The organism is Streptomyces mayonensis (genome assembly GCF_018982965.1).
Lineage (GTDB): Bacteria > Actinomycetota > Actinomycetes > Streptomycetales > Streptomycetaceae > Streptomyces > Streptomyces mayonensis.
In genome coordinates, this window is record NZ_JACBYP010000005.1 from 57,672 (window position 1) to 114,419 (window position 56,748).

55 protein-coding genes and 4 pseudogenes (2 of these 59 running past the window's edge) are annotated in these 56,748 nt (G+C 70.7%); 25 read left to right on the forward strand and 34 right to left on the reverse strand.

Annotation, left to right across the window (positions count from 1 at the left end; translation table 11 throughout):
- The 8 genes and pseudogenes from HZS56_RS02975 to HZS56_RS03005 form a co-directional block, all read right to left on the reverse strand.
- A protein-coding gene (locus tag HZS56_RS02975; RefSeq protein WP_216719072.1) for a hypothetical protein crosses the window boundary here: on the reverse strand, nt 1-630 show its 5' portion. 156 nt of this gene lie to the left of the window's left edge; the window shows 630 of its 786 coding nt (coding positions 1-630); the start codon lies at nt 628-630; its stop codon lies off the left edge, out of view.
- Between the two features lie 41 nt (nt 631-671).
- Complete coding sequence (locus tag HZS56_RS02980) at nt 672-3,767, reverse strand: type I polyketide synthase (RefSeq protein ID WP_216719073.1); 3,096 nt, start codon at nt 3,765-3,767, stop codon at nt 672-674.
- 1 nt (nt 3,768) lies between these two features.
- On the reverse strand, nt 3,769-8,598 hold the full coding sequence (locus tag HZS56_RS02985) for a non-ribosomal peptide synthetase (RefSeq protein ID WP_216719074.1): 4,830 nt from the start codon (nt 8,596-8,598) through the stop codon (nt 3,769-3,771).
- 148 nt (nt 8,599-8,746) lie between these two features.
- Nucleotides 8,747-8,833, reverse strand: a complete 87-nt coding sequence (locus HZS56_RS39015; protein ID WP_374201065.1) for a hypothetical protein — start codon at nt 8,831-8,833, stop codon at nt 8,747-8,749.
- A 172-nt stretch (nt 8,834-9,005) separates the two neighbouring features.
- Nucleotides 9,006-9,209 (reverse strand): annotated as a pseudogene (locus HZS56_RS39020) (TylF/MycF/NovP-related O-methyltransferase); the annotation flags it as partial.
- 266 nt (nt 9,210-9,475) lie between these two features.
- Nucleotides 9,476-9,802 carry a hypothetical protein gene (locus HZS56_RS02995; RefSeq protein ID WP_216719076.1) on the reverse strand — a complete coding sequence of 109 codons (327 nt, stop codon included), beginning with the start codon at nt 9,800-9,802 and terminating at the stop codon, nt 9,476-9,478.
- A 117-nt stretch (nt 9,803-9,919) separates the two neighbouring features.
- Entirely contained in the window at nt 9,920-10,645 is a 726-nt protein-coding gene (locus HZS56_RS03000) for a TetR/AcrR family transcriptional regulator (protein ID WP_216719077.1), read from the reverse strand.
- Nucleotides 10,646-10,671: 26 nt separating this feature from the next.
- Nucleotides 10,672-11,580, reverse strand: coding sequence for an NADP-dependent oxidoreductase (locus tag HZS56_RS03005; protein ID WP_216719078.1), 909 nt, complete (start codon nt 11,578-11,580; stop codon nt 10,672-10,674).
- Nucleotides 11,581-11,729: 149 nt separating this feature from the next.
- Here HZS56_RS03005 and HZS56_RS03010 point away from each other — a divergent pair, with 149 nt between their 5' ends.
- From HZS56_RS03010 to HZS56_RS03020, 3 genes are all read left to right on the forward strand, one after another.
- A complete protein-coding gene (locus tag HZS56_RS03010; RefSeq protein WP_216719079.1) occupies nt 11,730-12,827 on the forward strand; it encodes an NAD(P)/FAD-dependent oxidoreductase in 1,098 nt (365 codons plus the stop codon).
- Nucleotides 12,828-12,896: 69 nt separating this feature from the next.
- Nucleotides 12,897-13,082, forward strand: coding sequence for a hypothetical protein (locus HZS56_RS03015; RefSeq protein ID WP_216719080.1), 186 nt, complete (start codon nt 12,897-12,899; stop codon nt 13,080-13,082).
- A gap of 119 nt (nt 13,083-13,201) precedes the next feature.
- A complete protein-coding gene (locus tag HZS56_RS03020) occupies nt 13,202-13,522 on the forward strand; it encodes an SDR family NAD(P)-dependent oxidoreductase (RefSeq protein WP_308407975.1) in 321 nt (106 codons plus the stop codon).
- Here HZS56_RS03020 and HZS56_RS03025 read toward each other — a convergent pair.
- Nucleotides 13,488-13,811: an aromatic-ring hydroxylase C-terminal domain-containing protein gene (locus HZS56_RS03025; protein ID WP_253913634.1), complete on the reverse strand. Its 324-nt coding sequence runs from the start codon at nt 13,809-13,811 to the stop codon at nt 13,488-13,490. The two genes, HZS56_RS03020 and HZS56_RS03025, sit on opposite strands and share 35 nt — an antisense overlap.
- Nucleotides 13,812-13,855: 44 nt before the next feature.
- Between HZS56_RS03025 and HZS56_RS39025 the strand changes: the two are divergent.
- The 7 genes and pseudogenes from HZS56_RS39025 (at nt 13,856) to HZS56_RS03065 (ending at nt 18,785) form a co-directional block, all read left to right on the forward strand.
- Nucleotides 13,856-14,163, forward strand: a pseudogene (locus HZS56_RS39025) (hypothetical protein).
- 29 nt (nt 14,164-14,192) lie between these two features.
- The gene (locus HZS56_RS03040) at nt 14,193-14,456 is read left to right on the forward strand and encodes a hypothetical protein (protein ID WP_216719083.1); all 264 of its coding nucleotides are present in this window, start codon (nt 14,193-14,195) and stop codon (nt 14,454-14,456) included.
- A 151-nt stretch (nt 14,457-14,607) separates the two neighbouring features.
- Nucleotides 14,608-15,141, forward strand: a complete 534-nt coding sequence (locus HZS56_RS03045) for a DinB family protein (RefSeq protein WP_216719084.1) — start codon at nt 14,608-14,610, stop codon at nt 15,139-15,141.
- A gap of 49 nt (nt 15,142-15,190) precedes the next feature.
- Entirely contained in the window at nt 15,191-15,640 is a 450-nt protein-coding gene (locus HZS56_RS03050) for a hypothetical protein (protein WP_216719085.1), read from the forward strand.
- Between the two features lie 135 nt (nt 15,641-15,775).
- Nucleotides 15,776-16,519, forward strand: coding sequence for a DsbA family protein (locus HZS56_RS03055; RefSeq protein ID WP_216719086.1), 744 nt, complete (start codon nt 15,776-15,778; stop codon nt 16,517-16,519).
- Entirely contained in the window at nt 16,516-17,379 is an 864-nt protein-coding gene (locus HZS56_RS03060; RefSeq protein ID WP_308407969.1) for a cytochrome c biogenesis CcdA family protein, read from the forward strand. Before HZS56_RS03055 ends, HZS56_RS03060 begins: the two co-directional genes overlap by 4 nt.
- An 83-nt stretch (nt 17,380-17,462) precedes the next feature.
- Entirely contained in the window at nt 17,463-18,785 is a 1,323-nt protein-coding gene (locus HZS56_RS03065) for an MFS transporter (protein WP_308407970.1), read from the forward strand.
- Nucleotides 18,786-19,078: 293 nt separating this feature from the next.
- Here HZS56_RS03065 and HZS56_RS03070 read toward each other — a convergent pair whose 3' ends face one another.
- From HZS56_RS03070 to HZS56_RS37970, 4 genes and pseudogenes are all read right to left on the reverse strand, one after another.
- Nucleotides 19,079-19,843, reverse strand: a complete 765-nt coding sequence (locus HZS56_RS03070) for a flavin monoamine oxidase family protein (RefSeq protein WP_253913636.1) — start codon at nt 19,841-19,843, stop codon at nt 19,079-19,081.
- A complete protein-coding gene (locus HZS56_RS37960) occupies nt 19,840-20,079 on the reverse strand; it encodes an FAD-dependent oxidoreductase (RefSeq protein ID WP_308407976.1) in 240 nt (79 codons plus the stop codon). Before HZS56_RS37960 ends, HZS56_RS03070 begins: the two co-directional genes overlap by 4 nt.
- Nucleotides 20,080-20,229: 150 nt before the next feature.
- Nucleotides 20,230-20,934, reverse strand: a complete 705-nt coding sequence (locus HZS56_RS38875) for a zinc-binding dehydrogenase (RefSeq protein WP_308407977.1) — start codon at nt 20,932-20,934, stop codon at nt 20,230-20,232.
- A pseudogene (locus HZS56_RS37970) lies at nt 20,901-21,236 on the reverse strand (alcohol dehydrogenase catalytic domain-containing protein); the annotation flags it as partial. The pseudogene HZS56_RS37970 and the gene HZS56_RS38875, both read right to left, overlap by 34 nt.
- A 154-nt stretch (nt 21,237-21,390) precedes the next feature.
- On the opposite strand from HZS56_RS37970, the gene HZS56_RS03080 reads away from it, so the two are divergent.
- From HZS56_RS03080 to HZS56_RS03090, 3 genes are all read left to right on the forward strand, one after another.
- Nucleotides 21,391-22,272: a LysR family transcriptional regulator gene (locus HZS56_RS03080; RefSeq protein ID WP_216719087.1), complete on the forward strand. Its 882-nt coding sequence runs from the start codon at nt 21,391-21,393 to the stop codon at nt 22,270-22,272.
- 127 nt (nt 22,273-22,399) lie between these two features.
- Nucleotides 22,400-22,657 carry a hypothetical protein gene (locus HZS56_RS03085; RefSeq protein ID WP_253913637.1) on the forward strand — a complete coding sequence of 86 codons (258 nt, stop codon included), beginning with the start codon at nt 22,400-22,402 and terminating at the stop codon, nt 22,655-22,657.
- Nucleotides 22,658-22,709: 52 nt separating this feature from the next.
- Nucleotides 22,710-23,237 carry a carboxymuconolactone decarboxylase family protein gene (locus HZS56_RS03090; protein WP_216719088.1) on the forward strand — a complete coding sequence of 176 codons (528 nt, stop codon included), beginning with the start codon at nt 22,710-22,712 and terminating at the stop codon, nt 23,235-23,237.
- 554 nt (nt 23,238-23,791) lie between these two features.
- Here HZS56_RS03090 and HZS56_RS03095 read toward each other — a convergent pair.
- Nucleotides 23,792-27,259: a type ISP restriction/modification enzyme gene (locus tag HZS56_RS03095; protein ID WP_216719089.1), complete on the reverse strand. Its 3,468-nt coding sequence runs from the start codon at nt 27,257-27,259 to the stop codon at nt 23,792-23,794.
- Between the two features lie 538 nt (nt 27,260-27,797).
- On the opposite strand from HZS56_RS03095, the gene HZS56_RS03100 reads away from it, so the two are divergent.
- From HZS56_RS03100 to HZS56_RS37980, 4 genes and pseudogenes are all read left to right on the forward strand, one after another.
- On the forward strand, nt 27,798-28,190 hold the full coding sequence (locus tag HZS56_RS03100; protein WP_216719090.1) for a hypothetical protein: 393 nt from the start codon (nt 27,798-27,800) through the stop codon (nt 28,188-28,190).
- A 5-nt stretch (nt 28,191-28,195) separates the two neighbouring features.
- The gene (locus HZS56_RS03105; RefSeq protein WP_216719091.1) at nt 28,196-28,864 is read left to right on the forward strand and encodes a nucleotidyl transferase AbiEii/AbiGii toxin family protein; all 669 of its coding nucleotides are present in this window, start codon (nt 28,196-28,198) and stop codon (nt 28,862-28,864) included.
- A gap of 456 nt (nt 28,865-29,320) precedes the next feature.
- A pseudogene (locus tag HZS56_RS37975) lies at nt 29,321-29,407 on the forward strand (hypothetical protein); the annotation flags it as partial.
- A gap of 124 nt (nt 29,408-29,531) precedes the next feature.
- Nucleotides 29,532-29,813, forward strand: a complete 282-nt coding sequence (locus HZS56_RS37980; RefSeq protein WP_374201062.1) for a TerD family protein — start codon at nt 29,532-29,534, stop codon at nt 29,811-29,813.
- Between the two features lie 90 nt (nt 29,814-29,903).
- On the opposite strand, the gene HZS56_RS39190 is transcribed toward HZS56_RS37980, so the two are convergent.
- The 5 genes from HZS56_RS39190 to HZS56_RS03135 form a co-directional block, all read right to left on the reverse strand.
- Nucleotides 29,904-30,596, reverse strand: a complete 693-nt coding sequence (locus HZS56_RS39190; protein WP_444875593.1) for an Lsr2 family DNA-binding protein — start codon at nt 30,594-30,596, stop codon at nt 29,904-29,906.
- A gap of 112 nt (nt 30,597-30,708) precedes the next feature.
- The gene (locus HZS56_RS03120) at nt 30,709-31,101 is read right to left on the reverse strand and encodes a type II toxin-antitoxin system death-on-curing family toxin (RefSeq protein WP_216719093.1); all 393 of its coding nucleotides are present in this window, start codon (nt 31,099-31,101) and stop codon (nt 30,709-30,711) included.
- Entirely contained in the window at nt 31,098-31,292 is a 195-nt protein-coding gene (locus tag HZS56_RS03125) for a ribbon-helix-helix protein, CopG family (protein WP_216719094.1), read from the reverse strand. Before HZS56_RS03125 ends, HZS56_RS03120 begins: the two co-directional genes overlap by 4 nt.
- 290 nt (nt 31,293-31,582) lie before the next feature.
- Nucleotides 31,583-32,974 carry a class I SAM-dependent RNA methyltransferase gene (locus HZS56_RS03130; protein ID WP_216719095.1) on the reverse strand — a complete coding sequence of 464 codons (1,392 nt, stop codon included), beginning with the start codon at nt 32,972-32,974 and terminating at the stop codon, nt 31,583-31,585.
- Nucleotides 32,975-33,026: 52 nt separating this feature from the next.
- Entirely contained in the window at nt 33,027-35,090 is a 2,064-nt protein-coding gene (locus HZS56_RS03135; RefSeq protein WP_216719096.1) for an APC family permease, read from the reverse strand.
- Between the two features lie 181 nt (nt 35,091-35,271).
- Between HZS56_RS03135 and HZS56_RS03140 the strand changes: the two genes are divergently transcribed.
- The 3 genes from HZS56_RS03140 to HZS56_RS03150 all read left to right on the forward strand — a co-directional run bounded on the left by HZS56_RS03140 (nt 35,272) and on the right by HZS56_RS03150 (nt 37,078).
- Complete coding sequence (locus HZS56_RS03140; RefSeq protein ID WP_216719138.1) at nt 35,272-35,433, forward strand: hypothetical protein; 162 nt, start codon at nt 35,272-35,274, stop codon at nt 35,431-35,433.
- Between the two features lie 293 nt (nt 35,434-35,726).
- A complete protein-coding gene (locus HZS56_RS03145) occupies nt 35,727-36,398 on the forward strand; it encodes a potassium channel family protein (RefSeq protein WP_216719097.1) in 672 nt (223 codons plus the stop codon).
- A complete protein-coding gene (locus HZS56_RS03150; RefSeq protein ID WP_216719098.1) occupies nt 36,398-37,078 on the forward strand; it encodes a potassium channel family protein in 681 nt (226 codons plus the stop codon). Before HZS56_RS03145 ends, HZS56_RS03150 begins: the two co-directional genes overlap by 1 nt.
- 112 nt (nt 37,079-37,190) lie before the next feature.
- On the opposite strand, the gene HZS56_RS03155 is transcribed toward HZS56_RS03150, so the two are convergent.
- The 8 genes from HZS56_RS03155 to HZS56_RS03190 all read right to left on the reverse strand — a co-directional run bounded on the left by HZS56_RS03155 (nt 37,191) and on the right by HZS56_RS03190 (nt 44,991).
- Nucleotides 37,191-38,018 (reverse strand): DUF3159 domain-containing protein, encoded by an 828-nt coding sequence (locus HZS56_RS03155; RefSeq protein WP_216719099.1) that lies wholly within the window; start codon nt 38,016-38,018, stop codon nt 37,191-37,193.
- A 3-nt stretch (nt 38,019-38,021) separates the two neighbouring features.
- Nucleotides 38,022-38,420 (reverse strand): OB-fold nucleic acid binding domain-containing protein, encoded by a 399-nt coding sequence (locus tag HZS56_RS03160; protein WP_216719100.1) that lies wholly within the window; start codon nt 38,418-38,420, stop codon nt 38,022-38,024.
- 84 nt (nt 38,421-38,504) lie between these two features.
- Nucleotides 38,505-39,188: a response regulator gene (locus HZS56_RS03165; RefSeq protein WP_216719101.1), complete on the reverse strand. Its 684-nt coding sequence runs from the start codon at nt 39,186-39,188 to the stop codon at nt 38,505-38,507.
- Nucleotides 39,185-41,731 carry an ATP-binding protein gene (locus HZS56_RS03170; protein WP_216719102.1) on the reverse strand — a complete coding sequence of 849 codons (2,547 nt, stop codon included), beginning with the start codon at nt 41,729-41,731 and terminating at the stop codon, nt 39,185-39,187. Before HZS56_RS03170 ends, HZS56_RS03165 begins: the two co-directional genes overlap by 4 nt.
- Before the next feature lie 134 nt (nt 41,732-41,865).
- Entirely contained in the window at nt 41,866-42,558 is a 693-nt protein-coding gene (locus HZS56_RS03175; RefSeq protein WP_216719103.1) for an ABC transporter ATP-binding protein, read from the reverse strand.
- Between the two features lie 546 nt (nt 42,559-43,104).
- A complete protein-coding gene (locus tag HZS56_RS03180) occupies nt 43,105-43,857 on the reverse strand; it encodes a DUF3710 domain-containing protein (RefSeq protein WP_216719104.1) in 753 nt (250 codons plus the stop codon).
- A gap of 1 nt (nt 43,858) precedes the next feature.
- Entirely contained in the window at nt 43,859-44,410 is a 552-nt protein-coding gene (dut, locus tag HZS56_RS03185) for a dUTP diphosphatase (RefSeq protein WP_216719105.1), read from the reverse strand.
- Entirely contained in the window at nt 44,407-44,991 is a 585-nt protein-coding gene (locus HZS56_RS03190; RefSeq protein ID WP_216719106.1) for a PaaI family thioesterase, read from the reverse strand. Before HZS56_RS03190 ends, dut begins: the two co-directional genes overlap by 4 nt.
- A gap of 57 nt (nt 44,992-45,048) precedes the next feature.
- Here HZS56_RS03190 and HZS56_RS03195 point away from each other — a divergent pair, with 57 nt between their 5' ends.
- Nucleotides 45,049-45,513, forward strand: a complete 465-nt coding sequence (locus HZS56_RS03195; RefSeq protein ID WP_216719107.1) for a DUF3093 domain-containing protein — start codon at nt 45,049-45,051, stop codon at nt 45,511-45,513.
- Nucleotides 45,514-45,600: 87 nt separating this feature from the next.
- Here the strand turns inward: HZS56_RS03195 and HZS56_RS03200 are convergent, their stop codons facing one another.
- The 4 genes from HZS56_RS03200 to HZS56_RS03215 all read right to left on the reverse strand — a co-directional run bounded on the left by HZS56_RS03200 (nt 45,601) and on the right by HZS56_RS03215 (nt 49,222).
- Complete coding sequence (locus HZS56_RS03200) at nt 45,601-46,599, reverse strand: hypothetical protein (protein ID WP_308407971.1); 999 nt, start codon at nt 46,597-46,599, stop codon at nt 45,601-45,603.
- Between the two features lie 13 nt (nt 46,600-46,612).
- Nucleotides 46,613-46,909 (reverse strand): DUF4193 domain-containing protein, encoded by a 297-nt coding sequence (locus HZS56_RS03205; protein ID WP_003993510.1) that lies wholly within the window; start codon nt 46,907-46,909, stop codon nt 46,613-46,615.
- A gap of 408 nt (nt 46,910-47,317) precedes the next feature.
- On the reverse strand, nt 47,318-48,562 hold the full coding sequence (locus HZS56_RS03210) for a sensor histidine kinase (RefSeq protein WP_216719108.1): 1,245 nt from the start codon (nt 48,560-48,562) through the stop codon (nt 47,318-47,320).
- A 6-nt stretch (nt 48,563-48,568) separates the two neighbouring features.
- The gene (locus HZS56_RS03215) at nt 48,569-49,222 is read right to left on the reverse strand and encodes a response regulator transcription factor (protein ID WP_020270563.1); all 654 of its coding nucleotides are present in this window, start codon (nt 49,220-49,222) and stop codon (nt 48,569-48,571) included.
- Nucleotides 49,223-49,741: 519 nt separating this feature from the next.
- On the opposite strand from HZS56_RS03215, the gene HZS56_RS03220 reads away from it, so the two are divergent.
- Nucleotides 49,742-49,915: a hypothetical protein gene (locus HZS56_RS03220; protein WP_216719109.1), complete on the forward strand. Its 174-nt coding sequence runs from the start codon at nt 49,742-49,744 to the stop codon at nt 49,913-49,915.
- A 293-nt stretch (nt 49,916-50,208) separates the two neighbouring features.
- Here the strand turns inward: HZS56_RS03220 and HZS56_RS03225 are convergent, their stop codons facing one another.
- Nucleotides 50,209-51,027: an inositol monophosphatase family protein gene (locus tag HZS56_RS03225; RefSeq protein WP_216719110.1), complete on the reverse strand. Its 819-nt coding sequence runs from the start codon at nt 51,025-51,027 to the stop codon at nt 50,209-50,211.
- 8 nt (nt 51,028-51,035) lie between these two features.
- Complete coding sequence (locus HZS56_RS03230; protein WP_216719111.1) at nt 51,036-52,163, reverse strand: ferrochelatase; 1,128 nt, start codon at nt 52,161-52,163, stop codon at nt 51,036-51,038.
- A 186-nt stretch (nt 52,164-52,349) separates the two neighbouring features.
- Between HZS56_RS03230 and HZS56_RS03235 the strand changes: the two genes are divergently transcribed.
- Entirely contained in the window at nt 52,350-53,606 is a 1,257-nt protein-coding gene (locus HZS56_RS03235) for an MFS transporter (protein ID WP_216719112.1), read from the forward strand.
- Entirely contained in the window at nt 53,548-54,885 is a 1,338-nt protein-coding gene (locus HZS56_RS03240; RefSeq protein WP_216719113.1) for a D-arabinono-1,4-lactone oxidase, read from the forward strand. Before HZS56_RS03235 ends, HZS56_RS03240 begins: the two co-directional genes overlap by 59 nt.
- On the opposite strand, the gene HZS56_RS03245 is transcribed toward HZS56_RS03240, so the two are convergent.
- A complete protein-coding gene (locus HZS56_RS03245) occupies nt 54,809-55,705 on the reverse strand; it encodes a hypothetical protein (RefSeq protein ID WP_216719114.1) in 897 nt (298 codons plus the stop codon). The two genes, HZS56_RS03240 and HZS56_RS03245, sit on opposite strands and share 77 nt — an antisense overlap.
- Nucleotides 55,706-56,176: 471 nt before the next feature.
- Here HZS56_RS03245 and sepH point away from each other — a divergent pair, with 471 nt between their 5' ends.
- A protein-coding gene (gene sepH, locus HZS56_RS03250) for a septation protein SepH (RefSeq protein ID WP_216719115.1) crosses the window boundary here: on the forward strand, nt 56,177-56,748 show its 5' portion. 505 nt of this gene lie beyond the right edge of the window; the window shows 572 of its 1,077 coding nt (coding positions 1-572); it begins with the start codon at nt 56,177-56,179; the stop codon falls past the right edge of the window.

Sequence of the window (56,748 nt, forward strand, 5' to 3'; positions counted from 1 at the left end):
GCGAGCGAAGCCGGACGGGTCGGCGTCCGCGGAGACCAGATGCAGCACCTCCCCCTCCCAGGGCGACGTACGTGCGTGGTGGGCCGCGATCAGATGGCTCAGCCAGTCCGTATACGCACTCACCATGTGCCCGGCGCTTGCCGCGATCTCCGCTTCGCCGGCGCCTGCCGCGCGCAGCGCCGCGTGGGCCTGGCGGGCCACTTCGCCGGTGAGTTCGTCGACGAAGCGCTCCGGGTCCTCGGCCAGTGCGGCGGTGTCGACCCGCTCGCTCAGCTCCTGCTCGTCCGGCTGGACGCCGAGACCGCCGAGCCGCGCCCGGTAGTCCGCCGTGATCGAGTCCAGGGACGTGGCCTCGGCGTCGAACAGCACGATCAACGGTGGCTCCCCGCCCAGGGCGGCGGCCACCTCGAAGGCGAGCGGCGCCGAGGCGCAGTAGGCGGCGACCGCCGCGATCGGCCCCGTCCCGGACGGCACGTTCGCCAGCAGCCGGGCAGCGTAGTCGGCGCCGCTCACCGCCCGCGGCAGAGGGGCTCGTAGCAGGCCGTGGACCCGTACCCCGTGCCCGTCCAGGCCCAGTTCGTCGATCCGGGCCTCCTTCCGGTAACCGGGGTAGTCGAGTGTGAGAACCACAGGCTCTTCCCTCTGGGGCATGGACGAGGTCCTTTCGCTGCTCACTGCGGGTCCCCGCCGACGAGGCCGGACAGCGTGCTCAGTTGTGCGGTCATCAGCTCGTGGGCGCCGTCGACGAGTTCCTCCATGGAGGCGAGCTGCTGTCCGGCGACGGCGGTGAAGGTCCGCGCTGCGCTGCTGGGCTCCGGGGCGGCCGTGGGCCCGATCGGCCCGGACACGGCGCCCGCCGGCGGGGGCGTTCCCTCCACCGGCCTCTCCACCCGGGTGAGCCGGGGCAGTTCCGGCGTCGGGTACGGCTCGCGGCGGAAGGGATAGCCGGGCAGCCGAACCCGGCCGCCGCCCGTCCCCATGGTTCGCCAGTCAAGGCTCAGGCCACGGCGGTACAGCTCCGCCAGCGCCTCGTGCAGCCCGCCGGCACCGGCCGGCTCCCCCGACTGGGTCGCGATCCAGTGAGTGCCGGGCAGCGCCGTCCGGCCCAGCGACGTGAGTACGCCCGCGGGCCCGAGCTCCAGAAAGTCGACGTGGCCCAGCGCGTGCACAGCGGCCACGGTCCGCTGGAACAGCACCGGCCGGCGCGCCTGACGCACCAGGTGTTCCGCGTCCACGACGGACCCCGCGGGCAGCACCTCGCCCCGCGCGCCGGCGCCGCACGGCAACCGCAGCGGCGTGAACGTGAGGGAGTCGGCGGCCTCCCTCAGCGCGGGAAGCACCGGGTCGAGCAGCGCGGAGTGGAAGGCGCGATCCCCGTCGAGCGGCCGGCAGGCGGTGTCCTCCCCGGCCAGCACCCGGTGGGCGGCCGCCTCGATGGCCTCGGGGTCACCGGACAGCACGAGAGAACGCGGCCCGTTGACCGCGGCGATCTCCACCGGCAGCCCGGCGCACAGCTCCCTCACGGTGTCGGCGTCGCTGTGCACGGCCAGCATGCGGCCGGGAGCGGCGGCCCTCATGAGGTTGCCCCGCGCGGTGGTGAAACGCAGCCCGTCGGCGAGTGAGAAGGCACCCGCGGTGCAGAGCGCTGCCATCTCGCCGAGGCTGTGCCCGAGCACGCACTCGGGCTCGACCCCGAACTGCCGCCACAGCCGCACGAGTGCCATCTGCAGCGCGAACTGGGCTGCCTGCGTGACCACTCCCGCACCGTCCGAAGGCGGCGTCAGGAGTACGTCGAGCAGGCTGCCCTGTGCCTCCTCCTGCCGGTACGTCTCCTCGCACTCGTCCAGGACCTCGCGTACGACGGCGTACTGCCGGTACAACTCCCGTGCCATCCCCGCGGTCGCACGACCCTGCCCGGAGAAGGCGAAGGCGATCGGTCCTGCAGTGGCCGGCCGTTCCTCGTCGCGCAGCCGCAGGAACCGGTCGAGGCCGTCGGCCAGTTCCGCGGCGGTCCGGCCGTGCACCACCGTGCGGTGGGGATGGTGCGTGCGGCCCAGCGCCAGCGTGGTGTGAACGTCGGCGACGCCGAGCCCGGGTCGTGCTCTCAGCTCGTCCCGCAGTCGCGTGGCGACCTCGTGCAGGACCTCCTGGGACCGTGCGCTGATCGGGACCGGAAGCGGATGAGCGGGCTGCGGGCGGACCGTCGCCGCCGGCGGTTCCTCGAGGAGCACATGGGCGTTCGTACCGCCGAACCCCAGAGCGCTGACCCCGCCCCGGCGCGGCACGCCCCGCGGCGTCCGCCACTCCTCGGCGGCGGTGGCCAGGCGGAACGGGCTGGTCTCCCAGGGCAGCCGGGGACTTGGCCGGGTCACGTTCGCGGTGGGCACGATGATGCCGTGCCGCAGCATCAGCACCGTTTTGACGAGCCCCGCCATCCCGGCACAGGTGTCCAGGTGCCCGAGGCCGGGTTTGACGGAGCCGAGGGTGCAGAACGTGGTCCTGCCCCGCTGCGAGCGGTACGCCCGTGACAGCGCTTCGAACTCGACCAGGTCGCCCAGCTCGGTTCCGGTGCCGTGGGCTTCCACATGGCCGACGGAATCGACGTCGATGCCCGCGCGGGCCAGTGCGAGCCGGACGACCTCCGTGTGGCCCGGCACGCCGGGGGCGGTGAAGCCGGCCTTGGCGGCGCCGTCGTTGTTGACCGCGGAGCCCAGGACGACCGCCTGGATCTCGTCCCCGTCGGCCAGGGCCGCGTCCAGCCGCTTGAGCAGCACGACGGCAACGCCGTTGCCCCCGACCGTGCCGTCCGACGCGGCGTCGAAGGCCCGGCACACCCCGCTCGGAGACAGGATGAACTCCGGATCGGGCACGTACCCCGCGGTCTGTGGCAGATGCACGGCCGCGGCCCCGGCCAGGACCAGGTCGTTCTCGCCCGACAGCAGTGACTGGGCGGCCAGATGGACCGCGACGAGCCCGGTCGAGCAGGCGCTCTGGACGGCGACGGCCGCACCTGTGAGACCGAGGCGGTAGGCGACCCGGGTGGCGAGGAAGTCCTGCTGCCCGCCGATCAGCCCTTGCATCTCCTCCATGACGTTCGCCGAGGGCGCGACGCCGCCCATGCCGTGCCGGGCGAAGTACGGCAGAACGGGGCCGTACAGGTTCATCCCGCCGCCCGCGTACACCCCGACGCGACGGCCGTGGGCCTGGCCCGCGTATCCGCCGTCCTCCAGGGCGTGGGCGCAGCACTCCAGGAACAGCCGGTGCGCCGGATCGGTGAGAGCTGCCTCTTTCCGGCTCATCCCGAAGTGGTCCGCGTCGAAGCACTCGGCGTCGTCGACGAGTCCCGCAGCCCGCACCCGCCCGTCGTCGCCCTGCCCGCTGCCCAGGGTGCGCACGCTGCTTCTGCCGGCGCGCAGATTTTCCCAGAGCGAGGCGAGGTCCGGCGCGCCCGGCAGTCGCGCGGCCATGCCGATGACGGCGATCCGCCCGTCGGTGGCCGCCGGCGCGGACCCGGAACCATGGGGCCCCGGGTCCGCGCCGGGAGCGAGGTGTGCGGCGAGCGCGGCGATGCTGCTGTGCTCGAACAGAGCGGTGTCGTCCAGGGAGAGGCCGAGAGTGGCTTCCAGGAGGACCTTGACCCGCATCAGCGCCAGGGAGGTGAGTCCCAGGTCGAGGAACGAGACCTGCGGATCGGCCGTGCGGCCGATCACCTCCTCGACGAGCGCACCGATGCGCTGTCGCAGCTCCCGCTCGCTGAGCGCCTCCATGTCAGCGCTCCTCTGCCTGCGGGACGGTCAGCCGGTGCGCCACCCCGCGGATCGTGGGCGCGGCGAAGAAGTCGGCCACGGGTATGCGCTGCCCGAACTCCGTGAAGACGCGCTCCAGGACACGTACCGCCGACAGCGAGTTGCCGCCGATGTCGAAGAATGAGGTGTCCGGTGCGATCGGGTCGACGCCCAGCTCGACCGCCCAGAGCTTGTGGACCGTGAGCTCGAGACCGCTGAGTTCGAAGTCCGTTGCCACAAGGGTCGGTTCGGCTCGCAGGGTGAGCAGCTCGTCGCGGGCGAGTTTGCCGGTCGCGCCGTACGGAATCCGGTCGAGCCGCACCCAGGACTGCGGTACGAGGTAGTGCGGCAGTACCGCGGCCAGCTGTGCGCGCAGCGGGGCGCTCCAGTCGCCGTCGGGTGCATGCGCCGGCGAGAGCACCACGAAGGCGGCTAGTTCGGTGTCACCGGACTCGCCGGGACGGGCCAGGACGACGGCCTCGCGCACACCGTCGAGGCGGCCGAGCGCCCACTGGGCCTCCTCGGGTTCCACCCGGTAGCCGCGGATCTTCACCTGTTCGTCGATGCGGCCGATGTACTCGAGGACGCCGTCGTCACGCCACCGCACCAGGTCACCGGTGCGATAGCGCCGTTCGCCCGAGTCCGGCGCCCGAAAGAAGCTGCGCGCGGTGGCGTCGGGGTTGCCGTGGTAGCCATGTGAGACGGCGACACCGCCGATGACGAGTTCGCCGGGGACACCGAGCGGCACCGGCCGCCCCGAGTCGTCGACCACGACGAGTGTGACATTGTCCACCGGCCGTCCGATCGGTACCACCGTCTCGGTCGCCGGGTTCACCCGGTGCGAGGTGACCGCGACGGACGTCTCGGTGGGCCCGTACTGGTTGTACAGGCTCAGCTCGGGGCAGTGTGCGGTGAGTTCGCGCAGCTCGGGGGTGAGTGTCAGCTTTTCGCCGCCGATCAGCAACTGGCGCAGGGACGGCACCGCCTTGAGCTCGCGGGCCAGGTACTTGAGAGGGGTGAACGGCATACTCATCCGCTCCACCTCGAAGTGGCGCAGCTTCGCGGCGACGGCGGCCGGGTCGTAGCGGGTCTCGTCGTCGACGGTGATCAGCGCCTGTCCTGAGGCGAGGGTGGAGAAGATCTCCTGGACGCTCGCATCGAAGCCCGCCGAGGCCCATTGCGCGGTCCGCAGCGCACCGAGCGTGCGCAGTTGCCAGCGGATCAGGTTCACCGGGCCCCGGTGCGGGACGACCACCGGCTTGGGGCGGCCGCTGGAGCCCGAGGTGTAGATCAAGTACGCCGTGGCCTCGTCGTCCACGGTCCGGCCCAGCGGCCCGTCCGTGTCGCTGGGCGCCACGTCCTCCAGCCACTGCACCGGGCACGGCAGAGTGTCGGCCATGTCGCCGTCGAGCGTGCGGTCGGCGATGACGAGGCGGGCTCCGCTGTCCGACAGCATGAACGCGCGCCGTTCGACGGGCAGGGCCCGGTCAACCGGCACATAGGCGGCACCGCACTTGAGCACGGCGAGTACCGCCGTCACCAGACCCGGGCCGCGCGGCACGCTGACGGCGGCGACCTCGCCCTCGGCCAGGCCCCGGCCGGCGAGCCGCCGTGCGAGGCGGTTGGCCGCTGCGTCCAGCTGCGCGTAGGTGAGCGGGTCGCCCACGCCGGCCACCGCGAGGGCGTCCGGTGTCAGAGCGGCCTGCTCCTCGAACAGCCCGTGCAGGGTGGCGGGTTCGGTCTCCCTGCGCTCACCCTGGAAGCCGGCCAGGGTTCGCTCGTCACGTGCGGTCGGCGCCAGCAGCTCGCAGAGGGCGGCGCCCGGAGCATCGACCGAGCGGCGCAGCAGCTCCTCGATGTACTCGACGATCCGTCGCACCGTCGAATCGTCGAAGAGCCCGGCATCGTATTCGACGGTGCAGCGGATGCCCGCCGCCTGGTCGGTGAAGTAGAAGGTCAGGCCGAACGGTGCGTGCTTGCGCGGTACGTGGCGGAACTCTGCCGTCAGCCCGGTGTCCTCGAAGACGGAGTCCAGCTCCTCCTCGTACTCCACCGCTACCTGGAACAGCGGGTTCGCGCCACTGCTGCGGTCCGGGTTGACGGCCTCCACGATCTGGTCGAACGGGACACCCTTGTGGTCCATGGCCGCCGTGGTGCGGGCCTTGACACGGTGCAGCAGTTCCCGGAAGCCGATGCCGCCGGACAGGTCGAGCCGCAGCGCGACCGTCTCGACGAACATGCCCACCACGTCGGCCGCGTCCTCGGGCCGGTTGGTGACCGCCGTACCAAGGACGATGTCGTCCTGCGCGGCGAACCGGCCCAGGGTGGCGGACACCGCACCGAGCAGTGCCATGAACGGAGTGCAGCCCTCGGCCCGCGCGAGAGAGCGGATGCCGCCGCGCAGCTCGCCGTCGATCTCGTGCACCAGTGTCGCTCCGCGGACCTCGTGTCCGGCCGGGCGCGGCCGGTCGGTGGGCAGCGTGAGCGGGGCGGCGTCCGCCAGTTCCCGTTGCCAGTAGGCGAGTCCGTCGGCGGCGGAGTCTTCCTGCACGCTGGTGGGCCACGGGGGCAGTTCGGGCAGATCGGTGGGCTCACCCGGCCAGGCGCGGTAGTGGGCGGCGAGGTCGTGGCAGAGAATGCGGGTGGACAGGGCGTCGAGCACGGTGTGGTGAGCCACGAGATACAGCAGGTGGCGCTCTCCGTCGAGCCTGCCGATCCTGGCGCGCACCAGCGGGCCGGTGGCGAGGTCGAAGTCCGTCTCGTCTTCGAGGTCGCGCAGCCGCAGCAGCGCGGCTGTGTCGTCGAGGCCGGGCAGCTCCGTCACCGGGCAGTCCACCGCGACGGTGTCGAGCACGACCTGCTCCAGATGGTCCGCATGTTCCCGGAAGACGGCGCGCAGTTGGGGATGGCGCGCCACGACCCGACGCAGGGCGCCCCGCAGTGCATCGGTGTCGAGCGGGCCCTCGATGAACAGGGCCTTGGGCTCGTAGTAGGTGTGGCTCCCCGGGGTCATCCGGTCCAGCAGCCACAGCTGGCGCTGCAGCGGGGTGACGGGGGCGGTGCGGGGCGGCGCGGGCGGGACGGCCGGGACAGGAGCGGCTTCGGTCCGGGGCTCGGTCGACGCGGCGCGGAGCCGGCCGAGTTCGGGCAGCCCGCCGAGCATGAGCTCGGGAGGGACGCCGAAGTCGATGAAGCATCCGATCTCGTCCGCTCCCGCGGCCGTCAACGAGTCGAGTACCGGCCGCACTTCGGCGGCGTTGCCGATCAGGGCCCGGGTTTCGCAGTAGCGCTGGTAGGCCAGGTCGAGTACGTAGTCGAGGTCGTCCTGGTGGGTGGCCAGCAGGTCCACGTCGATGCCGAGGCTGTTGGCAGCGTTGTCAAACAGGTCGATCGAGGAACGCAGATAGTCGCAGAACGGCTTGCGGGCTTCTTGCCGGGCGCGTTCCGCGTCGGGCCCGAGATAGGTGTGCACCAGGACCACGACACGTCCTGTCGCGGGGTCGTGGCCGTGGGCCGCGCGGGCGGCACGGTAGCGGGCGATGTTCGTCGCAAGGTCCTCGACGCTCTGGGTCATGAGGTTGGTGACGACGCCGAGTCCCGCGCGTGCGGCCCGCTCATAGCTCTCGGGGTTGGACAGGACCGCGGCGAACAGCGGGACGTCGTCGCCCTGTACGGGCCTGGGATGCAGGCTCACCTCGGTCGGGCGGCCGTCGCCCGAGGTCATGGCCACCGACCGGCCGGACCACAGGCTCCGGAAGGTTTCGAGATGTTCGTACATGATGTCCCGCTGCCGGCCGTAGTTCTCCGGTGCCAGGACGAAGTCGGTGGAGTGCCAGCCGCTGGCGAAGCCGAGGCCGACCCGACCGCCGGAGAGGTTGTCGACGACTGCCCACTCCTCAGCCACCCGGATGGGGTTGTGCAGGGGCAGTACGACGGAGCCCGCGTGCAGTCGGATCCGGGAGGTGCGCGTCGCCAAGGAGGCCGCCAGGACGGAGGGGTTGGGGAACAGCGCACCGAACGAATGGAAGTGCCGTTCCGGCAGCCACAGGGCGTGGAAGCCCATCTCGTCTGCGTACTCCGCGGCCTGCAGCAGGTGTTGGTAGGCGACGGCGCTGTCGGGCGCGGGGTAGTCGCCGAAGAAGTAGAGACTGAAATCGGGGGATGTGCGCGCGGTGGTGCCGGCGGGCGCGAGGCCGGGTGTGCCGGTACGTAACGCCCGGGCCGGCAGGCGGCGGGTGGTCTCCGGGGCAGGCACAGGCTCGGCGGCGTCGGTCAGGTCCGTCTCGGGTGCGGGCCGTGCGGCGGGCCGGGCGGGCGAAACACCGACCGCCGGGCCGGGGTGCAGGCCCCTGAGGACCCTCAGCTGCTCGGTCGTCAGCTCGGAGAAGCGGGTCATCATCTTGCCCGCCAGCTGCAGCTGGTCAGTGAAGAGGGAGAGCGCGGACTCCAGGGCGTCGCCGGTCAAGACCGAAGGCGGCGCCGCGACGGGGGCGTGCCCAACGGGCTCCGCGGCCGCGGCCGCTGTCGGGACCTGAGCCGGAACGGCCGAGGCGGCCGACACAGCGGGAGCCGAACCGTTCATGGCACGACCTGCCACCGTTTCGGCCAGCTTCTGCGGGGTGTCGACTTCCGTGAACAGTTCACGCACTGACACCCGGACTCCGAACTCGGACTGCACGGCCCTGGCCAGCGCCATGAGCGACAGCGAATCCGCACCTGCGGCGACGAACGAGCGCTCGGCGTCGAGCTGTTCTTCCGGGAGGGCCAGCCGATCCGCGACAAGAGCGAGTACCTCGCCCGCGGTTACGGTCACCTTCGCTGCTCCAATCCTCGGACTGATGCCTCGCGTCGCCAGTAGCCGCCCAGGCCGTCGATGTCCTGGATGGGGCCCGTGATCCCGAACTGGGCCCCTTAGTCGTGCACGGCTTCGGCACACACGGGAATGTGGTGGCCGTCCACGATCACGGACCCGCCGGGCGAGAGCTTAGGTACAGGTGGACCAAGGTGTCCATCGTCGACTCGTACAGGTCGCTGTCCGGGCGCAGCACGGCAAGCCGGTCCGTCGGAGCGGTGGGCAGCCTGTCGCGGAACCAGCCAGGAACCGCACCTGCTGGTCGAACAGGTCGTAGCGCTCGAAGTTCCGGCGGACCGTGGGCAGATCCGTCGCCATGAGGTCGCTGTAGCGGTCGGAGGCGAACTCCCGGCCCCCACCTGGGTCGACGCGTCCGCCTTCGGCATGCCCTCGAAGGAGTCCGCCACCCACACGCACCGGTCGGTCACGCCGTAGGCCCTGAGCACGGCCCGCATCATGATGCAGGTCCCGCCGCGCCATACGCCGTTCTCCATGAAGTCACCGGGTACGCCGCCCGCGAGCGCCGTCTCCACGCAGTGCTCGACGTTCTCCGGGCGACGTACCCGGATCACGGTGTGTCTGGCTGCACCAGCGCAAGTACGAGCGGGGCAGGCGCCGGTACTTGGGCGAGGACGCCCTCAAGGACACCGGCAGCGCAGTGCTCTGGTGGCTCGCCGGGAACGACGAGCACGTGGAGCGTACGGTGAACGACCTGGCCGTGCTCGCGCAGCTCACCTCGGCGGCCAATGACACCGACATTCCCGAACGGCTTCAGGATCTGATCTCCTCGCAGGCCGGCGGGCCGGCGACGTCGGAGGTTCCCGAGGCGAAGCCACCCTCAGCGCCGCAGGGCCGGGACACAGCCACGATGCGTCTCTCCGACTTCCTCGACAGCATCGGTTTCACCGACGGAGATGTACGCCGCCCGGTGCTCGCGGCACAGATCGCCGGCCTCATCAAGGAGCAGAACCGCCGCGAGACCGCCGAGGTGATCCAGCACCACTTCGATCCGCCGGCGTCCCTCGCCCCGGACGACGACGAGGCACCTGCCGGCCTGCCTGATCGAAACAGTGCCGCCGAGAGCGCCGGGCCGTTGAACGGGGGCGTGGGCCACCGTCCGGTGCGGTGGTCGCCACCAGGCACCAAAGGGCAGAAGTCGCGTCACTCCTCGGGGTCTGCCTGTGCCAGGACCGCCTCCTCGGTCGACTGGTGGTGCGGTCCCGGTTTCCCGGCAGCGCCCCGGAGGCCGGCGCCCGCCGTCGGGGACGTGGCGGAGATGGGCTCAGGCCGTGCCGGCGGCGCCCCCGTAGCCGTGCAGGAACGCGTCGACCGCGCGGGTGACGCAGGCGCGTACCTGTGCCGGGGTCGGAGCGTGGCTGGCGTAGGGGCTGATGGTGATCTCGGAGTTGACCAGGGCGACGAAGTGAAGGGTGGCGCGGGCAGGGCTGGAGCTGCGCAGGAGGCCGGCGTCGGTGAGCTGGGAGAGGCGCCTGGACACCTCCTGCTGGACGCGGAGGGGCCCCGCCTGCTGCCAGGTGTCGATCAGGGCGGGCGGGAAGTGCTGCCTCTCGGCCTTGATCTGCCGGATCATCGCGAAGTGGTCGGGGAACTGGGTGCGCTGGCCGACGAGGGCGCGGCCGAGGGCGATCAGGTCGGCGCGGGCGTCGGTGCCGGAGAACTGTTCGGCCACCGTCGCGATGAAGGCGTCCGCGACCTGGCCGGCGCTGTCGTGGACGACCTCCGAGAAGAGGTGGTCCTTGCCCTCGAAGTGGTTGTAGATCGTGCGGGTGGACACCCCGGCCTCGGCGGCGATGGCCTCGATGCTGGTGCGGCTGTATCCCTCGCGGCCGAAGACGGTACGCGCGCCTTGGGTGATGGCCCGGCGTTTCGCGGCTCTGCCGCCGGGTCGGCCGAGGCGTGGCGGTGCGTCGGGGCCGGCGGGGGCCGCGGGTGTGGTGTTCAGGGGAGCCTCCGGTGGATCAGGGCGGCCCGTCGGCCGAATTGCCATGCAGCTTGCATTTTACTGAATTCTCCTTATCCGGGCATCTCCAGGACGGTCCTGCCCCGGCCGTGTCCGCCCTCCACGGCCCGGACCGCCTGCGGTGCCCGCTCGAACGGGATCACATGCGTCACCTTCGGGTCCAGGGCGCCGGTCCGGACCAGTTCCACGACCGCGCCCAGGATCGCCGGGTCGCGCACCGGCCCCACCGGTGCACCGCCGAGCGCGGCGACGGCGTCCCGGTCGGCGCCGCTCACCAGTTTCGTACGGTCCGCCAGGAGCGCGGCGCTCTCGTGCAGGGCCTCTCCGCCGACCAGGTCGAGGACGCCGTCCACGCGGCCCGGTGTCCGCGCGGCGAGGCCGGGTCCGGAGGCGACGAACCGTACACCGAGTTCCTCGACAAACGCCCGCTTGTCCTCGGCCGCCGAACCCACCACGGTCAGCCCCGGCCCCGCGGCGACCTGCGCGGCGGCCACGCCGACACCGCCCCCGACACCGGTCACCAGCAGCATCGCATCCGGCGGCAGGGCGAGTCGGCGAACTGCGCCGTAGCCGGTCGCGGCGGCGATGGGCAGGACGGCGGCGTCGGTCCAGGAGACCTCCGGCGGTTTGCGGACCGCCGCTCTCGCCGGCAGCAGAGCGTACTGCGCGTACCCGCCTGCCGTCGGGCCGCCGAGGACCGCGTCGCCCACGGCGAAGCCGGTGGTGCCGGGGCCGAGCGCGACGACCCTGCCCGCCGCCTCGCCGCCCATCACGGCGGGCAGGACGACGGCGGGCGCCCCGGCCGGACGGCGGCCCGAACGGCGTTTCCGGTCGACCGGGTTGACGCCGGCCGCGCGCACGGCGACCAGCAGGTCACCGGAGCCCGGAGCCGGTCGCGGAAGGTCGGCGAAGTGCTCGACCTCCGGTCCGCCGAAACGGTCGTACACGGAGGCCAGGGGCATGCGGCACCTCGACGTCTCTGTCCGGCTCCGTTCATTAATTGCCATACAGATTGCACTTTACCCAAGCCCCCGGTTAGGCTCCTCGAGGTTCGGTGGAGACCTGTTTTCCGCCGGTGGTACCGACGCGGTGAGCACAAGGAGCGCAACGTATGGGCAGCAGCACGGTCGCGATCGTCGGCGGCGGATACGGAGGGGCTGCGCTGGCCCGTGAGCTGGACCCGGACTTCGACGTCGTCCTGATCGACCCCAAGGACGCCTTCGTCCACGCGGTGGCGGCCCTGCGCGGGCTGGTCGACGAGGAGTGGGCCCGGCGGATCTACTTCGGGTACGACGGGCTGTTCACCCGGGGCCGTCATGTGCGGGGCCGGGCCGTGGCGGTGGACGCGTCAGGTGTCACCACGGCCGACGGCACGCGCATCGACGCGGACTACGTCGTCCTCGCCACCGGTTCGTCGTACCCCTACCCGGCGAAGCCGGACACCGAGGACACGGCCGACTCCGTGCTGCGACACACGGCCACGCGGGCCGAACTCACCGCATCGTCCCGGGTGTTGCTACTCGGGGCCGGTCCCGTCGGGCTTGAGCTGGCCGGGGAGATCACCGAGCGGTGGCCGCGGACGGAGGTGGTCGTGGTCGACCCCGCCGAGGACGTACTGGGCGGGCGTTACGCGCCAGAGCTGCGCGGCGCGCTGCGCGAGCAACTGGCCCAGCGGGGCGTGCGACTGGAGCTGGGCAGCGCCCTGACCGCTCCGCCGCCGACGCCCGCGGGAGTGCGCGAGCCGTTCTCGGTCACCACTGGGGCGGGCATACGGATCGACGCGGACCTGTGGTTCCGCTGCTACGGCATGACGCCGCTCAGCGACATGCTGGCCGGTGAACTCGCCGCCGCCCGGCAGCCGGACGGCCACGTGGAGGTCGACGAGCACCTGCGGGTGGCAGGCGCGCGGAACGTGTTCGCCATCGGCGACGTCACGGCCGTGCCCGAGCCGAAGCGGTCAAAGGCGGCCACCGAACACGCCGTCACGGTCGCGGCCAACATCAGGGCACTGGCCGCGGGGCGCCCGGTCGAGCAGACCTACCGGCCGGGGCCGGACGCGGTGCTCGTACCGCTGGGCTCGACCGGCGGTGCCTCGCAGGTGCCGGGCCCCGACGGTCCGGTCGTGCTGGGCGCGGCGGAGACCTCCGGCTACAAGGGCGCCGACCTGCTGCTCGGACGGTTCGGCGAGCTGTTCGGCGCCTCCACCTAACCTTTCCGGACACCCCCTGCGACCGTACAGCGCCGCTTCTCCGCCCGTCCGCCTGGCTACGAAAGGTCGTTGACCGATGTCGAACGGAACGCAGTCCTGGCCGGCAAGGTGGCCGTGGTCACCGGCGGCGCGGGAGGGATCGGTGTCGCGACGGTGGAGGCGCCGGCGGTCGCGGGGGCGCAGGCCGTCCTCGCGGACGTCGCGCACGACACGGCGAAGGCGGCCGCCGAGAAGCCGGCCGCGCAGGGGCTGTAGGTGGTCGGGCACGGCGTCGACATATCGTCCGAGGCGAGCGTCGAGCGGCTGGTGGACTTCGCCGCCGACACCTTCGCGGCATCGACGTCCTGGACAACAACGCAGCGCTGACGTCCGCGATCCGGCAGGACCGGGACGTCGTGTCGATGTCGGTGGAGCTGTGGGACCAGGTCCTCGCGGTCAACCTGCGCGGACCGATGCTGCTGTGCAAGCACACGGTTCCCGTGATGACCGAGCGCGGTGGCGGGTCCGTCATCAACATCACCAGCGGACAGGGCCTGTCCGGTGACCGGGTGTTGGTCGCCTACGGCAGCTCCAAGGGCGGGCTGATCGCGCTGACCCGGTTCGTGGCCGCCGCGTACGATGCGGACGGCATCCGCTGCAACGCGGTCGCGCCGGGGCTGGTCAGCCCGTCCAAAGGGCGAGGCCCGCCTCGATGATGGCGGCCTGCGGAGCACCCGCCCAGGCGTAGTAGCCGTCGGGGCGGACCAGCAGCGCCTCGTCGCCGCCGGTCAGGTGGGCGACGACCAGCCCGTTCCGGGCGAGCCCGCCGGCCTCCGTACCGGGCGGCAGGGCCAGCACAAAACGGCCCTCGCGCAGCACCTCGTACAGGCGCCCTCCGTCCAGCTCCAGGTCGGGGGCGCGCTTGCCAGTCAGGGGGTGCGCGTCTCTCGGGGCGGGGTAGGAGAAGCCGATGCCGGTGAACTCGCCGACGGCCTGCCGCGTCACCGGGCGTGCGTGGGTGACGACCAGCTTGCGTACGGTGCGCAGTCATGAACGTCGTCGTCATCACCGCCGTCCTGTCCGCCGTGATCTCGGCCGTCTTCACCGACAGCCGTACCTTCTACAACCTCTCGCTCCAGGGCAACGCGCCGAAGCTCCTCGGCACCGTCAACGACAGGACGTTCCGTCGAAGGCGGTCACGGCGGTGTTCGTGACGATGGCCGCAGGTGTGCTGCTCAATCTGCTGATGCCCGACCAGGTCTTCACGGTCTTCTCGTCCCTCACCGTCTTCGGCCTGATCTGCGCCTGGGGATCAATCATCGTCAGCCACTCAGGTTCCGCAGGAGCAAGGTCCTGAGCGGTCAGGCGGACAGCATCCGGTACAGGATGCCGCTCCACCCGTACAGCAACTACCTCGCCCTGGCGTTCATGGCCGTCGTCCTCGTCTGCGTCGCGATCCTCCCGGACACCAGGGTTTCGCTGGTCGTCTCCGGCGTCTGGGTACTGGTGGTACTCGCCGCTTACGCCTTCTGCACCAGGGGCCCGAAGGGGAAGTCGGCCGACGACCAACCGGTTCGGGAGCCCAGCTCGCCGGGGCCGGTGGAGCCGCTCCACCGCGCCGTGCCCGGCGTGGGCCATACAGATCAGTGATGAGGACATTCGGGTTCGTCTCCTACCGGCTCGCGCTGCGGCTCTCTACAGTGGCGGCGGTCCGCCGCCACCAGCCGCGCCGTCCGAGGAGCGCGGAGTCTCCTCGCGCAACCCGAACCCGCAGACCCGACCGCACATGTGGAGGAGAGCCGTGTACGAACTGCAGGCGCTGTTGGACGAGTACGACCGTGCCCGCGGGTACACCGACGAGCTGTGGCGGGACCTCACGCCGGACGAGGTGGTGTGGCGGCCGAGAGAGGACTTCAGCGCCATCGGCTGGCACCTCGGGCACCATGCGCACGTCGCCCACTTCCTGATCCGCAACCTCACGGCCGCCGAGCCCAGCCCGGATCCGGAACTGGACGGACTCATGAACTCGGCCAACCCGGAGAAGTTCCGCGGCGCTCTCCCGACGGTCGAGCGGCTCGCGGCCTTCCGGGAGACCGTCGCCGAGCGGGTGCACGCACGCATGGGTGACATCGCGGCCGGGAGGACCGGCGCGCCCACCCAGATGACCATCGTCGCGACGCATCTGCTGACCGCTCTCGTCAACCACGAGTACCAGCACGACCAGTGGATCGGCGAGGTCCGCGCCGAGCACCTCGGGCACGCACTGCCCGGCGACCCGGACTGCGACCTTGTGCGCCGTATCGACGGCTACCTGTGCCTGCACCCCTGTACGTGACAGGCGCGGCTGTAGACGATCCGGCACCTTCCGGACGTGACGTGAGGTGATGACAGTTCTTCCCCGGCTCCGTGCGGTGACCGCGGTGACGCGCTCCGCGCGAGCGGGGCGGGGTCTTCTCGCCCTGCTGTCGCTGCTGGTCGTGCTGAGTGCGTGGGCCTGCGGAACACGCATGCTCGACGTCGGCGCGGGCTTGTCGAGTCCCGGGGCCGTGACCGCCTCGGCGGATGCGGCGGTCCAGGGCCCGGGCGAGGCCACCGATCGGGTGCGACCGGGCTCCTCCCAGTGCGATGCACCCGGCACACCGCCCCCGTGCAGGAAAGTGCTCCTCGCCCAGCCGGACGTACGCCTCCTGGAGACGGCGGAGCCGGTGGCCCGGACGGCCGCCCTGGCCGCAACAGGGCTCGACACGGTCTCGGCCGACGTGTGCCGGGACGTGGTGACGTCGGGACTCTCCCCGCCGGCGGGACGGGCCGTATCCGACCGAATGCGGATCTAGGCCGGACGCTCGCGCGTTCCCCGCGCGCCACGCGCCGACCGGCCGTCCTTCGGTCACGGCCCGGCGCACGGCCACAGCGCCCTGCGCCTACCGCTGTCCGTCACTCGCACACCGAGCACGAGGTTGTCTCACGCCATGCCTCCTTCTTCCTCCCCCGCCGCGTCCCGCGTCCGCCGACGCAACCGCACACTCGCCGCCGCTGCCGGACTGACCGCCGTCGTCGCAGCGGTTCTCGCCCTCGCCCTCGACGACGGGCCGTCCGGCACCGCGTCGCAGGACTCCGCCGTCGCCGACACCGGTACGCCCGACGCCCAGTCGAGCGCCTTGCTCGCACTGGCCCGTCGGGACACCGACGACCCGCTGGCCGTGGGGGATGCCGACGCGCCTGTCGTCATGATCGAGTACTCCGACTTCCAGTGCCCGTACTGCGGGAAGTTCGCCCGCGACACCGAACCGGAACTGATCCGCTCCTACGTCGACAAGGGCGTGCTGCGCATCGAGTGGCGCAACTTCCCGATCTTCGGCGAGGAATCCGAACAGGCGGCCCGTGCTGCCTGGGCGGCCGGCCGGCAGGGCAAGTTCTGGGATTTCCACGACCAGGCGTACAGCAAGACACGCAAGAAGAACACCGGCGCCTTCTCCACCGACAAGCTCACCGCGATGGCCAAGGCCGCGGGGGTGACTGACCTCGCCCAGTGGCGCGCGGACATGGACTCCGACGCGGCGGCCACAGCAATCCGACAGGACCAGAACCAGGGCTACTCCCTCGGCGTGACCAGCACCCCCGCTTTCCTGGTCAACGACGTCCCCGTCCTCGGCGCCCAGCCGGCCGACACTTTCAAGCGGACCATCGAGGCGGCCGCGAAGGCCGCCCGGTGAACGGCGACGCGAGCCTGCTGGCCGCCTTCCTCGGCGGCCTGCTGGCCCTGCTCAGCCCCTGCAGCGCGCTGCTGCTGCCGGCCTTCTTCGCCTACTCCTTCACCAGCCCGGCCAAACTGCTGCTGCGCACCGGCCTGTTCTATCTCGGCCTGTGCACCACCCTGGTGCCGCTCGGCATCGCGGGCTCCTTCGCCAGCCGTCTCTTCTACAGCCACCGTGACTTGCTGGTCACCATCGGCGGCTGGACCGTGATCGCGCTGGGAGCAGCTCAGATGCTCGGGATCGGATTCGGAGTGCGCCGATTGCAGGAAGCCGCAGGTGCCCGCCGTTCCGGATCGGCCGTCTCCGTCTTCGCCCTCGGCACCGTCTACGGCCTGGCGGGCTTCTGCGCAGGCCCCATCCTCGGCTCCATCCTCACCCTCGCCGCCCTCGGCGGCCGGCCCGCCCACGGGGGCCTGCTGCTCGCGGTCTACGCACTCGGCATGGCAGTCCCCCTGTTCGCCCTGGCGCTGCTCTGGGACCGCTTCGGTCTCGGCCACAAACGCTGGCTACGGGGCCGCACCCTGCGGCTGGGACGCTTCTCCTGGCACACCACCTCCCTCGTCGGCGGCATCCTCTTCATCCTGCTCGGCGCGGTCTTCCTGCTGTTCGACGGCACGGCGGCCCTCCCCTCCCCGGTCAGCGTCGAGACGGAGGCAGGGCTGGAAGAACACCTCGCACGCCTCGGCAGCGCCGTACCGGACCGCGTCCTCCTGCTCGTCCTGGCCGCGGCCGCGGCGCTCACCGCCGTCGTCCTGCTGGCACGCCGAGACGGCCCCCGGCCGAAATCCCGCTCCGGACCATCCCGGCACGACCTCTGAACCCTGTCCGGCCACACCCCGCACGTCCTCTTCTCCTCTCTCGACACCACCCACTCAGCCGACCCGCCAAGGAGCGCCGACACGTGAGCACCCCACAGGACATAGCCCCGACGCTGTGGCAGGAGCAGGACCGGGTGCGCGCGGTGCAGAAGCGAACGGTCCGGGTCCTGTCCGCGGCACAGATCGTCGGCGGGGTCGGGGTGGGCGTCTCGGTGTCCGTCGGCCCCCTGCTCGCGGAGTCCGTGGCCCGGAGCGAGACCTACGCCGGACTGGCGCGCACGGCGACCACAGCGGGCGCCGCCCTGGTCGGCATACCGCTCGCCCTCCTCGCCCAACGGCGCGGTCGCCGGACCTCTCTCGGGGCGGGATGGCTCGTCGCCGCAGCCGGCGGGGGCCTGCTCATCGCCTCAGCGGTGATCAGGTCGATACCCCTGCTGATCGTGGGCATGCTGCTGTTCGGCGTCGGCAGCGCCACCAACCAGCAGAGCCGCTACGCGGCCGCGGACCTGGCCGCGCCGCACCGCCGGGCCCACGCGCTGTCCATCGTGCTGTGGTCCACGACCATCGGCTCGGTGATCGGCCCCAACCTCGCCGATCCCGGTGCCGCCGTAGCGTCGGCTCTCCACCTACCACGCCTGGCAGGGGCGTTCGTCCTGGCCACCGTCTGCACGGCGGCGGCATCGGCTCTGCTGTGGGGCCTGATGCGCCCCGACCCCCTCACGCTCTCCGGCCGGTACCAGGACGCCGACGCGCCCGGGGACGAGGACACGGGCCTCCCGGCGGCACAAGACGAGACCGGCGGGCAGAAGAAGGACCGGCAGAACGGGACCGTGCGCGCGGGCCTGCGGCACCTTCGCCACACCCCGCAAGCGGCCTTCGCGTTCGTGACCGTCGTCGTGGCCCACACGGTCATGGCCGCGGTCATGACGATGACCCCGGTCGACATGTCGGAGCACGGTCACGGGCTCACCGTGGTCGGCGTCACCATAAGCGGTCACCTGCTGGGCATGTACGCGTTCTCCCCGCTCGTCGGCCGGCTCTCCGACCGGATCGGTCACATGCCGACCATCGTGGCCGGGCAGGCGGTCTTCCTGGTGTCCGCCGCACTGTCGGGCATGGGCCACGGCTCGGTCGGCATGATGATGGCAGGACTGTTCCTCCTGGGACTGGGCTGGTCCTTCAGCCTGGTGGCCGGCTCGGCCATGCTCAGCGAGACCACGCCACTCGCCCTTCTGCCCGGCGTACAGGGCACCACGGACACCACGATGAACGTCGTCGCGGCCGTGGGCGCCGGCCTGGCCGGGCCCTTGATGGGCTGGGCCGGCTTCGGCGCTCTGAACGCCGTCGCCGCCGTCCTGGTCCTGCCCGTGCTCGCCTTCTGGGCGGCCCTGGTGCGCGCACGCTGAATCGACCACGAGCGTCGGCGGCCGTATGGCACCGCGCCCGCGGGCGACCGCCGCCGCACCCCTTCCCGGCCCCGTGCACAGCCCGGGCATGGCCGGTGGCCTCGCACGGACGGCGGGGGAAACGGCCGACCCGGGCCCTGCGCGACCGGCTTGACGTCTCCACGTACGCACACGGACCTTCTCGTGGTCGAGGTGGCCGCCAGGGGCAGACGCACGGGAGAAGCTACGCACCGCCCGTACCCGCGTCGGAGAGGACGGAGTCGGGGCGCCGGCCGCGCGTTCTCCGGGTCAGCTCAGTATTGCCCGCGGCCGTGGGCGGTCGCGGACAATACTGCGCGGGCCGCGCGCTCGCCGGAGTGCAGCGCGCCCTGGATGTGCCCTGCGTCTTCGGTGGCCGTCTCGGTCGAGGCCCAGTGCAGTCGTCCGTCGAGGAACGGCCGCTGGTAGAGGTCGTGGCCGAAGAAGGAGTAGTCGCTGAGGGCGTGCACGGAACGCGGGGCCGTCCAGGTCTCGTGGCTCCAGTCCTGCACGTACACGGCCTCGGCTGCGGCGGCGGGCCCGAAGCACGCACCGAGTTGTGCAGCCACTGCCGCCTCGAAGCCCGGCCGGACGGTCCGGGCGTGCGCGAAGCCGAACAGCGCCGCGGGACGTCCGTCGACGCCGGACATGTAGTGGATCTCCTGGAGCGGTCCGACCCTGCTGAAGGCCGCGCCCGCGAGCCCGTCCTCGCGCCAGAAGGCGGTGGAGTAACGGGCGACGACCTTGGCGACGGCCCCCATCCACACCGGAGTGGAGCGGGCCAGGCGGACCAGGTCGTCAGGCAGGGCGTCGGCGAAGTCGATGCGCTCCAGCGCCAGCGCGGGTGGTACGGCCAGGACGACCTGTGCGGCGCGAAAGGACCGCCCCGCAGCGTGGACGTCGACTCCGTCCGCACCGGCGGGACGGTTCGCGGTGACGGGCGTGTCCGACAGGACGGCGTCCGGGGGCAGACTCGACGCGAGTGCCGAGGCGAGCTGCTGCGCCCCGGCCGCGAAGCGGTAGGACGGAACGTCGATCATGTTGCCGGGATACCGGTGGCCCCCCGACCGATCGTGCAGGACGGCGTCTCCCGCCAGGTGCTGGTCGAAGACCTCGGCCCCGGTCCGGGCGGCCAGCGCCGCGACGCGCTGCTCCCCGGCCAGAACCAGGTGGCCCCAAGGTCCAGGACACCACCCTCGACGGGCTCGCTGAGCAGCCGGCCACCGACCCTCGTCCGCGCTTCCAGGCACAGGACCTTGTGCCCGGCCTCGTGCAGTAGGTCACCGCGGTCGTCCCGGCCGCGCCGGCGCCGATCACGATGACGTCATGAGTGCCGCTGTGGAGCATGGCGGGTTCCCTTCGGGACGGTGGAGGACCGCCCCGCGGACTGCCGGCGCGACGGGCGGACGGGAGAGATCCGGCGAGGTCAGAACACTTGGGACGGGTCCAGCACGATACGGAACCGGGGCGCCGCGGAGCGCAGGCGCGCGACGGCCGCCCCCGCTTCCCGCAGCGGCATCCGCTCGATCACGGGCCGGACTCCGTTGGTGACGGCGAAGGCCATGGCCTCCTCCGTGTCCCGCGCGCTGCCGGTCAGGTGCCCGGTCACACTCACGCCCTGACCGACCAGCAGGCCCACCGGGAGACATAGGACGCCGTCGCCCACGCCCACCAGCGTGAGCCGGCCGTGCGGCCGCAGGCCGGTGACCAGTTCGCCCAGGGCGTCGGTGGTGGAGGCGGTGCGGATGACGTGGTCGACGCCGCCGAGGGCAGCGAGTGCCGTACCGGGGGCCTCGCGCGTGCTGTCGACGTAGTGCCGGGCACCGAGTTCGCGGGCCAGTTCCTCGCGGTCGTCGCCGCGGCGACCGCAACCGTCTCGTAGCCGAGCTTCTCCGCGAACTGCACGGCGAGGTGCCCCAGCCCGCCCAGTCCGAACACGGCGACCCTGCCCCCGGTCCGCGTACCGGCGTTGCGGACGGCGTTGAAGGTGGTCACGCCCGTGCAGCCGAAGACCGCCGCGTCGAAGAGGTCCAGGCCGTCGGGGACGCGCGCCGGCGCGTCCGCTGGCACGGTGATGCTCTGTGCCCAGCCACCGGGGTAAGACAGTCCGGGCACTTTCCGCTCGGGGCAGTGCACGACGTCGCCGTCACGGCAGAAGACGCAGTGCCCGCAGCTTCCGCCGAACCAGCCGACGGCCACGCGTTCCCCGACCGTCCAGCCACGCACCCGGTCGCCCACCTCGGCGATGACGCCGGCGACCTCGTGTCCGGGCGTCACCAGTGTGTCCCGGCCGGCCTTCGGAGCACTGGCCGTGCCGATGTCGGCGTGGCACACGCCACTGGCCTGCACGGACACCCGGACCTGATGCCCTTCCAGCGGGACGGTGTCGACGGCGGACGCGACCAACGGCCCGTCCGGCTCGGTCACGACCATGGCGACGGTGGGATCCGACACAGTGCACTTCCTGGGGGAACGCGGATGAGTGTTATAAGGGTGAGTGATGACGAAGTCATCGGCGACCCACGGGTAAACGGGGGTGAGCCGCACTGGTAGGCGACTCCAGCGAATGAGGCGATAAGCGATGGCTATGACGGAACGACTGAACGTCGAAGGTCTCCGCTACGCGCAGGCGGTCGCCGAGACCCGTTCCTTCAGTGCGGCGGCGCGGGCGTACGGCGTCACCCAGCCGGCCCTGTCCAACGGCATCGCGAAACTGGAGGAACGACTCGGGGGCAAACTCTTCGACCGCTCTCCTCGCGGCGTGACACAGACCGCCTTCGGCAGCCGCGTCCTGCCGCTCATCGAACGCGCCGTCACCGCCCTGGACGCCGTCACCGCGGAAGCCCGGCGGCTCACCGAACCGGACGACCCGAAGATCCGCATGGGTGTCTCCCCGCTCATCGGCCCGCACCTGGTGGGCCGCGCGTTCGACGCCGTCCGCGACCTGCCCACGCCCCGCGATCTCGTCCTGCGCGAGGCCAACATGCAGGACCTGCGCGACGGGCTACAGGCCGGACAACTCGACCTGATCCTGATCCCGGCCGTGACCGCGATGCCGCGCTTCGAGCACCGGGTCATCGATGTCGAGCCCGTCGTCATCGTCGGCACGACCGCCGACGACGGCACCTCGCTGGAACTGACCGAGGCCGGAAACCAACAGTTCATCCTCGTGCCGGAAGCCTGTGGGCTGACCACGTTCACCACTCAGCTCTTCCATGCGAACGAGGTACCGCTGCACACCTATCCCGGGGAAGCGGCCAGCTACCGGGTCCTGGAGGAATGGGCCGCTCTCGGCCTGGGCTCGGCCATGCTTCCCCAGTCCCGACTCACGTCCCCGGCCGTCCCGCACCGCCCGCTGCTGAACGCGGGCCGGGAGGTACAGATCTCCTTCGAGGCCGTATGGAGCCCCGACTCGGCCCTGCACACGGACCTTATCCTGCTCGCCCAGCAGCTCAGCACTCCCCGGTAGCCATACAGGTTGCTTATATGGCGATTCAGCATTCTCCCCTACCGGACGACATTTCGTCTGTCTAACTTGGCGATGTGCAGCGGTGATGTCGCAGCACACCCGTCGAGCCGGAAAGGCAGACATAACCGTGGCCTATCTTGAGATCACTCTCTCCGTGGACCCCGTCAACCGTCCCGCGGCGGCAGCCGTCTACGAGAAGTACAAGCAGCAGTTCCTGGACGGCGTCTCCGGCGCCACCAGCAAGGCGCTCCTGATCCGGGACGAGGACGTCCAGGTGCTCCACGGCTTCCGGTCGGTGACGGACGCCCGCGCGTACCTGGACAGCGAGCTGTTCACACAGGACGTCGTGAGTGAACTCGGCGCCGCTGCTGTCGACCGACCCTGACGTGCGGGTTTACGACACCGTCTGACATCCCCGTTCTGCGAAGGAGGACAGTGTGAGCACCGTGCGAGTCACCCCCTGGCACGAAGGCGATGTCCCGTCTCCCCCGTCCGAGCTGCTCGCAGGCATGCGAGGCCGCCGCCCGGGCGGCGAGCTGATCGGTATCGACCGCGTACTGCTGCGGAGCGTTCCGCTCGCCACGGGCTGGAACGGCCTGCTGGGCCGGGTCCGTGCCGAGTTCGGCCTCAGTCTGGAGTACCGCGAGCTGATCATGCTCCGGGTGGCCGCCCTGAACAGGGCGGAGTTCGAATGGGGCGTGCACCACCCCGCATACCTGGAGGCGGGCGGGAGTGATGAGAAGAGCCAGGCGCTTCGGAAAGAGGACGCGGACAGCACGCTCTTCAACGAGGAGGAACGGGCTCTGATCACCCTCACCGACCAGTCAACCCGTCGGGTCGAGGTGGAAGCCGACGTGATCGAGCACCTCAAGCGTCTGTTCGGCGAGGCTCAGACGGTGGAGGCGGTCGCCACGGTCGCGGCGTACAACATGGTCTCCCGCTTCCTGGTGGCGCTGGCCATCTGACCCGGGCGACGCCACGGCGACACGTCACGTACCGGCTGCCGGCGTCGCGGTGGTCGGTACGGGTGCATGCCCGACCTGCATCAGAGTGACGCGATCGAGCCGCGTTCCCTAGTAACGCGGGGACGATGATGGTCGCTCGCAGCACCGCTCGAAGCTTCCACAACGAGCGTCAGTCGAGCGTCAAGAATCTCCAGAACACCCCGCCGAAGGCGTCACCCATACAGGCACTCGCTCACGAACCCGCAGGTCAACCAGGTGTAAAGACCGATCCGTCCGCCCGAACCGCTGCACGGAAAGAAACAGGTCGAACAACCCACCCGAACAACAAAAGCGCAGGTCAGAGCCCCTTGCCCGCCGGTTCGAGGATCGCCACGCACTCAACATGCGATGTCATCGGAAAGAGGTCGGTCTGAGTGAGTCATGGAAAAGCCCAGGTCAGAGCAACTTCCTCGGCTCGCCGGGCAGCCTGAGGGCGCCCAGAGCGTCAAGTGCGTCACGACTGGCCGGACGCACCCGCCCTCGGTACGGCAGGCGCGTCACCTTCATCAAGAGCTCTACGGATCTTGTCGCTTTCTGCGGGACGACTGCGCGGCGCCGGTATTCCTACTCCTTCGTGGCAGCGTGGGAGCGTCGGCCGGAGAGCTCCTCTCTGCGGTGAGTGGCCTTACAGCGTGCGGCTCGCGCCCCTCGATCCCCTCGGTCCCGGGGAGGGAGTCGGTCTGTAGTGGTGCGGGAGCAGAACGCCGGGCGGTGTCCGGGACGGGCAGGACGTTTCGACGCTGCAACTCGGCGACGCTGACCAGCGGTGACATGAGAACACGGTCGAGCAGCTCATTCTGAGCCGGCTGCAGCTCGACCAGATGCCGCAGAACGGACAACACGTACTGGAGTTCCTCACTCCAGGCAGGTAGCCACCGCTCGGGCCGGATGCGGTCCAGCTCGCTGAGGGCTCTGCGTGACGGCGGTCCTGTCCTGCGTTTCAACCAGCCCTCGAGAACGTTCTGTCCGCTGACCTGGTAGTCCCGCATTTGCTGAGTTACCGGCCCGAAAACTCCTTGGCCGAAGTGGAGTTCCAGACGGTCGGAGTCGTAGACGAAACTCTCGGGTAGTTCGTCCCTGCCGACCTGTCTCCGGTACGTGATCGCCGGCTGTGCGGTCGTCCAGACCTCCTGGGGCCCGCCGGGCCTCCCCGACACCGGGTCCGTGAGTCTCTCTCCGAACGTGGAGGCCCAGATCACCTTCCGCCCGATGTGCAACGCCTCCGACCACAGCGTGGCGTCACCGGTGAGGGGTACGCGGAGGCCGACGGTGGTGAGTTCGTCATCGAAGCGGGACCGGAAACCAGGGTGGGCCGTGATCGCGGCGATGTACGCGAGCAAGTCCTCGGCGGAGACAGCCAGACCACCGAAGGAGTTACGAAGGTGCTGGAGAAGGCCGGGGGTCACATTGGGGGTACCGTCCTTCTGCAGGAAGGGGATCACCCTGCCACCACCCCAGCCGGCGAAGTGATGCATGTCCGGCATCAGCGCGGTGAACAGCGTGGCGGGGCCGTCACCGAACCGTTCTGAGTGCAACTCTACGATGTGTATCTGGCCCTCGGCCCGGTTCTCCCACAGCTCCGGCGAGCACCTGTCGAGGATTCTGTTGTCCGGGATGATCCACTGCCGATCGAAGGGGCGGAAGGCCACGGGCACCGGTTCCGGACACTCGGGACCCGCCTCCAGCATCGACCGCCTTCGGTGTGCCGATCCCGGGAGCGGCTTGACCGGCCGGTCGATGGTACGGCCGCCTTTGGTCTCCCTGAACAAGGCACGCTTCTCGGCCAGGTCCGTCTCGGCGGTCAACCTCCGCCACCGAGAGCGCAGCGTATCGGGGTCCGCCGAGTAGACCCACGTCCGCTTGGGCAAAATGCCGGGCACTGTCCATGGCAGCAGATCATCCAATGCGGGATACGTATCCCATGCTCCGATGGCCGCAGGCGTGAACGGAGCATGGACGTCCTGACGCACCGACCGCCACTGGTCACTGTCCGGCTTGAGAGCCTCGAGCTGTGCGTACTTCTCCTCACGAGTGCTGCCGTCCAGGGCGACGTACCTGATACGGGCAGATTCGGTGTCGGCTCTGCTACGGACGAACACGGCGATCGTCAGTTGCTGCTGAACGCCCTCGAAAAGGCGTGTCCGTAAAGGTGGCTGGATACCCTCGGGGCTGAGGTCGATGATCCAGCCTTCGGAACAAGTCTCACGCAGGTACTTCCTCATCCCTCGGAAACCGGGCCCGCTGAGGAAGCCCGCGGTACTGATGAAGGCGACGATTCCGCGGTCCGACTCGGAACGGTGCTGTTCGAAGACCTTGAAGGTGGCCCAGCGCCAGAAGTAGACGTACAGGTTCTTGAGCTTGTTCTCGTGTACTCCGTTTCTGCCACCGAGGCGGAAGGCATCGAGCAGGGGTGCTTTGTCATCCCCCTCGCGCCCTTTCTCCACCCAGCCGCCCTCCCCCTCGGCTCTCTCCCGGTCCGGGGGGTTACTGATCATGACAGTGACCTTCTGCTCGCGCTTGATCCAGTCCGCCTTGCGGGTGTTCTCGATCAGAGGATCACCATCGGGCAGGAACGTGAAGAGCGTGGCCCTCTCGTAGGGGTCTGCGAGGGTGTCGGCGAGATGGAGCCGCAGGTCGCCGAGTTGAGTGTCGGTGACTTGCTTACGGAGGGTCTGGGTGATTCTCATCTGGGCGACCGCGTAGGCGGCCATCTGACGCTCGAAGCCGATCAGCCGTCCCGCCAACTGTTCCACCGCTTCGCCGCGGAACCCCTCCCCGCGGCGGGAGCGTTCTTCGGCGACCCTGTCGATAATCTCGCTGAGGAATGTGCCGGTGCCCATGGCGGGGTCGACGATCGTCACCTGCTCGTCGGCGAAGCCCTCCACACAGCCCAGGCGGGTGCGCAGGACTGCGTCGGTGAAGCGAACCATCGCCTTCACCAGACGGGGCGGGGTGTAGTACGTGCCGGAGCGTTTACGCAGATCGCGGTCGTATTCCTGGAGGAAATCCTCGTAGAGATGAACGTGGGCGTCGGGCGTCCGTGCTCGGATCGCCTCCCAGTCGACAGCGTCGATGACCTGCACCAGCGTGTCGATTCGGCGGGCGAACTCGGCGTCCACCGTCTCCGTCAGCAACTGCAGGGCTCGACCCATGACCGTGTTCTCTGCCTTCAACTCACGTGCAACGTCAACGAAGTTACGGTCGGCGAGCGGTACGTTTTCGATACGGGCCAGCAGCAGGGCGAAGGCGATCGTCTGGGTGTAACGGTCGGCGAAGAGGTGATCGGGGTCTTGTCCATCGGTTGAGGGGAAGAGCACCTTGCTCCAGTGGTGTGCCAAGGCGGTGAAAGGCTTGGGGACAAGCCGTCGGCTGCGAGGACCGTCTGGCGTTCTGCGTTCGAGGGCGAGCTGCTCCAGCACCTCCTCGCGCAAGTACTGACACAGCGGAGCGATAGACGACACCAACTGGCCAACAGTCGTGATGCGTCGGGGCTGCCATCCGAGGAATTCCCGCAACAGACCCCGAAACGCAGCTCCGTCGGCTGCGCTGGTACGCAACCGGCTGCCGGACCGGTACAGATCACCTTCGAGCCGTACCGTGCGCAGAGGCCGCGATCCGCCTCGGTACAGGCACCAGGTGTGACCGTTGCTATACAGCACATTCGGCAGCCGGCGCATCAGCTCCCACTGCTCCCGGTCCCGCTTCGTGAAGCCGTCAGGCGTGACGTCGTGCCCCGGGGCCTTCAGCTCGAGGAACCCGGTGATGCGCCCCGCTGTCTCCACCGCGTAATCCGGACGCACCCGGGCCTCGGGCAAGGAATACTCAGGATGAAGGCGAGGACGCAGCTTCCAGCGCGCCCCGAATTTCTCCACCAGCTTCGCCACCGGCAGGCTGATGGACGCCTCCGTGTCGCTGACCCGCAGACGCTCCTTGCACTCGGCCCCAAAGTCCGACACGAGAGCCCGCATCCACTCCTCCGGCACCTTGTCCCCCTCCAAGCTGTGGACACGGACGGTGGATCACCGCAGACACAGCTTGTTGGAGGCGAAAGGACCGGCTCAGTGCGCACGGGGGGCGCGCGAGGGGCACGGACGGCGCGTTCCGTGACCGCTGTGAAAAGAGGGGCGGATGTTGCGCTCAAGGGGGATCTGGCGGTCTCTTCCTCCCTCGGGCGGGAAGGCGCTCTCGGGACGCCATTCCCGATTTACTGCCGGGGTCCTGGTCTCCTTCCTTCATTCCGCCATCGCAGCGACTCACGCTGTGCGAATCACCGAAAGCGAGCGGACCCTCTGCCCCGCCTCTCGAAAGTCCTGCAGATGCTTGCCGCCATACGCATTAACCCGCTGGACGGACGCCCCCCGGGGACGGGACCAGCACGCCCGGCGGACTGCCAGGAGTCAGCACCGCTCACGGAAGAGCAGACTGCGGCAATCAGCTCACCCGGGGATCCGCCCCGCTCGCTCCGGACGCCGGCTCGCACATCATGACCCTCACCGCGTCTCAGGCCGCCATAATGGAGTCATGCCCTCCAGCTCACAGCACGCCGCACCCACGCCGAGCGACCCCTCGGGCGCGGTCGCCGAGGACCTCGCGCTGTACCGGGAGAAGTTCCGGCGGCGTCTGCCGGAGTCGCTGGACGGGTTGCACGGGCCGACCCACGGTGTCGTGCATCTGCCGCTGCACATGGCCTGGTCCGGGATGGCCTCGTACGACCTGGGCAAGCCGCGTCAGCGTATGGGTCTCTACCGGACCGTCCTGCACGAGGGCCTGCGCGACGACCTGCCCCGCTACCTCAACCAAGACCTGCTCCTCCAACTGTGGCCGGTGCTGCGCACTCTCGTCGGCCGCACCGTGCGCGCCGTATGGGAAGACGCCTTCCCTCAGCTCGCCTCCCGCACCCGGGCAGCCGCGTGACGGACATGCCGGAGCTGCACACGCGGCTCTTGGCGGACGTGATCGCGCTCGGTTCCCCGTATCCACTCGTTCTCACCGGTGGATACGCCGTGCGGGCGCACGGCCTCGTGAATCGCCCCAGCCAGGATCTCGATGTCGCCACCGAGAACCCGGCTCCCATGGCCGACATCGCCACCACGCTCCGCGCCGGCCTGGAAGCCCGCGGCTGGGAGGTGCAGGCACTGGAGACAGCCCCGCTGTCCGCCCGCTTCACCGTGTCCGACCCGGCCACCGGGCAGGAATGCGAGGTCGACATCCTCAAGGAGATCTTCTGGCGGCCGGTCGCCCAGAGCCCGTACGGTCCCGTCCTCGCGGAGGAGGACGTGATCGGGACCAAGGTACGCGCGCTGGCCGACCGCGGCGCGCCCCGCGACCTGATCGACGTGTTCGCAGCCTCCCGGCGGTGGACCAACACCGAGCTCGAAGAGTTCGGCCGCCGCCACGCCCGCGGCCGCTTCGAGCGCGAAGACCTGCAATCGAACCTCACGGGCGCCGAGTGGACCGACGACGAAGCCTTCCTCACCTACGGGCTCGATGACGCCACCATCACCGCGCTTCGCGCTTGGGCTGTGGATTGGGCCGACGACCTCGCCGCTCGTCTCCTCGATGAGTCCGATGATCCGCACATCGACTGATCACGTCCGGATGAGGACTCGCGGTGAGACTTGCGTACTGAAATCCGCCGTACCGTACAGTGCCACGGTGGTCACCATGAGCGTCCACGGAGGCAAGGTGATCGCCGGGGTCGGCTACAGGTGCAGTCCCACATGACCGCGAGCGGCGGCCAGTCCACCGTGATCAAGCATGGACACGTCCCGGATGGCCGCTCTCCAGAATCTACTGGATCACGCCCACAACGAATCCGTCAGTGGCGACGCATCGCCGGCCGCCCGCGACGTCAACCTCACGGCAAACACCCCGCCGGACAACCGGATATCGAGCAACGATCCGTTCCGCATAAGGCCGTTTATCGAGTGGAAGCAGCAGGGGGCGTCAGTGCCGGTTGCTGCGCCTGCCCCACCGCGGCAGCCCCCACGCTGGTCCCGGGACAGACCGTCGTCCTGCCCGAAGAAGCCCGGCAGAGCCTCCACATGGCCTTCGCCAGCGCGGACGCGGACCTCACCCTCTTCCTCACTGGCGAGGAGGGGCAGGTCGCCCGCGACGAGGACTTCGTCTTCTACAACCAGCCGTCCGCCGCGGACGGCACCGCACGACTGCTGGGCAAGCAGCAAGAGGGACCTCGGCTCGTTGAGCGCGCCGTTGGTTCTCCACCTCGCTGCTCTTCCCGAACGGGTACGGAGTGTGGCCGTAGCCATCAACGCGGACGTCGACACCGGCCGCGCCTGCGGATCCCTTACCCACGCCAACCTGCACATGGAGAGCGGCGTAGGAGCTACGTGGGTGTTCCAGCCTCCCACCGACCCCAGCATCCGCGCCATGGTCATCGCCGATTTGGACCGGCACACCGTCGAGACCCGTTCCGTCTGGAAACTGCGCGCCATCGGTCAGGGATGGGCGGACGGCCTCAACGGTCTCGCCAGCGCTCACGGGTCGATGTCGCATGACCACGAGAGTCGGCCGTGATGGCTGGTCGGTTGCTTTCGACGTGAAGGTACGCCCGGTGGGACGGGCGTCGGGGCTTGGCGCCATCACGCCCCAGTGTGTCTGCCCCGCTCAGTCCTCGTCATGAGGCATCGGATGGGCTGCCTGATAGTCCGCGATGAGACTAGCCGGTAGCCGACCAGCCCGGCTCACCGGACGTCCAGTCGCTGCTGCCCAAGCGCGGACGAGGTGGGGTGCTGGAGTCGGGCCCTTTCTCGGGGCCGGGACTGTCCTGGTGCGTACGGTGGATGGAACTACGGCCTGGTGAGCCGTGCGCTGCGGGATGCCGTTCTCGATCACGTCTGCCAGTGATCGCAGCCTGGCTGCGACGACCGGTAGGGACGCGCAGGCGGAGTATTCGTCGTGCTTTACCTTCTCGGCGGCGGACACGACGGGAGACGTTAGGAAACCAATAGCTTGTTCGATCTCATTTTGATTGATCGGTGAGGCGGTCGTACTGGTCTTCAGCATGCGCCAGAGGTCGCGAACGCTCAGCCTGCCCTGGTTGTAGGCGATGTCCGTGGGGTCGTTGCCGCTTTCCCACAGTGCCTGGCCCACACGGTGCACGGCATCAAGCCGACGTTCCACTGCAGCCCAGACTCCCTCCACGCCACTGGTCGACCCGTCGGATCCGAAGAGCAGTTGGAAGATCTCCCGAGGGAGAAGTCTGGTGCTGGTCGATCGCACAAGCCAATCAGCGACCTCCTGTGCTGTTACGAGAGGAATGCGATCGCTGGTTGCTACGTATCGTGCAGGCACACGCATCAATCCACTGACCGAACAGATCCCACGAGTAGGGATCAGCCTGTCCGGCAGACTCCATGGAGTCAGCGCCACTTTCGAGACCTCATCTCGCTTCCCCGCGCGACGTCGAACGTCAGAAAGTGGGGAACCAGGCCGCCAGGCACTTGGCGATGGCTGGTATATCAATGTTGTCCTGCGCGACGTCCTCGACGAACGGACCGGCCACGGAGACGGGTGGCGGGGCGGTACCGGCGCTGACGCCGTTGAACCGCAGGAAGACACGCATGGCAAGCCAGGCGGTGCGCTTGTTGCCGTCGATCAGCGCGTGATTGCGCGCGACGGAGTGCAGCAGTGCCGCGGCCTTCTCGTGCAGCGTGGGATACACCTCGGCCCCGAACACGTTCGTCCGGGGCCGTTCGATCGCTGCCACCAAAAGTCCCATGTCACGCACGCTGTGCTCGGTACCGTTGACCGTGCGGGCGATGGCCAGGATCTCGTCGATATGGATGTAGCGCACTTGGGTCACTTCAGGTAGTCCAGGATCTCCGCATCGCTGTCCATCAGCTCGGCCAGGACGTCATCGACCTTCAGCTCGGCCCGGTGCTGGGCGTCACGGATGGCCTCGATGGCAAGTTCCTGCTTGCTGCGACCCTCCCGACGAGCCCGCTCGGTGAGCTTCGCGTCAAGGTCGTCGGGGAGTCGGAGTGTCATCGCCATACACAGATGATACCTGACCGGTATCACGATGGCGCGGTCGAGTCGCGTTCTCCAGCAACGCGCGGCCTAAGACGGTGGCTCACAGCGGTGGCGGAGGTGCAGCAGAGACTTCCGCTTCGAGCGTCATCCGGGCGTCAAGATTCTCCGAACGCCCCTCTATATGCGTCACCCATGCAGGCACCTCGCTCACGAAACCGCAGGTCAGCAAGGCGCAAAGATCAATCCCCCGCTCGAACCGCTGTACAGAGGGAAACAGATCGAGCAACCCACCCGGACAACAAAAGCGCAGGTCAGGATCCCTTGCCCACAGGCTCCAGAATCGCCACGCACTCCACATGGTGCGTCATCGGAAACAGATCGAACGCCCGCAGCGTCCGCACCCGGTACCCCCCGTCCCGGAAGTACGCCAGGTCGCGGGCCAGGGCGGCCGGGTCGCAGGCGACGTAGGCGATGCGGCGGGCGCCCAGGGTCGTGAGGTGCTGGACCGTTTTGCGGCCGGCGCCCGCGCGGGGCGGGTCGAGGAGGACGAGGTCGACCTCGGAGATTCCGGTGCCGGGCAGGACCGACTCGACCTTGCCCTGTTCCACCCTGACCCGGTCGAAGCCGGCCAGGTTGTGGCGGGCGTCCTCGACGGCGCGTTTGCCGGACTCGATGCCGAGGACCGCGCCCTGGTCGCCGACCCGGTCGGCGAGGGCGCCCGCGAAGAGGCCCACGCCGCAGTAGAGGTCCAGGGCCATGTCGCCCTTGCGGGGCAGCAGGCCCTGCATGACCGCCGTGACCAGGGTGTCGGCGGACTTCGGGTGGACCTGCCAGAAGCCGCCGGAGCCGACCCGGTAGGTGCGCCCGTCGGCGCGTTCGCGGACGAAGGGGCGGCCGTGGACGCGGTGGACGCCGCCGGCCCCGGCCCGTCCCTGAGACTCCCCTACCCGCATGACCGAGACCGGGCGGTCCAGTTCGACGAGGGGGAGGCGGGCGCCGGGCCTCGGGGTGAGGATGACCTGGCGGTCCTGGGAGCCGGTGGCCGCGATCGCCTCGACGGTCGACATGCCGGGCCACTCGCGCTGCTCGATGCCCAGCTCGCTGACGCCGTCCGCCGCGATGAGGCAGTGGTCGACCGGTTCGACCTCGTGGGAGCGGTGGCGGCGCAGGCCTGCGCGGCCGTCCGCGTCCACCGCGTACTGCACGCGGGTGCGCCAGGACGGGACCTGCCCTGCGGGGAGCTTGTCGCCCTCGGCCGGCATCACGGTGCCGTCCCAGCCGGCCTCCTCGGGGGTGAGCCCCGCGAGGCGCTCCAGCTGCTCGGCGACGACCTCGCCCTTCAGGCGGCGCTGGGCGCCCGGCTTGGCGTGCTGCCAGTCGCAGCCGCCGCAGCGGCCGGGGCCGGCGAACGGGCAGGGGGCCTCGATGCGGTCCTTGGAGGCGTCCAGGATCTCGACCGCGTCGGCACGCAGGAAGCGGGCGCCCTCCTCGCCCTCCGTCACCCGGGCCACGACCCGCTCGCCGGGCAGCGTGTGCCGGACGAACAGCACCTGCCCCTCGGACGTGCGGGCGATGCAGTGGCCGCCGTGGGCGACGGGGCCGACCTCGACCTCGTACTCCTCGCCCACCAGCGAGCCCGCCTTGGACTCCGCCCGGGACTCCGGCCCGGGCTCCGCCTGCGACTTCTTCGGTTCTGCCTGCATGGCGGGGTGACTCCAGAGAACGGGGGACGACAGAGGACAACAGCCGTCCAGTCTACGTGGACGAAGAGGGGTCCTTCGTACGGTCGTGGTGGGCGGGACCGCGGCGGACCGCGCCGGGGGCGCTCCAGTTCTGGCGCCTGCGGGCCCGGCGCCTGGCGGCCTCGGAGGACTCCAGCTGGTAGGGGACGGACGTGACCATGACGCCGGGCGTGAACAGCAGGCGCCCCTTGAGGCGCAGGGCGCTCTGGTTGTGCAGCAGGTGCTCGTACCAGTGGCCGACCACGTACTCCGGGATGATCACGGAGACTGCGTCGCGCGGGGACTCCTTGCGCAGGCCCTTGACGTACTCGATGACCGGCCGCGTGATCTCGCGGTACGGCGAGTCCAGCACCTTCAGGGGTACGGCGATGCCGCGCCGCTCCCACTCCTCCCGCAGGGCCTTCGTCTCGGCCGGGTCGACGTTGACGCTGAGCGCCTCCAGGCTGTCGGAGCGCATGAGCTTGGCGTAGGCGAGGGCGCGGAGCGTGGGGCGGTGGATCTTGGAGATCAGGACCACGGAGTGGACGCGGGAGGGCCGCACCATGTCGTCGGCCTGCGCCTCGTCGGGGTCCTCGGGGGCCGCGATCTCCTCGGCGACGCGGTCGTAGTGCTTGCGGATCGCCGTCATCGTGGCGAAGAAGATGCACATGCCGAGCAGGGCGACCCAGGCTCCGTGGGTGAACTTGGTGGCCAGCACGACGACCAGGACGAGTCCGGTGAAGAAGGCACCGAAGGCGTTGATCGCCCGGGAGCGGATCATGTGGCGGCGTCTGGCCGGGTCCCGTTCGGTGGTCAGGTTGCGGTTCCAGTGGCGGACCATGCCGATCTGGCTCAGCGTGAAGGACACGAACACGCCGACGATGTACAGCTGGATCAGCCGCGTGGAGTCGGCGCCGTAGACGACGACCAGGAGCATCGCCGCGCCCGCCAGGAGCACGATGCCGTTGGAGAAGGCCAGGCGGTCGCCGCGGGTGTGGAGCTGGCGCGGCAGGTAGCGGTCCTGGGCGAGGATCGAGCCGAGCAGCGGGAAGCCGTTGTACGCGGTGTTCGCGGCGAGGAAGAGGACGAGCGCGGTGGCGGCGGCCAGGACGACGAACAGGAAGCTGCCCTCGCCGAAGACCGCCTCGGCGACCTGCGAGATCACCGGGTGCTGGACGTAGTCCGCGCCGACCGCGACGCCGTTGTGGAAGAGGTCGGTGGCCGGGTTCTCCGACATGCGGACGTCCGTCGCCGAGGCGAGCGCGATGATGCCGCAGAACATGGTGACGGCGAGCAGGCCCATCATCGCCAGGGTGTTGCCCGCGTTCTTCGACTTGGGCTTGCGGAAGGCCGGGACACCGTTGGAGATCGCCTCGACGCCGGTGAGCGCGGCGCAGCCCGAGGAGAAGGCGCGCAGGAGGAGGAAGACCAGGGCGAAGCCCGCCAGGCCTCCGTGCTCCGGTTTGATCTCGTACTCCGCGGTCGGGGCGCGCATGCTGTCGCCCAGCACCAGGCCGCGGAACGCGCCCCACACGATCATGATGAAGACGCCCGCGACGAAGACGTACGTCGGGATCGCGAAGAGGGTGCCCGACTCCCTGACCCCGCGCAGGTTCATCAGCGTCAGCAGCAGGATCACGGCGACCGCGCACAGGACCTTGTGCTCGACGACGAAGGGGATCGCCGAGCCCAGGTTCTCGATGCCGGAGGAGATGGAGACCGCGACCGTCAGGACGTAGTCCACCAGCAGGGCGCTGGCCACGGTCAGACCGGCCTTCGGGCCCAGGTTGGTGGTGGCCACCTCGTAGTCGCCGCCGCCGCTCGGGTAGGCGTGGACGTTCTGCCGGTAGGAGGCGACGACGGTGAACATCAGGACGACGACCGCGACCGCGATCCAGGGGCTGAAGTGGTACGCCGACACGCCCGCGATGGACAGGACCAGCAGCACCTCGCCGGGCGCGTAGGCAACCGAGGACAGCGGGTCGGACGCGAACACGGGGAGGGCGATGCGCTTCGGCAGGAGCGTCTCGCCCAGCCGGTCGCTGCGCAGTGCGCGCCCGATCAGGATCCGCTTGGGCACGTCGGTCAGTTTGGACACAACAGAGGATCGTAAGCGTTCGAACGAGCGACCGCCTACCCGCCACCCCCGAACCGCCCGCCGTCTGCCCTACGGGTGAATTCGCGGGACGGGGCGGCTGGGAATTCCGCAGGTGACGGGGTTCGCATGCCTATATGACCAGCACCGGTCGAAGGCTGTCCGTCGCGCTGAGGGAGTTCCCATGCATCTGTCCGCGGAGCTGATCGGCGGCGCCGTCACGCTCGTCGGCCTCGGAATCCTGACGTTCGCCAGCGTGCGCAGCATCGGGCGACGGGGAACGCCGGCGGAGGGCTGGCCCGAGCGGCCCTGCGTACCCGCGGGGGACGAACTCCGCCGTCCGTGATGCGTCGTCGGTGTTGCGTCGCCTTGCGTCGTCGGTGATCCGCCGTCCGTGACCCACGCTCGCGCGCTTGCATCCGCGCCCTGCGGCTCTCACCCTCGCTTCCGTCTCGTCCCTCCCCACTCCCCCGGCCGCCATGGCCGCCCACCCCGGCGGGGTGGTGCCGCGGCGGGCGGGCATGATGGTGGCATGCGGCTCCCGACGGGGCCGCATGTGTGTGCCCGTCGAGCCGAAAGAGGAAGATGAACGGGACGTTCACCCCGCTCAGTGGGCTGAGAAGAAGAGTGGTGTAAGCCGTGCACATTGTCATCATGGGCTGCGGGCGGGTCGGCTCCGCTCTCGCCCAGAACCTGGAACAGCAGGGGCACACGGTCGCCGTGATCGACCAGGACCCCACCGCCTTCCGGCGTCTCGGTTCCTCTTTCGGCGGCCGCCGGGTCACCGGCATCGGCTTCGACCAGGACACCCTGCGCGAGGCCGGCATCGAGGACGCCGGTGCCTTCGCCGCCGTGTCCAGCGGGGACAACTCGAACATCATCGCCGCCCGCGTGGCCCGCGAGATGTTCGGCGTCGAGAACGTCGCCGCCCGTATCTACGACCCCCGACGCGCCGAGGTCTACCAGCGGCTGGGCATCCCCACCGTGGCCACCGTCCGCTGGACGGCCGACCAGATGCTGCGCCGGCTGCTCCCCTCGGGCGCCGAGCCGCTGTGGCGCGATCCCACGGGCGGGGTGCAGCTCGCCGAGGTGCACACCTCGTCGTCCTGGGTCGGTCACAAGATCAGCCGGCTCCAGGAGGAGACGGGAGTGCGGGTGGCCTTCGTCACGCGGCTCGGGGAGGCGATCCTGCCCTCCTCGCAGACGGTGCTGCAGGAGGGTGACCTGGTGCACGTGATGATGCGCACCGACGAGGTCCACAAGGTCGAGGCGGCGTTCGCCAAGGGTCCCGAAGAGGAGGGCGGTCACTGATGAGGGTCGCCATTGCCGGTGCCGGCGCGGTCGGCCGTTCGATCGCGGGCGAGCTGCTGGAGAACGGCCACGAAATCCTGCTCATCGACAAGGCGCCGACCGCCATCTCGGTCGAGCGGGTCCCGATGGCGGAGTGGCTGCTCGCCGACGCGTGCGAGATCACGTCCCTGGACGAGGCGGCGCTGCAGCGCTGCAACGTCGTGATCGCCGCGACGGGCGACGACAAGGTCAACCTGGTCGTGTCGCTGCTGGCCAAGACGGAGTACGGCGTCCCGCGGGTCGTTGCCCGGGTGAACAACCCGAAGAACGAGTGGCTCTTCAACGAGTCCTGGGGCGTGGACGTCGCCGTCTCCACCCCGCGTCTGATGTCGGCCCTGGTGGAGGAGGCGGTGAGCGTCGGCGACCTGGTCCGGCTGCTGCGCTTCAGCCACGGCGACGCCAACCTCGTCGAGCTGACCCTGCCGGAGGAGTCGGCGCTGGCCGGCACCCAGGTCGGCGACGTCCAGTGGCCGGAGGACACGTCCCTGGTGACGATCATCCGCGGCACCCGGGTGCTGACGCCGTCGCGGGAGGACTCCCTGGAGGCGGGTGACGAACTGCTGTTCGTCGCGGCGCAGGCCCGTGAGGAGCAGCTGGAGGACCTGCTGTCGGCCCGGCGGCGGCCGGACGGCACGGTCTGAGGCCCGAGGCCCGAGATCCGAGCCTGGGTCTGAGTCTGAGGCCTGAGTCTGAGGTCTGGACAAGGCGACCCGGCGAGACGTACTGCACCGTCTCGCCGGGTCGTCCTGTCCGTCAGGCCTTGCGGTGTCTGCCGCCGCGCAGGTCGGCGCCCTCTCCGGGGGCTCCGTCGGTTTCGCCGGCTCCGGACGGTCCCGGAAGGGTGCCGTCGGTGTCCCGGTCGTGCCGCTCACGCGCGGCCTTCTCCGCCTTCTCGGCCTCCTCCGCCGCCTCCATCTCCGCGAACACGTCGATGGGCGCCGGCGCCTTGGCCAGGAAGACCCAGGTCAGCCAGACGGCGAGCAGGAAGGGCGGGATCTTCAGGGTGACCAGGACCCAGCCGAGCTGCTCGGTGTCCGCCCACCAGTACAGCGGGAAGAGGATCGCGGACTTGGCGAGCAGGATGAGGCCCCACGCGTAGCTGGCCTTCGTGTACGCCTTCTTGCGGCCCGGGTTGCGGGTGCGCCAGGAGAGGTTTTCCTTGAAGACCGGTCCGAGGATCAGCCCGATGAGCGGCACTCCGGCCAGCGAGGTGACGATGTAGGCGAGGGCCAGGCCGAGGGTGTAGAGCATGCCCGGCAGATAGAAGTTCTTGGCGTTGTCGGTCATCATCGCGAAGACCACGCCGAAGGCGACACCGAAGACCCCGCTGAACGCGTGCTTGACGGTGTCCTTCATCACCAGCCGGACCACGACCAGCACCACCGACACGGCCAGGGCCGCGATCGCCGACATGTGCAGGTCGTTGTTGAGCGTGAAGATGGTGACGAAGAGCAGGCCCGGCAGCACCGTCTCGATCATGCCCCGCACGCCGCCGAACGCCTCGAACAGCGCGGCCTCCGTCACCGCGCGGGAGTCGTCGGCCTCTGTCGTCTCTTCGGTCGGCTTGTCGAGCGACGTCACCGGCTACTCCCGTCCGAGGGGTCTCAGTTCGTATTTCGGGTTGAAGAGCACCCGGCGGCCGTGGCTCATGGAGATCCGGCCCGATGCGATGAGCTTGCGCCCCGGCTCTATGCCCACGATGGAGCGTCTGCCCAGCCACACCACGTCGAGGGCGGCGGACCCGTCGAACAGCTCGGCCTCCAGGGCCGGGACGCCCGCGCGCGGTCGCAGGGTGACCGTGCGCAAGGTACCAGTAACCGACACGACCTGCCGGTCCTGGCAGTCTCCGATGCGGGTGCAGCCGGTAGTGTCCGTGTCCTCGCGCAGTTCCTCCGACTCCAGGTCCTCCTGTGACGAGGAGAGCCGGTCGAACATGCGCCGGAACCGGCCCACCGGCTTGTCGGAACGCGGAGCAGCACTCATATCTGAAGCGTACCGGGGCCCGCCGACAGCCATGCACCCGTCCCGGGACGGGATGGCGGGGCTCACGTTCCGGGCACCTCCCGCTCACTTCTCGAAGCGGTATCCCATGCCGGGCTCGGTGACGAAGTGCCGGGGGTGTGCGGGGTCGGCCTCCAGTTTGCGGCGCAGCTGGGCCATGTAGACCCGCAGGTAGTTCGTCTCCGTCCCGTACGACGGCCCCCACACCTCCTGCAGCAGCTGCCTCTGGCTGACCAGGCGTCCCGTGTTGCGCACCAGCACCTCCAGCAGGTGCCACTCGGTGGGCGTCAGGCGTACGTCCCGCCCGCCGCGGTGGACCTTCTTCGCGGCGAGGTCGACGGTGAACTCCGCGGTGTCCACGATCACGTCGTCCTCGCCGCCGGGGACCGGCTCGGAGCGGCGGACGGCGGCCCGCAGCCGGGCCAGCAGCTCGTCCATGCCGAAGGGCTTGGTGACGTAGTCGTCGGCGCCCGCGTCGAGCGCCTCGACCTTCTCGTCGGAGGAGTGGCGGGCGGAGAGCACCAGGATCGGCACCCGGGTCCAGCCTCGCAGGCCTCTGATCACCTCGACGCCGTCCATGTCCGGCAGGCCCAGGTCCAGCACCACCACGTCGGGCTGGCGGGCGGCGGCGAGCTGAAGGGCGGTGGCACCGTCGTGGGCGGCGTCGACGTCGTAGTGGCGCGCCTTGAGGTTGATCACGAGGGCGCGCACGATCTGCGGTTCGTCGTCGATCACGAGGACGCGGGTCATCCGGCGGCCTGCCTTTCTGCTGTCGCTGGGTGGGGGGCCGGTGCGGGCCGGCCCACCGCGCGGAGGGTGAGCACCATGGTGAGGCCGCCGCCGGGTGTGTCCTCGGCGTTCAGCGTGCCGCCCATCGCCTCGGCGAAGCCCCGGGCCACGGCCAGTCCGAGCCCGACCCCGGCTCCGCGCGGGGCGTCGCCGTACCGCTGGAAGGGCTCGAAGATACGGTCCTTGGCCTCGTCGGGCACGCCCGGCCCCCGGTCGACGACCCGTACCTCCACGCGGTCCGCGAGGGCGCTGGCGGCGACCAGGACGGTCCGGCCGGCCGGACTGTACTTGACGGCGTTCTCCACCAGGTTGGCCATCGCCCGCTCCAGGAGCCCGGCGTCCACGGCGACCATGGGCAGCGTCTCCGGGATGTCCAGCTCCGCGCTCCCCTCGGGCACCCCGCCGAGCGCCATCGGCGCCACCTCGTCGACGTCGATCTCGCGGATCAGCGGCGTGACCGTGCCGGTCTGCAGGCGGGACATGTCGAGCAGGTTGCCCACGAGGTGGTCGAGGCGGTCGGCGCCCTCCTCGATGCCCTCCAGCAGCTCGGCCTGGTCCTCCTCCGACCACGCCACGTCGTCGGACCTGAGGCTCGTCACCGCCGCCTTGATGCCGGCCAGCGGCGTGCGCAGGTCGTGGCTGACCGCGGCGAGCAGCGCGGTGCGGATGCGGTTGCCCTCGGCCAGGGCGCGGGCCCGGTCGGCCTCCTCGCGCAGGCGGCGCCGGTCCAGTACGACCGCTGCCTGGACGGCGAAGGCGGCCAGGACCCGGCGGTCCTCGGCGGGCAGGACGCGGCCGGTCAGCGCGAGGGCCATGTGGTCGCCGACCGGCATGTCCACGTCGGCGTCCTCCGGGCGCTCCACGGGCGGACCCGACCCCGCGCGGCCCGCGCAGGTCCAGGGCGCCACGTCGCCCTCCCGCTCCAGCAGGGCGGCCGATTCCATGCCGAAGGTCTCGCGCACACGTTCCAGGAGCGTCTCAAGGCTGGTCTCGCCGCGCAGCACGTCACCGGCCAGGAAGGAGAGGATCTCCGACTCGGCGCGCAGCCTGGCCGCCTGGTGGGTGCGGCGGGCGGCGAGGTCGACGACCGAGGCCACGGAGAGCGCGACACCGACGAATATGGCGAGCGCAAGGATGTTCCGGGGGTCGGCGATGGTGATCCGGTTGACGGGCGGCGTGAAGAACCAGTTCAGCAGCAGCGACCCGACGGCGGCCGAGGCGAGCGCCGGGAACAGCCCGCCGAGCAGGGCGGCGGCGACGGTCAGGGCCAGGTACAGCAGCACGTCGTTGGCGAGCCCGAGGTGTACGGCGCTGAGCAGCAGGGTCAGCAGCACCGGTCCGCCGAGCCCGGTGAACCAGCCCCAGACGATCCGGGAACGCCCGAGCCGCGCTCCCCTGGCCACCGGCAGTCCGCGGCCCTTGGCGACCTCCTCGTGGGTCACGATGTGGACGTCCAGGTCGGGCCCGGACTCGCGGGCGACCGTGGCGCCGACGCCGGGGCCGAAGACGTACTGCCAGGCCTTGCGGCGCGAGGAGCCGAGGACGATCTGGGTGGCGTTGACGCCGCGCGCGAAGTCCAGCAGCGCGGCCGGTATGTCCTCGCCGAGGACGTGGTGGAAGGTACCGCCGAGGTCCTCCACGAGGGTGCGCTGCACCGCCAGCTCCTTCGGGGAGGCCGAGGTCAGCCCGTCGCTGCGGGCTATGTACACGGCCAGCACCTCGCCGCCGGCGCCCTTCTCGGCGAGGCGCGCGGCCCTCCGTATCAGCGTCCGGCCCTCGGGGCCGCCGGTCAGGCCGACCACGATGCGTTCGCGCGAGCCCCAGATCTTCGAGACGCGGTGCTCGCTGCGGTACTGCTGGAGGTACTCGTCGGCCCGGTCCGCCACCCACAGCAGCGCCAGCTCGCGCAGGGCGGTGAGGTTGCCGGGGCGGAAGTAGTTGGACAGGGCCGCGTCGACCTTGTCCGGCTGGTAGATGTTGCCGTGGGCCATGCGGCGGCGCAGTGCCTGGGGCGACATGTCGACCAGCTCGATCTGGTCCGCGCGCCGCACCACCTCGTCCGGCACGGTCTCCCGCTGCCGTACGCCGGTGATCGACTCCACGACGTCACCGAGTGACTCCAGGTGCTGGATGTTGACGGTCGAGACGACGTCGATGCCTGCGGCGAGCAGTTCCTCGACGTCCTGCCAGCGCTTGGCGTTGCGCACGCCGGGGACGTTGGTGTGGGCCAGTTCGTCCACCAGTGCCACGCGTGGGGCACGGGCCAGGACCGCGTCCAGGTCCAGCTCGGTGAAGACGGCGCCGCGGTACTCGACCTCCCGGCGCGGCACCTGCTCCAGACCGCGCAGCAGTACCTCGGTGCGGGCGCGGCCGTGGTGCTCGACGAAGGCGACCACGCAGTCGGTGCCCCGCTCGACGCGCCGGTGCGCCTCGGCCAGCATCGCGTACGTCTTGCCGACGCCGGGTGCCGCACCGAGGTAGATCCGAAGCTTGCCGCGTCCCATGGCCCCATTGTCTTCCGGTCGGCGCTGAGTGCGCAGCGTCGACCTTACGGCCCACAATCGCGACAAATCGGGGCGGGGGTGTGGATGCCGGTCGTCTTTGACGGAACTCTGACGCCGGAGTCGGCGCCGCAGCGTCACTGCTCGGCGATCTCCCCGTCCCGCAGCTCCAGCACCCGGTCGGCGAGGTCGAGCAGGGTGGCGTCGTGGGTGGCGACCAGGGCGGTGACCCGTTCGCTGCGTACGACGGCCCGCAGCAGCTCCATCACGGAGTGCCCGGTCTCGGCGTCCAGCTGGCCGGTGGGCTCGTCGGCGATGAGCAGGGCCGGGTTGTTGGCGAGGGCGCGGGCGACGGCGACGCGCTGCTGCTGGCCGCCGGAGAGCTCGCCGGGCCGCTGGGCGGCGTGGTCGGCGAGGCCGACGAGGGAGAGCAGCAGGCCGACGCGCTCCTCGCGCTCACGCGGGGCGGCGCGGCGCAGCCGCATCGGCACACCGACGTTCTCGGCGGCCGTGAGGATCGGGACGAGCCCGAAGGACTGGAAGACGAAGCCGATCCGGTCCCGGCGCAGGGCGAGCAGCCCGTCCTCGTCGAGCCCGGCCAGGTCCTGGCCGTCGACCTCGATCCGCCCGGCGTCGGGTGCGTCGAGCCCGCCGACGACGTTGAGCAGCGTGGTCTTCCCCGATCCGGACCGACCCTTGAGGGCGACCAGCTCACCGCGCGGCACCTCGAAGGAGACGCCGCGCAGGGCGTGCACGGCGGCGCCGCCCTGCCCGTACGACTTCCGTACGTCCTCGACGCGCACCATCGTCTCGGTGACCACCTGGGCCATGTGCCCCTCCCCCGCCGTGCGACCGGGCGCCAGTATCACCGGCGGGCACCCGCAGGTTCAACGGCCGGCTCCGGATCCACCGCGGCGCCGGCCCGCTCCGGGCACCGGCTCCGTGAGCGCGGCGGTCACCTCCGGCGACGGCTGCGGGCGCCCCGCTCTGCCGCGCGGGCCGCCGACCCGTGGCCGTCCCGTCGTGCCGTCCGGACGCACGGAGGGTTCGCGAAGGGCCCGCGGCGGCGAGGACGCCCGGTGCCTCCACGGCAGCCCCCTTCGGCCCGTCAGGCAAGAGGCGTCGCCGAGCGGCCGTCGAGCCCCGGCACCCGAAGCGTCTGCCCGCTCCCGGTGCCGCAGAACCCGTGCCTGCGGCGGGCGCGCGCCCGCCCCCGCGAGCGTGAGCCCACCCCGGGCGGGCGGTCGCGCCTCCCCGGTTTTCCATGACACGGAGGGCCGCACCCCTCAGGGGCGCGGCCCTCGTCGCGTGCGTCCGTACGTCTTCGGGTACGTATCGCCTTCGGATACGTACCCGAAGACGTACGGAGTCGTTGCCTAGCGGACTTCGGTGATCTCCGGTCCGCGCTGGAGCTGGCCCATGCCTCCGGCGAAGCGGGAGCCCTCCTCCTGCTGGACGCCCTCGGGAACCATCTGCGCGTCGTTCGGCAGCTTGAGGACGAGGGGGTCGCGCGGGGCCATCGGGCCGTCGCCGCGGACCACGACCGTGTCCCGGAAGATCTGCTCCAGCAGACCCGCGGCCTGCGGCTGCACCGCACCCTGGCCGGAGATCACTCCGCGCAGGAACCAGCGCGGCCCGTCCACGCCGACGAACCGCACGACCTGGAAGCCGCCGGTGCCGTCCGGCAGCTGGACCGGCACCTGGGCCCGCAGCTCCCAGCCCAGCGGGCCCTCGACCTCGTCGATGATGCCGCCCTGCTGGGTGATGCCGGAGGCGATCTCCTCGCGCACCTCGCCCCAGATGCCCTCGCGCTTGGGCGCGGCGAAACCCTGGAGCTGGATGGCGCTGTCGCGCAGGACGACGGTCGCGGCGACGATCGCGTCGCCCGCGACCTCCACCCGCAGTTCCATGCCGTCGACACCGGGGACGAACAGGCCGCCCAGGTCCACCCGGCCCTCGGCGGGGTCGCGGACCTCGCTGCTGTCCCAGGGTCCGTCGGGGCGCGGCTCGGGCTCGAGCCGCACGCGTTCGCGCTCCTCGTCCGCCTCGGTGTCGACGCTGTCGACGACCTGCTCGGTCTCGCCGGCCGCGTCCTCGGCGGCATCCATCTTCTTGCGACGTCCGAACACGTCACTGTCCTTCCCGGTCGGATACGACCGAAGCGTATCGATTCCCACCCGTCGGGCCGCCCTCGGCGACCTGACCGCTTGTGCCGCTTGCACGGTCCCATCCGGCGTGGCCGCCGGTGGACCCGAAGCCCCCCTCGGCCCGCGCCGAGTCGGGAAGTTCCGCGACCTGACGGAAGCGGACCCTCTCGACCTGCTGGACGACCAGTTGGGCAATCCGGTCGAAGCGCTCGAACCGCACGCTCTCGCGCGGGTCGAGATTCACCACGATCACCTTGATCTCCCCACGGTACCCGGCATCAATCGTCCCCGGGGCATTCACGAGGGCGACGCCGCAGCGCGCGGCCAGTCCGGAACGTGGGTGCACGAAGGCCGCGTACCCCTCGGGCAGCGCCACAGACACACCGGTGGGCAGTACGGCGCGTTCGCCGGGTGCCAGCTCGCAGCCGACAGTGGTGCACAGGTCGGCGCCCGCGTCCCCGGGCTGCGCGTACGCCGGGAGCGGTACGTCGGGGTCGACGCACCGGATCAGGACCTCGAGACCGGCGTCGCTCACGGGTTCACCTCGAAGGCGCGGGCCCGGCGGACCTGGTCGGGGTCGTCCATGGCGGCACGGATATCCTCGTCGCGCCCGTTCTCGACGAAGTGATCGACCTTGACCTCGACGAACAGGGCGTCCGCGCGGACGGCCACGGGGCCTTCGGGGCCGCCGATCCGGCCGGTGGCGGTGGAGTAGATCTTCCGGCCGGCGACCGCCGTCACCTCGGCCTCCAGGTACAGCGTCGTGTCCACGGGCACCGGCAGCCGGAAGTCGGTCTCCAGCCGTCCGGTCACCGCGATCGTGCGCAGCAGCCAGTTCAACGAGCCGAGGGTCTCGTCCAGGGCGCTCGCCAGCACACCGCCGTGCGCCAGGCCGGGGGCGCCCTGGTGGGCGGGGCGCACGGTGAACTCGGCGGTGATCGACACGCCTTCACCGGCCCGCGCCTGGAGGTGCAGTCCGTGCGGCTGGTCGCCTCCGCAGCCGAAGCACTGGCCGTAATGGGCGCCGAGCAGCTCGCCGGGGGCGGGCGCCTCGGGGTGCCGTACGGGTTTCACGGCGTCGGCAGGGGGCTGGAGACCTGGGGAAGTACCACTCACAGGCGCAGACCTTACCCGCGCGTCGGCCGATCACCGATACCGTGCCAAGCTTGGTCCATGCAGCTCTCCACGGCCCCGTACGAAGAACGCCTCACCGCGCCCCGTTCCTGGTGGCTGGTCTCCTTCCTCGTGGGGCTCGCGTTCGCGCTGATCCTGCTGCCCCTCGGCACGCTGCCCATGCTGGGCGGCCTGGCGGGCGGTACGGCGGTGGCGGCCGTGGCGGCCAGTTCGTACGGCGCGGTGCGCATCCGCGTGGTGGGCGACTCGCTGATCGCGGGCGAGGCGAAGGTGCCGGTCACGGCGCTGGGCGAGGCGGAGATCCTCGATCCGGAGGAGGCCCGCGCCTGGCGTACGTACAAGGCCGACACCCGGGCGTTCCTGCTGCTGCGCGCCTACATCCCGCGGGCCGTGCGCGTGGTGGTCACCGATCCGCAGGACCCGACTCCCTACCTGTACCTGTCGACGCGCGAGCCGGAGCGGCTGATCGAGGCGCTGACGGCGGCGAAGGCGGCGGCCGCGTAACGGGGGACCGGACGCAGCGGGGCGGGCGGGTCAGCGGTCTTCTTTGCCGAAGCTTTCCCGGGGACCGACCGGAGACCGGTCGGGGACCTAGCTTCTCCGAGGACCGGGACCGGGACCGGGACCGGGGCCGAGACCGGGGCGGGGGCCTCTCCCGGGGCCGGGGCTCGTCCCGTGGCCGCTTCCGGTCTCCTCGGTGATCTCGCCCATCTCCAGGGCGTACTGCGGCTTCTCCAGGGCGGGAAGGTCCGCCAGAGCGCTCCAGGCGACCTGCCGCTTGCGCAGGTCGGTGCGGATCCTGGCGGCCAGCTTGCCGGTGTCGCGGCGGTTCATGACGGCACCCACGGCGGCGCCCACCATGAAGGGCATCAGGTTCGGCAGGTTGCGCACCATGCGCTTCATGATCTGCTGGCGCAGCTGGCGCTTCATGTGGCTGTTCATCGCCGAGCCGACGGTCGACGGCTTGGACACGTCGACACCGCGTTCGTCCGACCAGGAGTTCAGGTACGCGGTGCTGCGCCGGGCGAGATTTCCCGGCGGGCGTACGCCGTAGACCTCGTGGAGTTCGGCGATCAGCTTGAGCTCGATCGCCGCGACGCCGGTGACCTCGGCGGCCAGTTCCGTGGGCATCGCGGGCGGTACGGGCATCATCGCGGCCGCTCCGATCCCGGCTCCCACGGTCGCGGTGCCCCGGGTCGCGCCGGCCACGAGCCGGTCGGCGAGTTCCTCGGGTCCGAGGCCGGGGAACTGCCTGCGGAGCGTCGCCAGGTCGCGTACGGGCACGCGCGGTGCCAGTTCGATGATCCGGTCGGCGAGGTGGGCCAGGGCCGCTCTGGCCCGGGCGCCGCCGTTGCGGACGCCCTGTCCGGCCTTGTGCCGGAACGCCGCTGCCCTGCGCCGGGCAGCGGGTGCCGGCGGCTGTGCGGTCGCCGGGAGGTCACTCCGGCCGACCACTGGTTCGAGCGGGGCCGTCCCCGTGTCGGTCGGGCCCCGCTCGTCGTCACGCGCGCTGTACGGACCGCCCTGCGGCCCTTGGTCCGCTCCCCGCCGGGGGAAGCGGCGCTTCCAGGGAGGGGTCGAGCCAGTCACGGCCGACCCCGCCTCAGTCGCAGTCGCGGCAGATCGGCTGACCGTTCTTCTCCCGGGCCAGCTGGCTGCGGTGGTGCACCAGGAAGCAGCTCATGCAGGTGAACTCGTCCTGCTGCTTCGGCAGTACACGGACCGCCAGCTCCTCGTTGGAGAGGTCGGCTCCGGGCAGTTCGAGGCCTTCCGCGGCCTCGAACTCGTCGACGTCGACGGCCGAGGCGGACTTGTCGTTCCGCCGGGCCTTCAGCTCTTCGAGGCTGTCCGAGTCGACGTCGTCGTCGGTCTTGCGTGGAGTGTCGTAATCGGTTGCCATGGTCGCTCTCCCCCTCTGGGTGTCTGCGGTGTCTTCAGCGCACGTAACGCGTGAGAGGCCGGACTTGTGCCCGACCTGAGGCGGAGATTTTGCCTCACATCAAGGTCTGTTACTCAATCGACACCCAACCGGACTCCTCATGAGTGATCGGCTTGGATGGCGATGGGGACCGTACACGGTCGTAATACCGCACTTCAAAGGCGTCTCACCGTGTACTTCCCGTGATCAGGACCCCTGAAAACCGGGATTTTCCCGGCTTTCCGACAGGGTGCATGATCACGGAGAGTGGATGACGAGAAAGCCTCCGCTGTGATCGATCACACAGGCGATGCCCGGGCCGATGGCCTGGGAATTCCGCTAAAAGCGAACATTCCTGGGCCTCGAACAAGGGATGTCGAGGTCATGATCTCAGACGGGCAGGGTGACGCGCATCACGAGCCCCCCGCCCTCGCGCGGCTGCGCGTAGATGTGTCCGCCGTGCGCGCGGGCCACGGACCGCGCGATGGACAGCCCGAGGCCGACACCCTTGTCGCTGCCCGTCCGCTCCGTACGCAGCCGCCGGAAGGGCTCGAAGAGGTTGTCGACCTCGTACGCCGGGACGACCGGTCCCGTGTTGGTGACCACGAGGACCGCCTGGCCGTTCTCCAGCGCCGTGGTGACCTCCACCCAGCCGTGTTCGGCCACGTTGTAGCGAACGGCGTTCTGGACGAGGTTCAGGGCGATCCGCTCCAGCAGGACGCCGTTGCCCTGGACCACCGCGGCCTCGCGGGTGCCGCGGATCTCGACGCCCTTGGCCTCCGCCTCGCCGTGCGCCTGGTCGAGGGCCTGCCCGGCCACCTCGGCGAGGTCCACCGGCTTGCGTTCGACGATCTGGTTGTCGCTGCGGGCGAGCAGCAGCAGCCCCTCGACCAGCTGCTCGCTGCGTTCGTTGGTGGCCAGCAGGGTCTTGCCCAGCTGCTGGAGCTCGACGGGCGCGTTCGGATCGGACAGGTGCACCTCGAGGAGGGTGCGGTTGATCGCGAGCGGAGTGCGCAGCTCGTGGGAGGCGTTGCCGACGAAGCGCTGCTGGGCGGTGAAGGCCCGCTGCAGCCGCTCCAGCATGTCGTCGAAGGTGTCCGCCAGCTCCTTCAGCTCGTCGTCCGGGCCGTCCAGCTCGATCCGGCGGGACAGGTCGGAGCCTGCCACGGCGCGTGCGGTGCGGGTGATCCGGCCGAGCGGCGAGAGGACGCGTCCGGCCATCGCGTAGCCGAAGGCGAAGGCGATCACGGCCAGACCGAGGAGCGCCAGGAGGGAGCGGCTGAGCAGGTTGTCCAGGGCCACCTTGCGCTGGTGGTCCATGCAGTCGCTGATCGCGGCGTTGAAGTCGGACAGCGACAGGTTGCCGTTGTCGACCACGGGGCAGTCGCTGCTGGAGACCCTGAGGTCGGTGAAGTCGACGATCTTGTACAGCGGCTGGTTGCCGCTGCGCACCGCCTGGGCGGCGAGCAGGTAGATGATCGACAGCAGCAGGATGCCGGCGATGAGGAACATGCCGCCGTACAGCAGCGTGAGCCTTATCCGGATGGTGGGGCGCAGCCACGGCAGGGGGGTGGCCGAGCGCGGGTCCCACGTCGGTTTCGGAGGCGCCCCGGGGGGCGCGGGTGTCGTCGCCACGGTCGATCAGATCCGGTAGCCGGAGCCGGGCACGGTGACGATGACGGGCGGTTCGCCGAGCTTGCGGCGCAGGGTCATGACGGTCACGCGCACGACGTTGGTGAACGGGTCGGTGTTCTCGTCCCAGGCCTTCTCCAGCAACTGCTCCGCGGAGACCACGGCGCCCTCGCTGCGCATGAGCACTTCGAGAACCGCGAACTCCTTGGGCGCGAGCTGCACCTCCTTGCCGTCGCGGAAGACCTCGCGGCGGTTGGGGTCGAGCTTGATCCCGGCCCGCTCCAGGACGGGCGGCAGGGGCACGCTGGTGCGCCGGCCCAGGGCGCGCACGCGGGCGATCAGCTCGCTGAAGGCGAAGGGCTTGGGCAGGTAGTCGTCGGCGCCGATCTCCAGGCCCTCGACCCGGTCGCTGACGTCGCCGGAGGCCGTGAGCATCAGCACGCGCGTGGGCATGCCCAGCTCGACGATCTTGCGGCACACGTCGTCGCCGTGCACGAGGGGGAGGTCGCGGTCGAGGACGACCACGTCGTAGTCGTTGACGCCGATGCGCTCCAGGGCGGCCGCACCGTCGTACACGACGTCGACGGCCAAGGCCTCCCGGCGAAGTCCGGTGGCCACCGCATCGGCGAGCAGTTGCTCGTCCTCGACGACGAGTACGCGCACGTCGCTTGTCCTTCCTGTGTCCGCCCGCGCCCGCCTGTCGGGCGCACGAGGGCAGGGGCCTGGTGGGTGTGTTGCCTCCATCCTGCCCTTTTCAGCCATAAGTCGGCTGTAAGACAGGGGACGCCGCAGGACAGGGGACAGCGGGACCAGGGCGCGGCCCCGGCGGCGAGGAGGCGAGGGACCGGGAGCGAGGGACCGGGAGCGAGGGACCGGGAGCGAGAGGCCGGGCGCCGGGAGCCGGAAAAGGTACGGAAGCGGGAATGCGAGATTTTCTCGCGCGGTTGAGGTTTCCGCGAAGGGGAGCTGGGGGAGGACGGGTTTACACCCCGCGATCACGCTCTGCCCGTACCGCGTCACCGCGCGGTACGCGGTGGTCCGCTTCCGCAGAGCGGGCGTGGGTGTCCGGCACCGTCGCTGCCCGGCCGGGCAGCGCTGGGCACTCCGCAGGAGACGTGATCGCCCCTTCCGAACGGCACACCCCCGTGCCAATGACCCACGACCAGGACGAGGGGGCGCAGCATGGACGCTTTCACCGCAGGACTTCTGCAGCGCATAAAGACGACCGAGTCCGACCTGTCCCGGGCCCGCGACGAGGGCGACGAGTTCCTTGTCGAGGTGGAGCTGGGAGAGCTCGACGATCTGCGCCGCCTCGCTGCCGAGCACGGTGTGGAGGTCGGCGCGACCAACGCCTGACCGGCTCGTGAACAGTCCGTGAAGGGCAGGCAGGGCCAGCAGAACAAGCAGGACAAGGACAAGGCCCCGGCGGGATCCAGCGCCGGGGCTTCGTCGTGCGGGTGGCCGTCCGGCGGCGGTGCGCGGCCCGGGCGGGCGGGGCAGCAGGCGGGCGGAACCGTCGTCGGCCGGGCAGCGACCGGGGCGCGGCCCGCCCGCTCGCACGGCGCCGCCCGTGGCAGGGCGCGGCGGTCTCGCCGCTGCTGCGGCTGGTCCCGCCGGGCGGTGCCGGTGCCCCGCCCGGCGGGCCGGGCCTACGCGCCGAGGTCCGTCAGGAGGCGCTGGAGGGGTGCGAAGACGGACGGGGTGGCCGCGATCGTCAGGGTGCCGGACGGGCGCTCGCCGGGCCGCCCTCCGGTCACCGCGCCCGCCTCGCGGGCGATCAGGTCGCCCGCCGCGAGGTCCCAGGGGTGCAGGCCCCGCTCGTAGTACCCGTCGAGGCGTCCCGCGGCGACGTCGCACAGGTCGATCGCGGCGGAGCCGCCGCGCCGGATGTCCCGGACCAGCGGAATGAGCCGCCGCGCGATCTCGGCCTGCTCCGCGCGGACGTCGGCGACGTAGTTGAAACCGGTGGAGACCAGCGCCTGGTCCAGCGGGGCCGCGGCCCGGCAGGAGAGTCTGCGCTCGCCCTCCCAGGCTCCCGTCGCCCAGGCCCCGCCGCCCAGCACCGCGTGGTAGGCCTCCCCCCGCATCGGCGCCGCGACCGCCGCCGCCACCCGCTCGCCGTCCTGCTCGGCGGCGATGGAGACGGCCCAGGTCGGCAGCCCGTAGAGGTAGTTGACCGTGCCGTCGAGCGGGTCGACGACCCAGCGGACGCCGCTCGTGCCCTCCGTGGCGGAACCCTCTTCGCCGAGGATCCCGTCGTCGGGCCGCCGGTCGGCGATCAGCCCGGTGATCAGCTTCTCCGCGGCGATGTCCATCTCGGTGACCACGTCGATCGGGCTGGACTTGGTGGCGGCGACCGCGAGGTCGGCCGGACGGCCGTCCCGCAGCAGCGTGCCCGCGCGGTGGGCGGCCTCCCGGGCGATCTCCAGCAGGTCGGCGTGGAGCGGGTCGGTCGTCACGTCGGTCACGGGTTTCCTCACGCGTAGGGACTGTCGGCGCCCGCGGCGGCGGGCCGGGGGGCACGGGCGGGGCAGCAGCCGACCGGGCACAGGTCGTGGCTCGCGCCGAGTGAGCCGAGGACGCACGGAGCGACGGCCCCGCCGCGTTCGCGGTCGGCCCGCTCGACGACGAGGTCGCGGACCGCGGCGGCGAACCGCGGGTCGGCGCCCACGGTGGCGGAGCGGCGCACCGGCAGCCCCAGCTCCTCCGCCTTGGCCGTGGCCTCGGTGTCGAGGTCGTACAGGACCTCCATGTGGTCGGAGACGAAGCCGATCGGGGCCATCACCACCGCGGGAACGCCCGCCGCCTGCCGCTCCTCCAGGTGGTCGCAGATGTCGGGCTCGAGCCACGGGATGTGCGGGGCGCCGGAGCGGGACTGGTAGACGAGCTGCCAGGGGTGGTCGACGCCGGTGCGCTCGCGGACGGCGTCGGCGATCACCTGCGCCACGTCCAGGTGCTGGCGCACGTACGCCCCGCCGTCGCCGTGCTCCTCGACCGGTCCTGAGGTGTCGGCGGCGGAGGTGGGGATCGAGTGGGTGCAGAAGGCGATGTGGGCGCCGTCCCGCACCTCCTCGGGCAGCTCGGCGAGGGAGCGGACGAGTCCGTCGACCATCGGCTCGACGAAGCCCGGGTGGTTGAAGTAGTGCCGGAGCTTGTCGACCTCCGGCAGTTCCAGCCCCTCGGACTCCAGGGCGGCGAGCGCGTCCGCGAGGTTCTCGCGGTACTGCCGGCAGCCCGAGTACGAGGCGTAGGCGCTGGTGGCGAGGACCAGGATGCGGCGGCGGCCGTCGCGGACCATCTCGCGCAGGGTGTCCGTCAGGTACGGCGCCCAGTTGCGGTTGCCCCAGTAGACCGGCAGGTCCAGGCCGTGCTCGGCGAAGTCCTTGCGCAGGGCGTCAAGGAGGGCGCGGTTCTGGTCGTTGATGGGGCTGACGCCGCCGAAGAGGAAGTAGTGCTGCCCGACTTCCTTGAGGCGTTCCTTGGGGATGCCTCGCCCGCGGGTCACGTTCTCCAGGAACGGGACCACGTCGTCCGGCCCCTCGGGGCCGCCGAACGAGAGCAGGAGCAGGGAGTCGTAGGGGCTGGCATCGAGCACGTCTGGCATGCCTCGATCCTGCCACCCGGCACTGACAGTGGGGAAACGGCGGGGTACCGGCCGTGTGTCCCGCCTGGTCCGCGGGGGTGTTTCCGGGCGTTGCGGCACGTAAGCTGTATCGGCTGTGTTCACGGCTTACCCGGGCCGTGACCGCGCCTTGCCCGGCCGTGTCCGACGCCGCACCCGGAGACCTCGTTGGCCAGTCCCTACCGCGCTCTGTTCGCCCTCCCCGGCACCAGGGGTTTCTCCGCCGCGGGCTTCCTCGGCCGGATGCCGCTGTCGATGATGGGCATCGGCGTGGTGACGATGATCTCGCAGCTCACCGGGCGGTACGGACTGGCCGGGGCGCTGTCGGCCACCATCGCGCTCGCGGCCGCCGTCGCGGGACCGCAGGTCTCCCGCCTGGTGGACCGGTACGGCCAGCGCCGGGTGCTGCGCCCGGCGACCCTCGTGTCGCTCACCGCGGCGGCCGTGCTGCTGCCGGCCGCGCACTACGGGTGGCCGGACTGGGTGCTGTTCGCGTCCTGCGTCGGCGTCGGCTGCGTACCGAGCCTCGGCGCGATGGTCCGGGCCCGCTGGGCGGCCCTGTACCGGGGCACGCCGCACCTGCACACTGCGTACTCCTTCGAGTCCGTGGTGGACGAGATCTGCTTCATCTTCGGACCGATCGTCTCCATCGGTCTGTCCACGGCCTGGTTCCCGGAGGCCGGGCCCCTGCTCGCGGCCTGCTTCCTGGCGACGGGCGTCTTCTGGCTGACCTCGCAGCGCGCCACCGAACCGGCCCCGCACCCGCGCGAGCACAGGGGCGGCGGCACGGCACTGCGCTCGCGGGGTCTGCGGGTGCTGGTCGGTACGTTCGCCGCCACGGGAGCGATCTTCGGCTCCATCGACGTGGTCACCGTGGCGTTCGCCGAGGAGGAGGGGCACAAGGCCCTCGCCAGCCTCGTCCTCGCGCTGTACGCGGCGGGATCCTGCACGGCGGCCATGGTCTTCGGGGTACTGCGCTTCGCCGGGCCGCCCGAGCGCCGCTGGCTGCTGGGCGTCTGCGCGATGGCCGTGAGTATGATCCCCCTCCTACTGGTCGGAAACCTGCTGTTTCTGGCCGTGGCGCTGTTCGTTGCGGGTCTGTCCATCGCTCCCACGATGATCACGACGATGTCCCTCATCGAAGAGCACGTACCACGCGCGCAGCTCACCGAGGGCATGACCTGGGTGAGCACCGGGCTCGCGGTCGGGGTCGCCCTCGGCTCCTCCGCGGGCGGCTGGGTGATCGACGCCTCCGGAGCGCGTGCCGGGTACGGGGTTCCGGCGGTGGCCGGGGCCGTCGCGGTGGCGGTCGGTTTCGTCGGGTACCGCCGGCTCAAGCGGCCGGACTCGCGTCGGGGAGGCACCGTTGAGCAGCACACGCACGGCGAGCGGCAGGACGAGCGGCCGGAACGGCATCTGGCGTAACTGGGGCGGCAACGTCTCGGCGCGCCCCGCGCGGGAGGCCGCTCCGGCCTCCGTCGACGAAGTGGCCGCAGTCGTGCGCAGGGCCGCCGAGGACGGGCTGCGGGTCAAGGCGGTCGGTACCGGGCACTCCTTCACCTCCATAGCCGCGACGGACGGGATGTTGATCCGCCCTCAACTGTTGACGGGCATCCGCAGCATTGACCGCGACGCCATGACGGTCACGGTCGAGGCGGGCACTCCGCTCAAGAGGCTCAACACGGCCCTCGCGCGCGAGGGGCTGTCGCTGACGAACATGGGCGACATCATGGAGCAGACCGTCTCCGGAGCCACCAGCACCGGTACGCACGGCACCGGCCGCGACTCCGCCTCGATCGCCGCGCAGATCAGGGGCCTCGAACTGGTCACGGCGGACGGCTCGGTACTGACCTGTTCCGAGCACGAGAACCCCGAGGTGTTCGCCGCCGCCAGGATCGGCCTCGGCGCACTGGGCGTGGTCACCGCGATCACCTTCGCCGTGGAACCGGCCTTCCTGCTGACGGCCCGCGAGGAACCGATGCCCTTCGAGCGGGTCCTCGCCGAGTTCGACGAGCTCTGGGCCGAGAACGAGCACTTCGAGTTCTACTGGTTCCCGCACACCGGCAACACCAACACCAAGCGGAACAACCGGAGCGCCGGTCCCCAGCGGCCGGTGGGGCGGTTCCAGGGGTGGCTGGACGACGAGTTCCTGTCCAACGGCGTCTTCCACGCGGCCAACTGGCTCGGCCGCGCGGTGCCGGCCACCGTTCCGGCGATCGCGCGGGTCTCCAGCCGGGCGCTCTCCGCGCGGATGTACACCGACACCCCCTACAAGGTCTTCACATCCCCGCGCCGGGTGCCTTTCGTGGAGATGGAGTACGCCGTTCCGCGCGAGGCCGTCGTCGGGGCGCTGCGCGAACTGCGGGCGACGGTCGACCGGTCGCCGCTGCGGATCAGCTTCCCGGTCGAGGTGCGCACGGCCCCGGCCGACGACATCGCCCTGTCCACCGCCTCGGGCCGCGACAGCGCGTACATCGCCGTGCACATGTTCCGGGGGACGCCGTACCAGGCGTACTTCACCGCCGCCGAGCGCATCTTCACGGCGCACGAGGGCCGGCCGCACTGGGGCAAGGTGCACACCAGGGACGCCGGGTACTTCTCCCGGGTGTATCCGCGCTTCGGCGAGTTCACGGCGCTGCGGGACCGTCTTGACCCGGACCGTCTGTTCCTGAACGACTACTTGCGCCGGGTTCTGGGGCCGTAGCCGAGGCGCCGGGGTCGGGGGTTCCGCCGCCGTCGGAGCCCTGGTCGCCGGTGGCGTCCCCGGTCGGCGCCGGACTGGACGCCGTAGCGCCGTCCTCGGCTGAGCCGCTGTCCGGGGACGTGCTGCCGCCGGTGGCGTCCGGGGCCGCGGACGGTGTGGAGGCCGGTGCGTCACTTTCCCGACCGGAGCCACCCGCGTCACCGGAACCGCCCGTGCCCCGCCCCTCCTGCGCGTCCTCGGAGTCACCGGTTCCGGTGGATTCGCCGGAGTCTCCCGAACCACCCGGTGTGGCGGCGGACTTGCCGTGACCGGTGAAGGCGCTGCCGACCGTGGTGCTGTGGCCGCCGCTCAGGTTCTGGCCCGAGGCCAGCTCGTAGGTGGTGATGCCGGTCATGGCGACCCCGAAGACCAGCGCCGCCGCGACCACCGGGCGCCGCCATCCCGTGGCCCGCGCACGGTAGACGGTGCCCTCGGTGAACCCGCCGTGCAGGCCGGGGGCCGCGGCACCTGCCGCGCCGGAGGCCGGTGCCGGACCGGAGGTCCCGCCCGTCCGCACCGCGCCGACCGTGCGCTTCACCCGGATCTGCTCGCCGGTGCGCTTGAAGAAGTGCTGGAGGACCGAGCCCCCGCAGGTGGCGACCACGCTGATCAGCCCGGCCCCCAGGATCGTGCCGTACACGCCGAAGGAGGAGGCGAGTTTGGCGGCCACGACCGCGGCGAGGGCGCTGCCCGCGACCTGGGGCACACTCAGGTCGATCCTCCTCGCCCCGCCCTCCGTCCCCACGTCCGTCTCGTCTGCACCGTCGGACTTTCCACGCATCCTCGGACCTTGCCTGCCTTTCCCGCACGGGTTCGATCAACTGCACGAGAAAGGGACGTGCGGACGAAACCATTAGTTCCGTTTCTGGTGATTGCGTGAAGTTCACCACGCCCAAGATCGCGAAAATCGCGCCGGAGACGGCCCGGTACCCCTCTTGCCGGAAGTTGGGCGGCGCGCCGATCCACGCACGTGGTCCGAATGGAGTACTGTGGCGAGCCCTGGGTCCGGTCTCCCGACAGGGGGTTCGGCGCCTTGAAGGACCGCCGGGAGGGGGCTAGTTGCACAGGGTGACGGAGTTGGTCACTTATCGTTGTGAATAGGTAACCGTGCCATAACGGCGATCCAGGGCCCGTGCCCGACACGCCGGGCAACTCGGCAAGGTTGTGGCAGGCTGCACCCGGGCAGGTCACACTCGACAGAGCGGAAGCAGCGACGCACGTGACGTCGGCAGGCACCACCCGGGAGGTCCCCATGCCCGAACTGCGTGTCGTGGCCGTCTCGAATGACGGCACACGGCTGGTGCTGAAGGCTGCGGACAGCACGGAGTACACGCTTCCGATCGACGAGCGGCTCCGGGCCGCCGTACGCGGCGACCGTCCTCGCCTCGGCCAGATCGAGATCGAGGTGGAGAGCCATCTCCGCCCCCGCGACATCCAGGCGCGTATACGAGCCGGTGCGACCGCGGAAGAGGTCGCCCAGATGGCCGGCATCCCCGTCGACCGCGTGCGGCGTTTCGAGGGCCCGGTGCTGGCGGAGCGCGCCTTCATGGCGGAGCGCGCCCGCAAGACCCCCGTCCGCCGGCCCGGGGAGAACTCCGGACCGCCCCTGGGCGAGGCCGTGCAGGAGCGGCTGCTGCTGCGCGGCGCCGACAAGGACACGGTGCAGTGGGACTCCTGGCGCCGCGACGACGGCACCTGGGAAGTACTGCTGGTCTACCTGGTCGCGGGCGAACCGCACTCGGCGAGCTGGACCTACGATCCGCCGCGGCGGCTGGTCCAGGCCGTCGACGCGGAGGCACGCGCGCTGATCGGCGAGTCCGACGA

Coding starts and splice junctions, on each gene's coding strand:
- HZS56_RS02980 (WP_216719073.1), bottom strand. CDS start 3,767: ATGGAGGCGCTCAGCGAGCGGGAGCTGCGACAGCGCATCGGTGCGCTC.
- HZS56_RS03000 (WP_216719077.1), bottom strand. CDS start 10,645: ATGGCAATTCGGCCGACGGGCCGCCCTGATCCACCGGAGGCTCCCCTG.
- HZS56_RS03005 (WP_216719078.1), bottom strand. CDS start 11,580: ATGCCCCTGGCCTCCGTGTACGACCGTTTCGGCGGACCGGAGGTCGAG.
- HZS56_RS03010 (WP_216719079.1), top strand. CDS start 11,730: ATGGGCAGCAGCACGGTCGCGATCGTCGGCGGCGGATACGGAGGGGCT.
- HZS56_RS03040 (WP_216719083.1), top strand. CDS start 14,193: ATGCCGCTCCACCCGTACAGCAACTACCTCGCCCTGGCGTTCATGGCC.
- HZS56_RS03050 (WP_216719085.1), top strand. CDS start 15,191: ATGACAGTTCTTCCCCGGCTCCGTGCGGTGACCGCGGTGACGCGCTCC.
- HZS56_RS03055 (WP_216719086.1), top strand. CDS start 15,776: ATGCCTCCTTCTTCCTCCCCCGCCGCGTCCCGCGTCCGCCGACGCAAC.
- HZS56_RS03070 (WP_253913636.1), bottom strand. CDS start 19,843: ATGATCGACGTTCCGTCCTACCGCTTCGCGGCCGGGGCGCAGCAGCTC.
- HZS56_RS03080 (WP_216719087.1), top strand. CDS start 21,391: ATGACGGAACGACTGAACGTCGAAGGTCTCCGCTACGCGCAGGCGGTC.
- HZS56_RS03100 (WP_216719090.1), top strand. CDS start 27,798: ATGCCCTCCAGCTCACAGCACGCCGCACCCACGCCGAGCGACCCCTCG.
- HZS56_RS03105 (WP_216719091.1), top strand. CDS start 28,196: ATGCCGGAGCTGCACACGCGGCTCTTGGCGGACGTGATCGCGCTCGGT.
- HZS56_RS39190 (WP_444875593.1), bottom strand. CDS start 30,596: ATGCGTGTGCCTGCACGATACGTAGCAACCAGCGATCGCATTCCTCTC.
- HZS56_RS03125 (WP_216719094.1), bottom strand. CDS start 31,292: ATGGCGATGACACTCCGACTCCCCGACGACCTTGACGCGAAGCTCACC.
- HZS56_RS03130 (WP_216719095.1), bottom strand. CDS start 32,974: ATGCAGGCAGAACCGAAGAAGTCGCAGGCGGAGCCCGGGCCGGAGTCC.
- HZS56_RS03140 (WP_216719138.1), top strand. CDS start 35,272: ATGCATCTGTCCGCGGAGCTGATCGGCGGCGCCGTCACGCTCGTCGGC.
- HZS56_RS03150 (WP_216719098.1), top strand. CDS start 36,398: ATGAGGGTCGCCATTGCCGGTGCCGGCGCGGTCGGCCGTTCGATCGCG.
- HZS56_RS03160 (WP_216719100.1), bottom strand. CDS start 38,420: ATGAGTGCTGCTCCGCGTTCCGACAAGCCGGTGGGCCGGTTCCGGCGC.
- HZS56_RS03165 (WP_216719101.1), bottom strand. CDS start 39,188: ATGACCCGCGTCCTCGTGATCGACGACGAACCGCAGATCGTGCGCGCC.
- HZS56_RS03170 (WP_216719102.1), bottom strand. CDS start 41,731: ATGGGACGCGGCAAGCTTCGGATCTACCTCGGTGCGGCACCCGGCGTC.
- HZS56_RS03175 (WP_216719103.1), bottom strand. CDS start 42,558: ATGGCCCAGGTGGTCACCGAGACGATGGTGCGCGTCGAGGACGTACGG.
- HZS56_RS03195 (WP_216719107.1), top strand. CDS start 45,049: ATGCAGCTCTCCACGGCCCCGTACGAAGAACGCCTCACCGCGCCCCGT.
- HZS56_RS03205 (WP_003993510.1), bottom strand. CDS start 46,909: ATGGCAACCGATTACGACACTCCACGCAAGACCGACGACGACGTCGAC.
- HZS56_RS03220 (WP_216719109.1), top strand. CDS start 49,742: ATGGACGCTTTCACCGCAGGACTTCTGCAGCGCATAAAGACGACCGAG.
- HZS56_RS03230 (WP_216719111.1), bottom strand. CDS start 52,163: ATGCCAGACGTGCTCGATGCCAGCCCCTACGACTCCCTGCTCCTGCTC.
- HZS56_RS03245 (WP_216719114.1), bottom strand. CDS start 55,705: ATGCGTGGAAAGTCCGACGGTGCAGACGAGACGGACGTGGGGACGGAG.